Raw genomic sequence first — 49,396 nt, 5'->3', positions numbered from 1 at the left:
ATATACTTATATACTTATATACTTATATACTTATATACTTATATACTTATATACTTATATACTTATATACTTATATACTTATATACTTATATACTTATATACTTATATACTTATATACTTATATACTTATATACTTATATACTTATATACTTATATACTTATATACTTATATACTTATATACTTATATACTTATATACTTATATATTTATATATTTATATATTTATATATTTATATATTTATATATTTATATATTTATATACTTATATACTTATATACTCAATGCATGCTACAGGGATCTGTATTTATGAAGGTAATCGCGGTATTAAATCAAAAAGGTGGCAGCGGCAAGACTACCATCGCAACGCATCTGGCTCGTGGCTTACAGTTGAAAGGCCATAGTGTTCTGCTAGTAGATAGCGATCAGCAGGGCAGTGCGCGTGACTGGAGAGCGGTTGATGAAGACAATCCGGTACCAGTGATCGGGCTTGATAGACCAACACTTGATAAAGATTTAAAAAGCGTCTCTGATAAAGATTATGTGGTGATCGATGGATCGCCGCAAGCTACTAGTCTGGCTATTTCTGCTATTAAAGCCGCAGATTTTATATTGATCCCGGTGCAGCCGAGTCCTTATGATATCTGGGCAACCAGCGATTTGGTTGATTTAGTGCAGCAGCGTGTTGAGATGATGGATGGTGAACTAAAGGCGGCGTTTATCGTATCACGTGCCATTCAAAACACCAATATAGGTAAGGAAGTAGCGACAGCATTACTCGATTACAATCTTCCAGTGCTAGAGACTAGAGTTATGCAGCGTGTTGCTTATCCTAACAGCGCTGCCCTTGGCAAGACAGTATTTGATACCGAATCGCCTAATAGCAATGCGATACAAGAGATAACTGCATTAGTCAGTGAAATTCAAACATTTTTTGGTGAGGAGTAAGTCATGAGTTTATCAGCAGGTCGTCCTAGTAAGAACGTTAAGGATCAATTGGCTTTATCGGATGTGACGGACAGTCCCAAAAAGACGGTACGCGTGAATTTTAATTTAGATGAAGATAAACACATTGCGCTCAAGCGGTACGCGCTTGAAAGCCGAAAAACGGTGACTGAGTTGTTGACTGAAATGATTGAGGAAAAGTTGGTTGAGCGATAGGTATAAAAAATACGTTTTTTTATACCTATAAAAAGGATATGTATAAAAAACTCAAAAAATTATACATATCGTCGAACACTGTGCACCTTTCTAGTATCATCAGATGCTTGTTTTCTTAAGCCAGACGTAGAAGCAAGGTGTAAAGAAAATGCCCATGGAAAAACAAGCACTGTTTCCTATATCAGTACCATATTATAGAACCAAAAACGGTTAGCAGTACTAAGGTATATTGCCCTTAATCAAAGCGCACTCAATAACGATTTAAGTTAAACAAAATATAAGGGGCTTCTAGCCCCATCATTACTCCTATAGGATTTTTATCATGACAAGTACCCAACAACGTGCCGAACTACACCGCCAAATCTGGCAAATTGCAAATGAGGTTCGTGGTTCAGTCGATGGCTGGGACTTTAAGCAGTATGTACTCGGTACGCTTTTTTATCGCTTTATCAGTGAGAACTTTGCCAGTTATATTGAGGCAGGTGATGAGAGCGTTAATTATGGGGCACTTCCCGACAATGTGATTACTGATGATATTAAAGACGATGCCATTAAGACTAAAGGCTATTTTATTTATCCAAGCCAACTTTTTGCCACTATCGCGGCAGGCGCTCACAGAAATGAGAATCTCAATACAGATCTAGCAGCTATATTCAAAGCGATTGAGGGCTCAGCCAATGGCTACCCCTCTGAGCCTGATATCAAAGGTTTGTTTGCGGATTTTGATACTACGAGTAACCGCCTAGGTAATACAGTTGCTGATAAGAACACGCGCTTAGCAGCTGTCCTTAAAGGCGTGGCAGGGCTTAAGTTAGAGCAGTTTTCTGACAATCAAATCGATCTGTTCGGTGATGCTTATGAGTATTTGATCTCAAACTATGCCGCCAATGCAGGGAAATCAGGGGGCGAGTTCTTTACGCCACAGAGTGTATCTAAGCTCATTGCGCAAATTGCCATGCACAAGCAGGAAACGGTTAATAAGATTTATGATCCAGCCGCAGGGTCAGGCTCACTATTGCTGCAAGCCAAAAAGCATTTTGATAACCATATCATCGAAGAAGGGTTTTTTGGACAGGAGATCAACCACACCACGTATAACCTTGCACGTATGAATATGTTTTTGCACAACATCAATTACGACAAGTTCAATATCGTGCTGGGTAATACGCTGTTAAATCCGCATTTTAAAGATGATAAACCCTTTGATGCGATTGTTTCTAACCCACCGTATTCGGTGAAATGGATTGGCAGCGACGATCCAACGCTGATTAACGACGAGCGTTTTGCACCCGCTGGTGTACTTGCACCCAAATCTAAAGCGGATTTCGCTTTTGTACTTCATGCGCTAAACTACTTATCCAGTAAAGGGCGCGCCGCCATCGTCTGCTTCCCTGGTATCTTTTATCGGGGTGGTGCTGAGAAGAAAATCCGTGAATACTTAGTCAATAATAATTATGTAGAAACAGTGATTTCCCTTGCGCCTAATCTGTTCTTTGGTACGACCATTTCCGTTAATATCTTAGTGCTCTCCAAGCACAAAACGGATAGCAAAACGCAGTTTATCGATGCCAGTCAGTTATTTAAGTCAGAGACCAATACCAATATTCTGACTGAGGCAAACATTGAGCAGATTATGCAGCTGTTTGATAGCAAATCGGACAGCGATTACTTAGCCGTGAGTGTCGATAATAGCGCGATTGCCACCAATGACTACAATCTGTCAGTCAGTGCTTATGTGGAAGCAGAAGACACGCGAGAGGTGATTGATATCACTACCCTCAATGCTGAGCTAAAAAATACCGTTGCTAAGATTAACCAGCTACGTGCAGATATCGATACCATCGTTGCGGAGATTGAGGCATGAGTGAGTTAAGTTATATGGATAAGCTGCTTGATGGGGTTGAGGTTGAGTGGATGGCTTTAGAAAAGGCTATAAAGTCTTTAAAAACGGGACTAAATCCGCGTAAAAACTTCCAACTAAATACATCTGATGCTAAAAACTTTTATATAACGGTTCGTGAAATTCAAAATGGAAAAGTAGTGTTTCTTGATAAAACGGATCGCGTCAATGATAGTGCTCTAGAGCTTATAAATAACCGTTCTAACTTAGAAGTTGGAGATATTTTATTTTCTGGAACAGGAACAGTAGGTCGAACTTCTGTTATTGAAGTAAATCCTGAAAACTGGAATATCAAAGAAGGTATTTATGTAATCAAGCCTAACAAAGAAGTAATTAATTCTAGATACCTTTTTTATTTACTGAACACACAGTATATTGTAAAAAAATACAGTAAGAAAATCGTTGGCTCACCTGTCGTTAGTCTGCCTATGAGTGAGCTTAAAAGAATTCAAATTCCCATTCCAACTTTAAATATCCAAACCAAAATCGTACAAATTTTAGACGCATTTACAGAGCTTACCGCAGAGCTTACCGCAGAGCTTGTAGCACGTAAGCAGCAATATGCGTACTATCGTAAACAATTATTAACGTTTAATGATGGTGAAGTTGAATGGAAAACGTTAAAAGAAGTTGCGCTTGAACTTGGTCGCGGAAAATCAAGACATCGCCCTAGAAATGATCCAAAACTATATGGAGGAGACGTCCCACTCATTCAAACAGGAGACGTTAGAAATGCATCTCATGTTATTAATGAGTACACACAAACTTATAGTAAATTTGGATTGGAACAAAGTAAGCTATGGCCTAAGGGGACGCTTTGCATAACCATAGCAGCCAATATCGCAGAAACAACCATACTTGGCTTTGATTCATGTTTCCCAGACAGCATTATAGGTTTTGTTGCAGATCCAGAAAAAACAACTACTAGTTACGTCGAATATCTTTTGACTTCATTCAAATCAGAACTTCAGGCGCAAAGTACTGGTAGTGCTCAGAGTAATATAAATCTTGCAACTTTCGAACGTCTAAAATTCCCATTCCCACCTCTCACTGAACAACAACGTATCGTCACCATTCTCGATAAATTCGATGCTTTAACAACTTCACTCACCGAAGGCTTACCGCGTGAGATCGAATTGCGTCAGCAGCAGTATGAGTATTATCGTGAGCTGCTATTGAGCTTCCCAAAGACTGAGGTAGCAGAACATGACTGAACAGACTAAAACGATTGCTGAATCGAACAATTTTATCGTCCTCAATAAATATACCAAGTGTGATCAGCCTGATGGCGGCTATCAAACCGAAGATGACTTAGAGCGCGAGTTGCTCAAAGACCTACAAAACCAAGGCTATGAGTTTGTCGCTGATTTAAATTCTCCCCAAACCATGTTGGCTAACGTCCGTGTGCAGCTGCAAGCCTTGAATGACGTGCAGTTTACCGATGATGAGTGGCAGCGTTTTGTGATGGGATATCTCGACAATCCTAGCGATAACAGTACCGATAAAGCCCGTAAGATTCATGATGATCATATCCATGACTTTACGTTTGACGATGGAAGGCTGCAAAACATCGCACTACTCGATAAGAAAAATATTCCACGCAACAAAGTACAGGTGATCAAACAGTTTGCCCAAACAGGCACACAAGCAAATCGCTATGACGTCACTGTTTTGGTCAATGGCTTGCCATTGGTGCAAATTGAGCTGAAAAAGCGTGGTATTGCTATCCGCGAAGCCTTTAACCAAGTGCATCGTTATAGCAAAGAGAGCTTTAACTCTGATAATTCCTTGTATAAATACATACAGCTGTTTGTGATCTCAAACGGTACAGACACGCGCTACTTTGCCAATACCACCAAGCGCAATAGAAACAGCTTTGATTTCACCATGAATTGGGCGAGATCAGACAACACCTTAATTAAAGATTTAAAAGACTTTACCGCTACTTTTTTCCAGAAAACGACCCTATTAAACGTGCTGATGCATTATACCGTCTTTGATGTAAGTGACACCTCATTGGTCATGCGTCCCTATCAGATAGCGGCGACTGAACGCATTCTGTGGAAAATAAACAGTGCCTATCAAGCCAAAAACTGGAGCACTCTTGAGAGTGGCGGCTTTATTTGGCATACCACAGGATCAGGGAAGACCTTAACCAGCTTTAAAGCGGCAAGATTAGCGACGGAGCTACCCTTCATTGATAAAGTATTCTTTGTGGTAGATCGTAAGGACCTTGATTATCAAACCATGAAAGAGTATCAACGCTTCTCCCCTGAGAGTGTTAATGGTTCAGACAGTACCGCAGGGCTAAAGCTCAACCTTGAGAAAGATGATAATAAAATCGTCGTCACCACCATTCAAAAATTGAATAACTTAATCAAAGGTGAAGGCGACTTAGCTATCTACGGCAAACAGGTGGTATTTATCTTTGATGAAGCACATCGTAGCCAGTTCGGTGAAGCTCAAAAAAATCTGAAGAAGAAGTTTAAAAAGTTTTATCAGTTTGGCTTTACAGGGACGCCCATATTCCCAGAGAACGCTTTAGGAGCTGAGACGACCGCTGGAGTGTTTGGTCATGAGCTGCATTCCTACGTCATCACTGATGCCATTCGTGATGAAAAGGTATTGAAGTTTAAAGTCGACTATAACGATGTACGCCCACAGTTTAGCGGCATTGAAAGCGAGCAGGACGAGACCAAGCTGACCGCAGCAGAGAATAAACAGCTGTTACTACACCCTGATCGTATTCAAGAGATATCGCAATACGTGTTAAAGCACTATAGGCAAAAAACCCACCGTCTAAAGTCTGGTGGTAAAGGCTTTAACGCCATGTTTGCTGTCAGTAGTGTGGACGCTGCCAAGGCTTACTATGAAACCTTGAACCAGTTGCAACAGGACAGCGACAAGCCGTTAAAGATTGCCACTATATTCTCTTTTGCTGCCAATGAAGAGCAAGATGCATTGGGTGATATTCCAGATGAAGGCTTTGAACCTACTGCCATGAACAGCAGTGCCAAAGAGTTTTTAAGCAGCGCTATTGGTGACTATAACGCGATGTTTAAAACCAATTATGGCGTAGACAGCAAATCATTCCAAAACTACTACCGTGACCTTGCCGAGCGTGTCATCAAGCAGGAAGTGGACTTACTGATCGTCGTTGGTATGTTCTTGACGGGCTTTGATGCGCCTACCTTGAATACCTTATTCGTGGATAAGAACTTGCGCTATCATGGCTTGATGCAAGCATTCTCACGTACCAACCGTATCTATGACGCAACGAAGACGTTTGGCAATATCGTGACCTTTCGAGACTTAGAGAAAGCGACCATCGACGCCATCACCTTGTTTGGTGATAGAAACACTAAAAACGTAGTGCTAGAGAAGAGCTATAAAGAATATTTAGAAGGTTTTACCGATATCGCCACCGGCAAAGCACGTCGTGGTTATTTAGAAGTGGTCAAAGAGCTGCAACAACGCTTCCCTAACCCTGATGAGATTGTGAAAGAGTCTGATAAGAAGGACTTTGCTAAGTTATTCGGGGAGTATTTGCGTGTCGAGAACATCTTACAAAACTATGATGAGTTTGCAAGCCTAAAAGCCCTGCAAGACTTGGATGTGACCGATGCTGAGGCTATTGAGACGTTTAAGGAGGAGCATTACTTAAACGACGATGACTTAGCCGCTATGCAAGCCATTAAAGTACCTGCTGAACGTACCGTACAAGATTATCGCTCAACCTATAACGATATACGCGATTGGCTTCGTCGTGAAAACGCAGCTGACCAGCAAGATGAGTCTTCGATTGATTGGGATGACGTGGTTTTTGAAATAGATTTGCTCAAATCACAAGAGATCAATCTTGATTATATCCTTGAGCTAATTTTTGAGCATAATAAAAACACCAAGGACAAGTCTGCCTTGGTCGAGGAAGTACGCCGTTTGATTCGAGCAAGCCTTGGCAACCGTGCTAAAGAGAGCCTAGTGGTCGATTTCATCAATCAAACTAACTTAGATAGCATCCCTGACAAATCTAGTATCATTGATGCCTTCTTTAGCTATGCTCAGTTAGAACAACAACGTGAAGTTAAAGACATGATTGCCGCTGAAAACCTGAATGAAGATGCTGCTAAGCGTTATATTACCGCTTCTCTAAAGCGTGAGTATGCCAGTGAGAACGGCACAGAGTTGAATGCCATTTTACCTAAACTGAGCCCTCTTAACCCTCAATACCTGACCAAAAAGCAAAGTGTTTTACAGAAAATTGCGGCTTTCGTTGAGAAGTTTAAAGGCGTGGGTGGGAAGGTATAGCCAAGATAATAGTTAGCATTTCATCATTCATTCATGACGTAGGCTATAAATAGTAAGACCATCGCTTAAACGATGGTCTTACTTTGATTATGGCGTATAACTCAAAGACTATTTTAGCGAAGGTAATTGAGTGTGTTTAAATAAAGCCAGTAGGGATTAAAGCCCTATTGTCATTGCATTTTTACTATCTGGCTAACAGCTGATTGTGTAATACCATACTGTGATGCTATCTGACTTTGAGTATATAAACCAGACATATACAAGCCTCTAATCTGCTGTCTTTCTACCTCTGAAACTGCTGCTGTGGAAATCTGCGAGTTTGATTTAAGCTCGTTAGAGTAGCCCCGAACCCTATCTTCTAAATCAAATAATTCTTTACGTTGTTTATTGATTTCAACAATATCTAAATCTCTCGTCGTCGCTAATTTTTCGTTAAGAAGCTCGCGGCTTCGTTGCAAACTTTTGCTTAGATCTTCTACAGCTCTAGTATTTGTAGCAATTTCAGAGCGATTTAGCTGTTGTTGAGCTTGTGCAAACTGTACGTTTTCAACTTTTTCAGTCTTGTTCATCGAATACCACCTATGCTTATATAACTTATAAACTAAAATATAAGTTATATAAGCGGATAAAGCAATAGATTTTTATCTTTTATCTATCGTTTAAAAAAGACTTCACCTAATTAGGGGCTGTATAGAATTCAAATCAGCGGCAGCCAAATAAAGACACAGGCTAGAATAACAGCCGCTTCATAACTGTCTTTAAGCTTATCATAGCGTGTGGCAATACCTCTGAAGTGTTTTAATCTAGCAAAGGCGTTTTCTACCAAGTGGCGACAGCGGTATAAGTACCAATTTAGCGTATTGTTGCTGCTTTTTGAGTTTGACTTAACTGGTATTACTGATTCAGCACAGCTCTCAAAGATACACTCTCTTATGTCGCTACTGTCATAACCTCTATCTGCTACCACTGCCTTAGTCTCTTTTTTAAGGGTACTTTTAATTAGAGCGTTAGCCATTTTAGAATCGTGTACCTGTCCTCCCGTCAGCTCGACACGAACCGGATTACCACAAGCATCAACCATGAGATGTAACTTACTGCTATTACCAGCAACGCTGGTACCGATGGCTTCATCACAACAACTGGCGGCGCCTGTACTGTGCTGATGTGCTTTTACTACGCTACCATCTATAAATAACCATTCGCTATCATAGTCTGCGGTTACTATGGTCATCAGTTGCTACCATTTACCTGTTTTACGCCAATAGCGGTATTGGTGGTATATACTCGACCAGTTACCAAAGCTGTGCGGTAAGTCACGCCATGGACAGCCAACACGGATGCGGTACAGCATCGCTTCAACCGTTCGTCTTAGATTGGGCTTGTTATATATGTTGATTTGTCGCAATATACCAGACAGCTTTTGCCATTGTTCATCATTAAGCATGGTACGAGCCATAAGTGACGCCTTTTCTCTTTGTTGTGGTAAACAAGAGTGTAAGGCGTTGCTTATTTTTTTCAACTATCTCCCAATTCTATACAGCCCCTAGTGTGCTTAAGTTTTCTCACTGGTTTGATTCCCTAGTGAGGAATTGAGCTGTTGGCTGTATGCTTGCTGATTATGTCGATTCTAAAGCTTCTCTCTTTCAGAAGGTTTAGCTACCTTACCTTTAGTTCTTGTTTTTCTACCACAAAAGAGGTTAAAATAACGGAAGTTATTACTATAGATTAGGGAAGAGATATGCAGGCTGAAAACATCGAGGTCGTAAATTATAGAAACGAAGCAGAAAGCGATATTGCAAAATTAGGAATTTCTGTAAAATTCTTAGAAAGAGCAATAGAAGAAGGGTTCAGGGCTTTCAGTAGAGAAGGCGAAGATTCACCTAGAACAGCTGGTGGGTATAATGCTTGGAGCTATATCTTGAAGCAGCTGAGATTTGATCTTAGAACATCGAAGTGGGGCGATAACCACTATTCTAATGGTGTTGATGAGATTAGAAGCTTATCAAGAGATGTATCTATCGTTGTTAATATGGGAGATGAAAATACAGGAATAACACTAAAAACTCCCAGGCCAAAGAATCGGAAAGGCACAGCACTACAAACAAGAATAGAAACAAACAATCTGTTGTTTGAAAGGAATGATATTACCGTTCCTGAACCAATAGACCCATATCAGACTTGGGTATTGCTTTTTTATATTGATGAAGAAGAAAAGGAAATTCGCTACGAGCTGTCCCTACCTAATATATACGAGAAAAATACTATAGTCGGTTGGTCAAAACGTATTATATGCGAGCCTTTTGATATATCTAGCGAACCTAAAGTGAAGCTGAAGTTAGATACGCAACAACCTACTGAAACTGAAGAAATTGATTTTGAGATACTACGAAAAAATGGATAAAGAATTTAATCCTGACCGATTGAAAATTGCACGGTTGAGACGCAAGCTAACCTATAAAGAGCTTGCAGCTAGTGTAGGTTTGACATCTAAAACTATCTCAAAGTATGAGAATGATGGTTTTAACAATCCACCGTCATCTGAATCATTAAGCAAGTTAGCAAAAGTGCTGCGCTATCCTGTTCAATTTTTTCTTGAAGATAATGTTGATGAATTGCCTACAGAAGCAGTATCTTTCCGTGCTTTGAGTAAAATGACAGCTGCCCATAGAGATGCGGCTATTTCTGCTGGGCGGCTAGGATTTATAGTTAATGATTATATTAATAGTAAGTTTAAGCTACCTCGCCAAGAATTCAAAGACTTACGTGGTATAGAGTCAGAAGCTGCTGCTGAGTATATGAGAGATTATTGGGCTCTAGGCAACAAGAAAATTAGTAATGTTGTCCATCTATTAGAATCCAAAGGGGCTAGAGTATTCTCTTTAGCGGAGAACACTCTAGATGTCGATGCGTTTTCTTTTTGGAAAGAAAATATACCGTTTATTTTTTTAAATAATAAAAAATCTGCCGAACGTAGTAGGTTTGACTCTGCTCATGAATTAGGTCACCTCCTTTTACACAAGCATGCGTCACCTTTCGATAGTGAGGCACCTGCAGGCTCTCTCTTTTCCACTAGATACGCAGAACAACAAGCCGATGACTTTGCATCTGCTTTTTTAATGCCGGCTAAAAGCGTAATCGATGCAGCTCCTACTTTTATTACACTAGAATCTGTTGTAGAGCTAAAGAGTAAATGGGGGGTTTCGGCAGTCAGTTTGATAGTACGTTTGAAAAAACTAAATTTAATCACGGATTGGCAGTATCGTCGGCTGATGCAAGAAGCGTCAATAGAAGGTTATAGGAAAAGGGAACCAAAACCTATTGAGAGAGAAAAATCACTTATTTTTGAAAAAATATTACCCCTTTTAGCAGATGATGGCCTTAGCGTTAAGAGTTTCGCTACTGAGCTTAAATTGCCTATAGATGAGGTAACAAATCTGATGTTTATGCCAAGACTAGTGTAATCTCGTTCAGAAAAATAGAACCCATATAATCACTTAGGATTAAATAAATGATAGTTAGAACATGTTTTGAATGTTCAACCTGTGGCCAAAAACATATTTTCCGAGTACAAGTAGGGCAATCTAATTATCAAAAACATGAGGTTAAATGTCATACATGTTATGAAAAAATAGTTATCTCTTTTGACTTGGATCAGGATGCAGGAGAAATTGCAATAAACAGTTTAGAGAACTGTCAGCCAGCTATTCTAAACAACCCCTCTGATGGCTTACTATTACCTACAGAATATTTGAGTGATGATTTTCAAGTATCAGAGTCGGATCGGAAGGCACAAATGTCTTTTCCTGCTCTAAAACTAATGCAAGCAATGAGACAGCAGGTTGAAGATAAGAAGCTAGTAGCTTACCCAAAAAAAGTTTCAACTCATATTTTAGATCAATGGAAAATAGTTAAAAAATCATGGAGTCTAACGCGAAGTAATCAGCATGAACTAGCTAAAAAGGAATTTGAGAAATACAATAAAATTTGTGATATCGGCGAACTTGATTTAGAAAGTGCACTTTATGCATTTACTAGAGAATACATTAGCTTGAATCCTCATATACAAGAGAATTTTGCTGAATCTATAGGTTGGCTAAGGTCTATAGATGACAAAAAAATCAAAGACTTATCTGTATATTTTAATACGGTTAACGATGAGCATATGAGAAGATACTATGAGACGTTTAATAGTTTCTTCGAAAACTATAGTGAGTTTAGTCAAGTTCAATTTTCGCACTTTCTTCCAAATAATTTTGTAGCTACATCTAATTCTTTTGAATCTGTAAGAATGTTCTATGGCAACTGTTTTGAACATCTTGGAAGTAATTTAGATATCATTGCATGCTTGAACAATATACAAAATGGTAGAAATTATGACCAGTTTGAACGGATGAATTTAAAGCAATACAACTCACTTGATAAAGCAAATAAGCTGGGACCTCTAAGAAATACACCAGAAATATTTGATATTTTTAAGTCTTTTGATAATAAATTACGAAATGCCTCTCATCACGGGCATATGATCTGTGAAAATAATATCGTTAAATTTAAGCTAAATCAAAATAAAGATTATGATGAAATCACATACACAAATTATTTAATAAAGTGTAAGTCTATATTTGACTCTATGTGCCTTGTTTTGATGTTAGAGTTATTCTTCAAACGGGTTATATGTGAAAAATCTAAAACTCCTAGAAAAAGTACATTAGGCGATGCAATAAGAAGAAGCATGCATAAGATGTAAAATTATTACTATCTACTAAATTTTTCAGATAGAGCTAATAGATAAGGTATACCCTAGCGAACCAGTCAGGTGCTTTCACTGGTTCGGTTCCCTAGTGAGGACTTGAATATTCGGTTGTACGCTATTGTTATCATCACTCCTAGTTATTTATAGTAGCTCCGTGTACACAGTAGTGTCCTTTTTAACATGAAATGGCGGTATATCCATTTCATGTTAAGTCACTGTAGACCATTAAGTATAAGACGGCCTTTAAACCACCAGGCTCCTGATCAACGTTCGATGACTTAAATTAATCTGTATACCATTGTCGTTCGCCTACTTAGCACTAGCACCGATGACTTTATGACTTGAGCCAGCGTGCCATTTGTCTTATTGGGTTTGTGTTAAGCACGGCAAATTGTACGTGTTCTAGCGAAAATCAAAAAACTCATAATGAATATTTTTGGCAGGAATACCATTTTCTTTCATTAACTCTTGTACTTTTCCTAAAAGCCCTTTTGGACCGCAAAAACTAATCTGAATCTGCTTTGGATTAACTTCACTGGCGACTTGCCGAATGGTTTCAGCCATGGCATTACTGCCACTTGGGTTGGCTACGAAATCTACTCCAGACTGTTCTGTCATCTCCTGCATACGCTCAACACTTGGAAAAACACGCGCAGGATCGAAGCAATATATCAGAGTGGCACGTTCAAAATGACCGATAGTTTTATCCTCTTGCCAAGAAATAAAGGGAGAGATTCCTACTCCGGCACCAATCCAGATTTCACGCTCTGCATTTGATATACGTTTAAAATTACCATGAGGCGCATAAATATCAGCCAACATACCCACTTTGGCTTGTTCATTTAGCTTTTTTGTATAATCACCCAATGCTCGAATCACAAAATGGATGTGTCCAGTATCAGAAGGTGCGTTAGCTATGGTAAAAGGATGCGGCTCGTGCAAACCTGGTTCTTTAAGAGAGATAAAGGCAAATTGACCAGCCTTAAATTGAAACCCTTTACGGACTGGCTCAAACTCCAAGTGTACCGCCGCTTTGCCCTGGGATATAGCGACTAACTTATACTCTCCGGCTTTGGCAATGAATGGGTACAATATCATCTTGTACAATGCTGCAATCACGCCTACAGAACAAAGTAGTGCTAACCAAATACCTGCTGGACTAGTCAGTGTGATGGGAGACTCAAAGCTCAGCCAATGTAGTATAACGATTAAAAAAAGTGGGCCTGAGAACTTATGCAACCAACGCCAGTTGCCATACGGGATTTTGCGATTCAGCGCCAGTAGTATAATCAGACCTAACGCGACAAGGCTGAGTTGACGCATCAAACGCGTCCAATATTTGGACAACTCCAAAATGGGCGCAAGATCCCAAGCGTCTAGCTTGGCTTTGAAGACAAAATGATAGACAGCGAAAATAAGTGCCCATATAGCAATCCACTTATGCGCTTCATAAACCCTGTCCAGACCGCCAAAGAGCCTTTCAATACCGTGCCAACGGCTAGCGAGTATGCATGAGCTTGCCATGCACGCTAAAGCCGAAGCACCCATTATCAAACTGACTGTTGCTGATGTGATCCACGTTTCAGAGGAAATTTGCATGAGTACAGTGATTGAAGTGATCAGTACGACACTACCGATCACTTGCCATGACTTTAAAGCCATAAGAATCTCCCGAAAAATTATTTTATTGCCGTTAAGAAAGCTTGATTTAACAAGTAGGTATTTATTGAGAAGTATGGCTAATAATACAGCCTGATTCTTAAATAATTCTTAAGTGGTGTATATGGCACGACGTAGGCTACCGGTTCGCTGCACAATGATTTACCTGTTTTAACGTCCTAAGCTCACCTTAAGATTTGTTTGTTGTAATAGCGATAAGGCAGATGATGTGATATCTCGTCTGCTTACGATATCTTGCTGATTTTCAGTGTTTAGCAGCGGGTGTTGTCAATAAACAAACAAATGATTAAGGAGTGACAACCATGAGCCAAAAAGACATCATTAATTGGGACGACTCTTCTGCACATGTACCGAACATGCCTAAAGCGAGGCAAGTAAAAGTTTGGGACCTATTAGTAAGAGTGACTCATTGGACAGTCGCAGCTGGTATTATTGCTAATCTGTTTTTTACCGAAGATGGTGGTGAGTGGCATGAGTATGTCGGCTATACCGTTTTGGGACTGGTGGTCATACGTTTACTTTGGGGTCTGGTTGGCACGCGCTATGCACGCTTTACTGGCTTTTTCCCCACACCAAAACGACTCAAACGGCATGTATCAGATTTAAGCGTTCGACGCGTTGATGAGCAGAATCTTGGTCATAACCCCTTGGCCGCACTGATGATGTTATCGTTATGGGCTGTGACTATAGGGTTAGGACTAACCGGTTATCTGATGGAAGCAGGGCTGTTTGGTGATAAAGAGGTGCTTGAAGAGATTCATGAGTTATTAGCAAACAGCTTATATCTACTGGTTCCTCTACATATCATCGCAGCGATTGCCATGAGTTACTGGCAACGCCAAAACCTCATTAAATCAATGATAACGGGCAAAAAAACGGTGACAGACAAGCCGACTACTATGAAATAAGTCAAGCGATGGAGCACTTATGGCACGCATATTATTGATAGAAGACGACAGCACCATCGCTGATGGAATTGTCCTTGGCTTAAAAAGTCATGGCATGATGGTGGATTGGTTTGGTGATGCCAAGCAAGGTGAGATGGCGCTGCAAGATGGCATGTTTGATGCGGTACTGCTGGATTTGACCTTGCCAAAAGGTGATGGCATGACCGTCCTAAAAAACTGGCGGGAAAAACACATAGATACGCCAGTATTGATTATCACCGCTCGCGATGCGATTGCCAATCGTGTGGCAGGACTCAATGCCGGCGCTGATGATTATTTGGTGAAGCCATTTGCATTAGATGAGGTGATTGCCCGTCTACAAGCATTGATGAGACGCAGCCAAGGTCGGTGTCAACCTGAAGTCCGTTATGGCGAAGTGGCCTATCAGCCTCAGAATCAGCAAGTCTCTTATCAAGGCAAAATGGTAGAATTAACCATCAAAGAAGTGGCAATCTTAGAGCAAATGCTGACCCACCCTAAGCAAATCCACAGCCGCGCAAGCTTAGAAGACAAGCTATATGGGTGGCAACAAGATATCGAAAGCAATGCCATTGAAGTACACATTCATCATTTACGTAAAAAACTGGGCAATGATTTTATCTTGACCAAACGCGGTATTGGCTACTATCTCAATCCAGTCCATAACCACCATTAACCACCGTTAGGCATTCAACGGTCTGTTTTTGGTGCCTCCACTTTGTCTGCTACTTGGTGAGCCTATGAAAAGTATTCAGCAACGGCTATTAACATCGCTACTGATTGGTTTACCTTTGCTGTGGGTGCTTACCTCAAGCTTTATTGCGTGGAAGCTTTGGCACGAAATCAATGAGATGAATGACACCCAAATCACTCAAGTTGCCCGTTATTTAATAGGGGTCGCCCCCAAAGAAGAGGACGATAAAGACCATCATAGGCAAAGGGATGATAACAAAAAGCACACGCCCAAAATCTATGCGTTAAAAAGTAAGCAGCTATCAGGTGATCTTGGTGAGGCTGAGGATGACTATATGGGCTTTGCCATTTGGGATAAAAAAGGCCGTCTATTAATGGCTGATGAAAATGGTCAATCATTTGCTTTTTTGCCAGACCAGCATGGGTTTTTAGAAGAGCATGATTCTGCCTATCAGCGCCTCAACCCTTTTAGTAAGCGCTGGCGTTTATTTTACGTCCATGATGATCATGACTATGAAGGTCGGGTCATTGCCGTCGGACAGAACCTCAAATCTCGCCGAGAGATGATTACTGATGCCATGTCCGTGCAAGTGCTGCCGATGTTGATTGGGCTATTTGCATTTATGGGTTTGGTGGTGTGGCTGATCCGGCGGGGGTTTATGCCGTTAACTCAGATTAGTAGTGCGCTTGAACAGCGTCAACCGCAAGATGATAGCCCCATCACAGCGGACGTGCCCAAAGAGATCCAACCGTTAGTGAGCGCCTTAAATGTCTTGTTTGTAAAAGTCGCGGATACCCTAGCACGTGAGCAGCGCTTTACCGCCGATGCCTCACATGAGCTTAGAAGCCCGCTTGCGGCGTTAAAGCTACAAGCTGATTTGTTACAGCAGCAGATATTGCAGTTATCTGGCGTAGAAGACGATAATCAGCTGTTCTATCATGCCCAAAACATTAGCAATGGCATTGAGCGGGCCACTCATTTGGTCGATCAACTGCTGATTTTAGCCAAAATAGAACCGCAACAACAATTACCTCCTGAGCAATTAGAAAGTCCGGATTGGTTGATGCTAACGGATATTGTACTCAGTGATGTCAATCGGCTGGCTCGTGAAAAGCACATGCAATTAAAACGCACTGTGAACTGTGACAATCCTGCTGATATTCTACCCATCCTTATCAATCCAATTTTATTCAAACTGCTCATCCGTAACCTGTTGGACAATGCCATTCGCTATTGTCCCGAGGGCGCTTTGATTGAACTTCAGCTCGACACCAATGCTATTAGAGTGGTCGATAATGGCAGTGGCGTCGAGCCAGAACAACTGACGCGCTTAAGCGAGCGCTTTTATCGCCCAGCAGGTCAAAGCCAATTAGGTAGCGGTCTTGGGCTATCCATTGCCAATCGAATAGCAGAGCTGCACGGTCTGACGTTAGAGTTTGCTAACCGCTCTCAACCAGAAACTGGCTTTATCGTCACGATAAGACATAAAAAAGCGATATCAAGCATCTGATAAAACGATAAAAATTAATCGGCGTGGGCTTAAGGTTGAGTTAATATTTACCCCGTATGCTAGTTGTATTCCCTAATAATATAGACGGAGTACAATCTTATGAGCCTACCTCTATTAAAACCCTTATTATTGACTGTTGGTGCAACCTCATTAGTGTTTTTTGGTGGCGTTATCGCCTTATCTGTCCAGTCGCCCAGCGCTGATGACGCACTATCAGCTGCGAATGCCATGAGTCAAAATACTGACATTACCTCTATATCCTCTGATTTATCGTCCTTTAAAGCCGTGGCAAACCCTCTCACGCAATCCCCATTTGCCAATCCATCACCTCTGGCGGCACTCACAGCCACGCAAGCAACTGCGCTTGCGCAGCAAGACGCGCCCAATTCAGTATTGCAGGCTTCACCCGAGCTCGTCAATTATAACGGCACCGTCGCTTATGAGGTGCTATTAGACAGCGGCGCTACTTATATTGATGCCAGTGTCGGCACTGTACTGAATCCGGTTGCGACCAATGACTATCGTGCTGAGAGATTTGACGATGACGATTATGAAGATAAGCACCACGATGATGATAAACGTAAAGAGGATAAACATCGCAAAGCACACGATAAAAAATACTATAAAGAGAATGATCGCCTAATCGCCATGAGCTATCAGCAACATGATGAGGAGGAATACGATGACTAATACCAAATCACATTCGACACCAGCCGTCAAAAAAACGGCTAAAAAAGCAGATCCTTTTGCCGCTCTTAAAAGCAGCATTATGATGGTCTCGATTGCAGGTACTATGGCAGGATGGCTGGTACTACTCAATCAAGAACAAAAAACTGCCCCTGTGAGCACTGCCATTATAAGCACTGCTGTTGCTGAGTCTGATGAAAGGGCGGTCACGCCAACGCCCATCGCTGATATCAATCAATTGCGACAGGTCAATGCAGTCGCACCTGTTGAGGTAATAAGGGTTGTCGCTCGTACGCGATCTTCTCAATAAATAAGAAAAACCACAGATTATTTAGTTTGAATGTTTAGTCAAGGGAGGGCTTTGAATGCACACAAATATGTCCAATCAAACAACACCGCAACTGGCAACGATTAAACTGTTTGCCATGGGTTGTCACATTCAAATTAGCTTAAATACCACAAGACTGAGCGCGCAACCTTCACAAATGAGAATAGACCAACAAGTCGCTTTTTTGACAAACGATATTCAGCAGCGCTTAGCTGACTGGGAACATATCTTCAGTCGTTTTGATGACAGCAGTGAGCTTATGAGACTGAATAACCGTGGCGACCAATGGTCTGAGGTGAGTTCAGAATTATTTGAGGTGTTGCAGCGTGCCATTCACTTTGTCTCAAAGACTCAAGGCTTAGTAACACCAACGTTATTGCACCCTCTATGGGACGCAGGCTATAAGCATTCATTTGAGACCTTGCCCAAAATGTCTGTGCCATCATTACCTGTTACTAGCGTAAGCACCCCTACAAACGTGCAAGACACGACAAGTGCTAACCATGCCAATCAGCAGATAGAAGGTATTCAGCTTCGCCAGTTAGCTGACAGACAACATCAAGTATATCTGCCAGCTGGCATGGCACTGGATTTGAATGGATATGTCAAAGGGTGGTGCGCCATGCAGTTGGCGGAAAATATTAGCCGAGTTCATGACTGGCATATTCCCTGCTTAGTCGATATGGGTGGGGATATCGCGATTGGTGTTCCAAAAAACCCAACAGATAAACCGGTGTCTTGGGGAGTGGCTGTTGCCAAGCCGTATTTTGCCAATAGTGAGCACGTTCACAATGATGAAGATGTGGCGATCCTCAAGCTCAGCTCTGGGGCTGTCGCCACATCTGGGCAAGATTATCGTCGCTGGTTGCACGACGGCCGCTGGCAACATCATTTGATCCATCCGCATGACTTGCGTCCAGTAACAAGTGACGTCCTAACTGCAACGGTACTGGCGAAAGATGCGATGACGGCGGAGGTATACGCCAAATACTGCGTGCTTCTTGGTGTTAAAGCAGCCGTGGCGTGGCTCAACAAACACCATATTGCGGCGTTGTTAATAGATAGGGATAACAAAGTGATGGTGACTTCTGCCATGCGTCCAAACCTGCTTGCTAGTTAATTTATCACGCGACATGCGCTAGATATCAATACATTAAGTAAAGCCATTCATAGGAGCATAGTCATGCATACAGACCATCCTACCAGCAGTCATACTGCTTCCAATACTAATGTTCTCACTCAGGCTCTATGGGTTGGCTTAACGTTAAGCATTGCTATCGGAGTTGGTGGTTATGCGTCGTTAACTTGGGGAGAGACGGTATCTCAGCTACTGACCAGCACAGATAAACACTTTTGGTATTTATCACGGGCAAGCGGTGTTATCGCTTATACGTTATTTTGGTTGGCAGTCATTTTTGGCTTGTTGTTAAGCACTCGTTTAGGCAAGCGCTTTAATGCAGCGCGGGTATTTGTCTTACATCAGTATCTAAGCCTGATTGCCGTAGGCTTTGCCGCGTTTCATGCTGGTATCTTATTAGCAGATAATTTCTTAAATCTGAACTTATGGCAGGTGCTAATGCCTTTTGGTTTTCAGACTGAGCGTGTGGGCGTGGCCTTGGGGCAGTTGGGGTTTTGGTTCTTATTTATCTGTGCGTTTAGTTTTTATATTAAGCAGTATATTGGTCAATCAGCATGGCGCTGGCTACACTTTTTGACCTTTATGGCGTATATGTTCATCAGTATTCATGTGTTTATGGTGGGCTCAGACAGTCGCGCGCTGCCTTTGTTATTATTTTATGCCGGCAGTCAAACAATAGTCTTTTTACTAATAACCTATCGAATAATCGCTTTAAAGCAAGCAAGGTAACTATGTGGAAATTGGTGTGTCATTATAGGCTACACTGACATATTCTAATTTATGTCTAAATCGTTTGAGGGTATCTATGCTATGCATCATTCTATTCACGACGAAGCTCATCTAAGCAATCGCAATCATTGGCTTAGGGCAGCAGTACTTGGTGCCAATGATGGACTGATTTCAACCGCGAGTCTATTAGTCGGTGTCGCTGCAGCAAGTGCAAATAGTCAAACACTGCTATTGACAGGGATGGCCGCGTTAACCGCAGGTGCTCTATCGATGGCAGCTGGTGAGTATATTTCAGTATCGTCTCAAGCTGATACCGAAAAAGCGGATCTGGATAAAGAGTTGCATGAACTGACTCATAATGCTGAGCGCGAGCTATTTGAGCTCACCAAAATTTATGAGAAACGTGGACTGGATCATGTCTTAGCGCATCAAGTTGCCATAGCTTTGACTGAGCATGATGCACTAGAGGCGCATGCCCGAGATGAGATTGGTTTGACAGATCTGAGTCAAGCTAAGCCGATTCATGCGTCAGTTGCTTCTGGATTGTCATTCATTGCGGGCGCCATATTACCGATTATTGGTATTTTACTTTTGCCAGCACAAACACTGGTTTGGTCACTCGCGACTTTAACGATAGTAGGCTTAGCGCTACTTGGCATAATATCAGCGCGCTTGGGCGGTGCCCCTGTTATTCCTGCTACGTCTAGAGTTGTGATATGGGGTGTGCTCGCTATGGTCGCAACATCATTGATTGGTCGGTTGTTTGGGGTGGCAGCATTATAGGGGCCTCATAAAACTGGTCAGTAAATAAGGGTATACCTTAGCGGAACCAGCTATCTCACCCTTCAAACATATTAACAGACTACTTAAAGCAGACTGTTAGCATGGAACCATCTATAACAGACTTTTGAATTATAAGACTGGCTGCTGTGCTTTTTTCCTATCATTAGCCTATACCCAAAACATAAAACTTCTAAACGATAACCTATCTATCATTTGACTTTTATTTGATATTAAATGATAGTAATATCTTGCTATTATCAATGAACATCAATTATTAAGTCTAACTGATACAAAGAGGTATTATGACCGTTCGTATTTATGTGAGAGCCAGCACTAAGGATCAAGACGCTACTAGAGCATTAATAGATTTGGTTGCCTTCAGTAGCCGCTATGGTGATAGCTATGTTGATTACGTTGAGCACTTCAGTGGTACAAAGCTCGATAGACCAATCTTAGCTAAGTTGCTAAAGGACGCCGAGCAAGGCGATATTTTATTGGTTGAAAGCGTGGATAGATTAAGCAGACTATCTCAAGATGATTTTTCGATTCTAAAGCAGCGTATTAAAGATAAGGGCTTACGATTGGTGGTGGCTGATCTACCAACCACACATACGATGAGTGACGGTATGACAGGTGAGATCCTAAAAGTGATTAACGATATGCTGATCGATTTATTAGCGACCATGGCAAAGCTTGATAATGACAAGCGTAGAGAGCGCATTAAACAAGGATTGGCCAACAGTGGCTATAAACCCACTGGTAAGAAAGCCAATACCGCAAAACACAATCGTATTAAAGCATTGGCTAGTCAAAACAATATGACAAAAGAAGAGATCGCTAAGGCGGTTGGTGTTGGCGTAGCTACCGTTTATCGTGTCTTAAAGCAGGTCAATAGCTGAGGTATTTTAAATATCGACTCAACGTGACCTTTGGTCTTGATTTAAAGGCATCGCAACGTCATAAGAAAATCGTTTTAATGCAATAAGGCTTTATAATAATCATTATATTGCATTCATAATTGTTTTTGCGCAAAATGGCTTATCTATAATCGCTTGAGCCACTCATGATGAATACCCCTATCTCAGATCCTATTGGCGCAGCATGGCTTGTCCGTTATGCCAGCATAGAGCTGGTTTCGCCTTTATATGTCAGCAGTAGTATCGGTGGGCGCAGACAAACCTATAAAGACGGTGACGTCATTCATAACGCTTATCAGGAAACCGCACGTCCACTGGACACTATCATTGCGCACTTACAGTTTCACATGCGTCATGAAGTACTGAATTTAGAGTTACTGGTTCGTCTATTTGAGCAGATAGGGGCAAATGACGTGCAAGCATGGGTAAACGCTGAGCCGACAGGCAGCTATGCCCGTAGAATGGCTTTCTTGTATGAGTGGCTCATGGATAAGCATTTAGAGGTACCGAGTAATATAGGCGGTAACTATGTGGATGCTTTGGATACCAAGAAGTTGGTTACTTCAAGTCCTTCGCAGGTCATCAAGAACGCTCGCTGGCGTATCAATGACAATCTAGCAGGAACCCGTCATTTCTGTCCGATGCTGGTAAAAACAGAGGCCTTTACGCAAGCAGCTGCACTCGATATTGCCACAATGGTTGACAAACTTAACGATGAATTTGGGCAAGACTTACTGATGCGCGCCTCCGTATGGATGACCCTACGAGAGAGTAAAGCCAGCTTTACTATAGAAGGTGAGGGAAAAGAGTTAAAACGCATTGAACGTTTTGCCGATGTGATGGCACGGCGTACCGGCACCGGTGACATTCCGCTTGATCCTGAATCACTAGCAGAGTTGCAACAAGAGATACTCGGTAGCAAAACGGTTATCCAGCAGTATGGTGTCCGTCAATCACCAGTTTTTGTGTCGCATACTCAGGTCAATGGCTTTAAAGAAATTGTGCATTATATTGCTCCACCAGCTGATGACATTGCTGATAAGTTAGAAGGATTACAGGTATTTATGGAAAAGACTGAGGGACAATCAGCACTGATGCGTAGTGCGGTTGCCTCCTTTGCCTTTGTATATATTCATCCGCTGGCGGATGGCAATGGCCGTGTACATCGCTTTTTAATTAATGACGTCCTCAGGCGAGACCAGGTCATTCATGAGCCGATTATCCTACCTATATCACAAGCCATTGCCGAGCATCCCTCAGACCGGCATGCCTATGATAAGATTTTAGACCGTGTCTCTGTGCCGCTCATGAAGCAAATCCGTGATCATTACAGCTTTGATAAACAGGCAGTTACCTACCCTGATGGTATTCGCTCAAACTTAAATTTTGGAAATACTCACCTGATTCAACCGGCATGGCGCTTCATGGATCTAACGCCTCACGTTCAGTACTTATCAGGACTGATTGCTCATGTTATTGAAAAAGAGATGCATAACGAGTCACAGTACCTAAGAAAGCATGACCATGCACGACTGGCGATAAAAGAGATTGTTGAGATGCCCAACAGCTATGCCGATAGAATCATTCGCAGCATGCTACAAAATAAGGGTGCTAAAAGTAATAAGCTACTGAAGGATTATCCGTTTTTGGCAAATGATGAGGTTTGGGACGATATTTTCTCTATCGTTGTAGAGACCTTTAAAGATGAAGCAGATGGTTTGAATAGTTAGACGAACCCTGCTATACGCAGGAAAGTCTGCCTTGATAATCAAGCTCAAGCTAGTCTCAATATTATCGTTCCAATGATGATTCGTTTGTAAAACGATTCGGCGAAAATACCGTAGCCTGAAAAGTAATCAATATTTTTCTTGACCCTATTCAAGCTAATAAACTACTAAAAATAGAATATGTTAAAGGAACTTTGATAACAGATTACTTTTGTTTGACAAGAATTATTACAGCTCCTAAAATTTGAGTATTTGAGTATTTGAGTATTTGAGTATTTGAGTATTTGAGTATTTGTTTAGCTATAACAGCTATCAGCTGACGCGAACACTTAGCTGTAGCTTGTATTTCAGAATAGCTATGCCCAGATTTTAGGAGGCTAGCAATAATCTTACGCTTTTCGGTATCTTTCCTACGCCCTAAATATTTACCTTCTGTCTTAGCATGAGCAATACCTTGCACCTGACGGTTATGTCGATCTTTATAGTCCTTTCTAGCAATAGCAGCGAGCATATCAAGCATCATCGAATTAATGGACTGTAATACGCTGCTCATAAATTCAGTGCTGCTCTCAGATTGAGGCGTCATATATGAGGTCGGTAGCTCTTTTGATACTACCCCAGATTCTTTTCTAATAGCATTCTTTTGAGAGTATCCCAATCAGCTTGGTTTAAACGTGCTAAGCGGTCAATCTGCTCTACCAAAATTATATCGCCTTCATAGGCATCATCGATCACTTACATTAACTGTGGACGTATTAAAGTTGCGCCTGATTCGTTTTCGACATAGAAGGCGGCAATTTTGTGATCATGATCAGTAGCAAACTGTATAAGCTCGTTTTTGGTACGCTTGGCATCTTATTCTTTGGTAGACGCTCGTAGACACGCTCTGATAAACATAAACACGTACAATAGTCTGTTATAAGTAGTTCCATTACAGCAGTCTATTTTAAGTCGTCTATTAATCGGTTTTTGATGCCTTTTAGATGGTTCCCTTGGGGTATACCCTACGATAACAGGAAAGCCATCGCGAATGACAAAACCTGTTTAGCTTTTAAACAAGACGGGTTTGTCGATAGTATGTAAGATAAGTTCGAAAAGTAACTGGAGTGTGAGGCTATTCATACTTGGTCTGAATTAAAGTTTTATTGTGATTAATTTCTGCTCAATGTTATTCATTTGTCGCCATGATGAGTGATGGCGGCTTGTGATTTAGTTAGGAAAAATAATCTTGAGTAATAAGATACGTTTGTGGCATTTGTAGCAGAGCTTGTTCTAGGCTTCTTTACTTACATTTTCCTGCAAGTTCTTTTTTAGTAAATGATCGAATATAAATGGGCCAAAAGGTAAGAGTGAGCCGAGTACGCCCGCAGGTATTGCCCAAAGAGGCATTTTCATTTTGATAGCTGAGCCTATAAGTATTATGATATAGGTAATAAACAACATACCGTGTGCCATACCGATGTATTTCACACCTTCTGGAATGTCCATCATATATTTTAGTGGCATGGCGATGAAGAGCAATAATAAGAAAGAGGTGCCTTCTAGATAGCCTATAAGGGTAAGACTTTTTAACGCTGTCTCTTGTTTTTTTCTAAGGCTGTGAATTTTTTCAATAGTTGGCTGAGCCTGTGACACTGTATTTTCCTTTTGTTATGATCAATAAAGAATTTATGGATTATTCAATGTCTCTATAATAATGGCTCTACGCAGAGCTTTTAAGTATTGAGTTTTAAGACCTAAAATGAGTGAGTACCTATACCAGTCATACATTATCTTCCAGTTCACATTTTATAAACATACTCAAGTATAAAAAGTATGTTTCCGTATAGAGTGAATACGACGCTAGTTCATTTTGTTTGTGATAATCGGCATCAATGTGCTTATTTATTACGCTTACTTTCTAAAAATATCATGTCAATTATAATCAATGCGACACCGACACAGACACCTATATCTGCAACATTGAAAAGAGGATAATTCCAGACATCAGCATAATGCACATGGATAAAGTCAACCACTTTACCAATTCTTAAACGATCGATTAAGTTGCCAATCGCACCACCAAGCATTAAGGCCAACCCCATAGATAATAGCTTGGCTGCACGTGGCGCTTTGATTAAATAAACCGTTAAAAAGATAGCCATTACAAAAGCTAAGCCTGAGAAAAACCATTTCTGCCAACCGCCAGCGTTGGCTAAAAAGCTAAATGCTGCCCCATAGTTATAAGCGAGTGTCCAGTTGAGAAATGGTTCAATGACCGGTACGGGGTCATTGAACGCTAATGTGGTTTGGGCCAACCACTTAGTCCATTGATCAAGTATTAATACCATTATCGCCAACAAATACCAGATAAAAGCGCGACTGCCATTGGCAACCATTTTTGGCATTTTGTCCAACTTATCTTTAGGTGTTATTGAGTTGCCTGAAGTCACGTACATAGCTTTAGGCGTATGATTTATGGTTTTAGAGTCAATCGATTGATGAGTACTACTCACAGCTATAGGTACCTTCTTGTCAGCAATATTAGTACTAGCCGATTCAACGCTATTCAATTTAGTACTATCTAATCTGTCGGTAGATTCAGTCATAGTTGTTTCCTTTATCTATGTTTATACAATGAACAATGTTAAACGTATATGTTTTTGGTATACGATTATTAATCGCGCCACTTTCATAAACGGCTCCACTTACCGCTCTGGTTTTATGAAACTTACGGTAATAATTTTTTATTAGGGAATCTGTTGATTGATTTCAACATTAACCTGAGTCTGTTCAACGCTAATCATTATAGGATTACCCGATAAGTCGCCTGATTCTGCTATGGCATTACCGCTATGACTAATACGAGCAACGACTGCTAACTGAGTTTTGTCACTACGAGCTGAATTTAACGTGCGATCTGGCATCATCGCATCAAGATTACTTAAGCGGATACTAGCCTCACCTTGCTTGATAATACTAATGGGTAAACGTTTGGCGGCAAACGGTGGACCTCCTTTAACGTCACGTATCGCAACAAACAACACATCATCAGCTTTCACTAACGGTAATAAATTAGCGTTAATTTTCACTGTCACGTCAATACCTTCTAGCGCTTGCTTTTCTTGCGTGCTAACGTAGTTGCTTAACTCATCTAAGCTTGCTAAAGCTTTAGTATGATCACCTGGTTTGGCCACAATGCTGCCTTGTAAGCGTTTAATCCAACCTTGCGCTTGGGCAAAGTTACTACTACGAGTCTCACCCATTGCCATGAGCATTTGAGCCCGTTCATGCTGCGGATTCTTAGCTAATATAGCTTGTAATAGACGGCGAATATTGGCGTCTAACTGACCTTCATTAACAAAAAAACTAGTCTGAGCATAAGTAGTAGCAATCTCCTCGTTATCAGGTGCTAAACGATAGGCACGCGATAAGGCTTCTAACGCAGAGTCAGTCGCCTCCATCGATAAGAAAAGTTCAGATAGGCGCATCCAGCGATTAGGATCATCAGCGTTACGATGGACGTTGGTCTGCATAGCGCTAATCAACTGACGACCGTTTTCAGTCGCCCACTTTGGTGGCTTATCAATCTTAGCCGTCAATAGGTCATCAGCCACTTGTCCTACTTTGTCCTCGCTTGTCCACAAATCAAACACGGGCGTACGATTGCCTATTAGTAAGTACGCCATTGCAGCCAATATTGGGATCCAAGCTGCGACAATTAAACGGCTTTTGACATCAGGGGTGACCATAGGTGTTATCTGACGCTGCGCATCTAATAGCTGACGCTCCAGTTCCAGCTTTTGATTTTGATAATGGCTATTATTAATAGTACCGCTGTCTTTATCTGTTTGTAGCTCAGCTAAACGTTCGCGAAATACTGCAACATTAATATCTAGCAGTTGATTGTCTATTGGTTTGGACTGCAAACGCGGTGCTCGTAGCCATGGCATAATAGCAATTAGCGCAAATATAAGAGCAATCAGCAAGCTTAGAGCTACAAATAAGCCAAAAGTAGAAAATAGAGTCATTTTTTGTCCTCTATGCTAGTAATATCGTGGTCGACATTCTCAGCTTGCGATAATAGACGATCAAGCTCAGCCTTTTCCGCAGAGGTCAAGGCAGCAGTACTGTTCACTGTAACGCCGTTTTGGCCACGGGCGACAACTTGGCGGCGTTTACTTTGCCAAAACCAACCAACAATTAAGACGAGCAATAATAGTGGTGGAAAAAACCATAGGATCCATGTCGATGGTCGCATAGGCGGCTTGTAGCTAATAAAGTCACCGTAGCGCTCTTGCATATAGGCGCGTATTTCAGCATCACTACGTCTATCTTTAATTAAATCATAGACTTTTTGCTTTAGATCCTGTGCAATCGGTGCATCAGAGGCTGCAAGGTTTTGATTTTGGCATTTTGGGCAGCGAAACTCTTCTATTAATCCACGATACTGAGCTTCTTGCTGTGGTGAATCAAAATCGTATACGTCAATAGCTGCGTTTGCCGTCATGTTAAGCAGACACGCTAGTATTAAGCTTGCTAGTTTTAAAATTATATTGAGTTTTATTTGAGGAGCTCTTATTCGAGTAACGTTCATTTGCACATCTCCTCAACCTGAATGAGATCAGGACTATCGTTGTTCTTATTAGCCTCATTAAGTACGGTCAGGCACGGCTTAACACGCTGTTGCCAATTGGCTTCATTAATCTCACCAACAATATGCTGACGAATGATGCCATCTCCATCCACAACAAAGGTTTCGGGCGCACCAGTTATGCCTAAGTCTAGAGCAAACTGACCCAATGAATCCTGAATAGACATAGAAAATGGATCACCGCCTTGGTTTAAGTAACTGAGCGCATTACCAATCTCATCCTTATAATTCACACCAACGATATCAATGCCGCGCTCTTCTAGTTGCATTAAAAACGGATGCTCAATAATGCAAGTTGGGCACCACGAGCCCCAAACATTAAGTAAAAACGGCTTATCTGGCAAATTATTATTGGTGATAGTACGGGTAGTATCTGCTAATAACGGCAGCTCAAAGGCAGGAACCGGACGCTCAAGAGCGGTATTGGTCACAATGTCTGTTGGTTTACCTAAGCGCATGTACAATATAACTACCAAACCAAAAAAGAGGATAAGCGGAATTAAGAACCATAGCTTCATCTGCTTTTTTTTCATTGCCTTTGGGTTACGCTGCTTACTGTTTTGGCTATCTTTTTGCTCAGGAGTGTTATTCGACATAGTCATTTATTTCTCCTTTAGTGTCGACATCGTCGATGCTGAGATTGCCTGCTCAATAGCTACCTCATTGACTCCATCAGTAGCCAAACTACCAGTAACTAGCAACGGAGCTTTAACTTTTTTGATGCGGTATCGTTTATCAAGCATACTAATTAATCCACCTAGAGCCATGATAATTGCCCCTAACCAAATCCAGCGAATTAATGGTTTTACATAAATCCTTAATGCCCATTGGTTACTACCATCGGCAATAGGTTCGCCCAGTGCGACATAAACATCGCGCATAAGACTGGGGTCAATAGCGGCTTCAGTCGTTGGCATCGTGCTGATAATATAAGTACGCTTTTCTGGAGTCAGTTTCGCCACTTCACGACCGTCTTTGGATACCACGACTTGCGCTTGCGTTGCATCAAAGTTACTACCCTTTATTTCAAAAAATTCAGTTACTTCAAAATCGTAACCTTGAACATTGACTGTATCGCCAATACCCATTGCTACGTCACGCTCAATACTCAGGCTACTAGTAAAGGCTATGCCAATGACAGCAACCAATACGCCAATATGAGCAGTCTGTTGACCCCAATAGCTCAGACGCAACTGCCGCAAACCGTTAAAAAGATTAGGCGCATTCTTAGTTTTATCTTTAAAATCAACTGCCATCCATAGCAGTGCCCAAAAGCTAACGGCTAAAGTCACACCAATATTAAGCATAGACGATGGATTAACAAAGTAAGTAATAATGGCAGCTAATACTAAGCTACTAACGGCGATGACCATGCCTATACCCAGTAGTGGACGGGTGTCTTTTTTCCAGCGAATATTTGAGCCCATACCCATAGCTATTAATAACAGCCACGTTAAAGGTACAAATAATGCATTAAAATAAGGAGGGCCAACGGACACTTGTCCTAAACCAAAGGCATCAGCGATAATAGGGTAAAGGGTGCCGAGCAGCACCACTAAGGTTGCAATCAAAATGATGGCGTTGTTGATCACTAAAAAGGACTCACGTGAAATCAGCTGATATTGACTTTCAACGGTTAAACGCCAACCTCGAACGGCAAACATTAATAGACCACTACCGATGATAATGCCAAGAATAGCTAAGATAACCAAACCACGCGTCGGATCAGCGGCAAACGAATGCACTGAGGTAAGGACTCCAGAGCGTACCAGGAACGTGCCAAGCAAGCTTAAGGCAAAGGCGAAAATAGCCAGCATAATGGTCCATGCTTTAAACACCCCGCGCTTTTCAGTGACTGCTAATGAATGCAGCAATGCTAAGCCGACAAGCCAAGGCATAAACGAGGCATTCTCTACCGGATCCCAAAACCACCAACCGCCCCAGCCAAGCTCGTAGTAGGCCCACCACGAGCCCAGTGCAATACCAATGGTCAAAAACCCCCAAGCCGCGAGCGCCCATGGACGTGACCAGCGTGTCCAAGCAGCATCTAAACGCCCTTCCCACAATGCCGCCATACAAAATGCAAAAGGTACTACCATACCCACATAGCCCATATATAACATGGGCGGATGAATAATCAGACCGAAATCTTGTAGGACAGGATTTAAATCAGCGCCATCGACCGCTAGATTGGGTAAGGTACGCTCAAACGGTGACGAGGTAAATATCAGCATCGTTAGCATCATTAACTGTACACCGGCCAAAATAACTAATACCCGCGCACGCATTGATAACGGCAAGCCGCGACTAAAGTATGATACCAGTGCACACCATGTGGCCATGATGGTCATCCATAGCAGCAAAGAGCCCTCGTGTCCGCCCCATGTCGCCGATAACTTATAGTACCAAGGCAACAGCGTATTGGAATGCTGCGCGACGTAACTGAGGCTAAAATCATTATAATAAAAACCTGCTATCAAAGCGCCAAATGACGTTATCATGGCGGCAAACTGTGCCCAAGCTAAGCTAGGGGCTAGTCGTTGCCAAGCAACTTGGTTATGAATAACACCAATAGTTGGCAGAATTACCTGCAATAACGCCAATACAAAAGCGGTAAGCAAGGCAAAATAGCCCAATTCTGTAATCAACATACGGTCTAACCTTATTTACTCTAATGCGGTTGCAGTTTACTGTGGCGGTGGAATTTTTATTATTAGAACCCACCCCCGAAATCTGCTGCTATCTCTAGTTTTTAATTGATTTCGAAGGGTTTTATTTAACTACTTTAGGCGGATTTACCAGTGGAGGCGCTCCCTTAAAGCGCAGTAAACGTAACGCATTAAGAGTAACGAGCACTGTTGCTCCAGCATCAGCTAGAACCGCAATCCATAGTCCAGTAATGCCGAATACGGTCGTGATCAGAAAGACGCCTTTGAGACCCAAAGCGAAAATGACGTTCTGATGAATGTTGCGCATGGTGGCACGTGAAAGTGCGATGAGATGAGCCATATCCGTAACACGACTTTTTAATAATGCGATATCGGCCGTCTCAATGGCCACATCGGTACCACCACCCATCGCGATGCCAACATCGGCAGTTGCTAGCGCTGGCGCATCGTTAATACCATCACCAACCATCGCTATTTTGCGGTTGTTCTTCATCTCGTTAAGCAGGCGCAGTTTGTCCTCAGGCAACAGCTCAGCTTCCCATTCCACGTCTAAATTACTGGCAAGTGCTTGAGCGGTTAAGCGGTTGTCGCCTGTTAGCATGACGGAGCGCACACCCATCGCTTTGAGCTGAGCCACACCTTCATGAGCGTCGTCTCGTAATTCGTCTCTTAGCGCGATTAATCCAAGCACTTCACGGTTTTGCTCATCGAAAAGAACAGAGACGGTCTTACCCTCATTTTGCAGCGCCTCAATTTGCGCCTGTTGTGTGGATGAAATCAATGCCTCATCGGCTGCGTAAACAGGCGAACCGATAGCTAGCGCGCGCTCCGCGACAGTTGCGTGTACCGCTTTACCCGCAGTAGCAGAAGCTTTGGAAGCCACAGGTATAACAACTTTAGCGGCTTCAGCATGGCTGACAATGGCTTCAGCAAGTGGGTGACTAGAACCAGTCTCCACACTGGCAAAAAGTGCCAATATCTCATCTTGACCTTGAGAATTCTGACCTTGAATACTTGAGTCCTCTTGTGTAAAGGCAACAACATCGGTCACGCGTGGTTTGCCTTCAGTTAAAGTGCCTGTCTTGTCAAAAGCGACCGTCTTCACTTGGCCGATAGTTTCTAAAGCACTACCGCCTTTGATCAGCAAGCCACGGCGCGCACCAACAGCAAGACCAGAGGCGATGGCAGCGGGTGTTGATAGTACAAGAGCACAGGGACAGGCAATCAGCAACAGTGCTAGACCGCGATACAACCAAGTCGACCAATCTCCACCCATGGCTAACGGTGGAATGATAATAATTAGTGCGGCAATAGCCATCACTGCCGGTGTGTAATAGCGACTGAATTTCTCAATAAAACGGGCAGTGGGTGCTTTGGAGGCTTGGGCTTGCTCTACCAGCTCAATAATGCGCGAAATGGTGTTATCGGCGGCTGTCTTCTCTACGCGCACTTGGAGCACACCATCGATGTTAATTGACCCTGCAAATACATTGTCACCCATCGTCTTGGCAACAGGAACAGACTCTCCCGTCACGGGCGAATCATCAAGGCTGGACGCACCTTGAACAATGGAACCATCAGCAGATACCCTATCTCCAGGACGCACCAGCACAAGGTCATTCACTTGTAATGAAGTCGCTGGAACGTTACGCTGCCCACCTTGAGCATCAAGTAAAATTGCACTTTTCGGAACCAGCGATGATAAGGCTCTGATGCCAGCGCGAGCGCGATCAGCAGCGATACTCTCAAACAGTTCACCGATTGAGAACAAAAAGACAACTGCTGCGGCCTCTTCAGCTTCACCAATGATAAGTGCGCCAAGCACGGCGACGGACATCAGCGTTTCAATTGAAAAGAATGAACCTGTTTTAGCCAGTGCTAAGGCTTTGCGCGCAAATGGAAAAACGCCTACAATCACAGCGATGGCAAACACCCATATCCCATAAGCGGGCAACAGTAGTGACAGTGCATAAGCGCTGCCCATCAAAATACCGAGGCCAACAACCTGTTTGCCTTTTTGAGTTTGCCACCATTGCTTATCCTGCGGAGCCATCTGATTGTCGCTGTCAATATCAATAGCCGATACAGTTTGTTGACCAGTATTGGCAGAGATGCCGAACCCTAGGCTTTTGATTGTTTTTTCGATATCACTAGCCTGAGTCGGCGCACCAGGGGCTAAATTTAGCTCTAGCGTTTCTGTAGCGAAATTCAGCTGAACATCAGAAACCCCAGGCATACGTTTCAAAGCTGTTTCAATCTTGCCGATGCAACTGGCACAGTCCATACCTTCAATATGATATTTCATAATAATTTACCCTTTGAATAATGATATTATGAACCCTATAGTGGCTTTAGAGTCAAGGTTATTTATCTACAGTTTCGTAATTTTAATTTCTCTAGCGCTAGTCTTTACAGCCACTTTAATTATTTAAATCATAGAGGTTGTTATGACAATCAAAATTGGTGAGCTCGCTAAACGCACAGGTGCCACAGTAGAAACCATTCGCTATTATGAAAAAGAGCGTTTATTACCCGAGCCTTTTCGTAGCGAAGGGAATTATCGTTTATATAATGAAGAGCACATTGAGCGTCTACAATTTATCCTACATTGCCGTACGCTCGATATGGCTTTAGATGATGTGCGAATCTTACTTGAATACTGGGAGTCGCCTGACAAGGACTGCGGCGATGTGAATAACTTGCTAGATGAGCACATTCATGCTGTGGAAATACGAATGGAAGAACTGATGCACTTAAAGCATCACTTGACCGTTTTGCGCCAGAAATGTGCAAGTAGTGCACCAGCGTCATCATGTGGCATTTTAAACGCGCTTGTCGATAACTCCTGTCATGAGTAATGATATCAGTAGTGTTCATTTCTGACGGATCAAATCATGAAAGGTTAAATACGCCCTGATGTTAAGCACAAAAAAACCCAGCAATGATATTAAGATCACTACTGGGTTGGAGGAAATAACAACTATGTTGTGCTGACTTAGAAAGTCTTATTTATCATTCATAGCAAGGTAGATATTACGATCTGATGCGGATGCGTCATCCACGTATTTTGAATCGCGCCATGTCGTATAAGCATAGACACCACTGTATGGGCTGATGCTGTTCTGACGGAAATCAGAAATCCAATTTTCGCCATCAAATATTTGGATATGGCCATGCGGGCGCTTTGATGAGCGATCATAGACAATAACATCACCTACTTGGGTTGGCATATCATTACTGATTTTGCTAAAACCTGCTTTATCAAGCGTGCCACGAGTGGCGTACTGATAGGCTGAAGGATTGGGTGTAAATTCATAACCAGCTGATTGTAGTGCTTTACGTACGTAACGGGCACAATATCCAGAGCTGCCAGATAAAGCCACTTTTGAGGCGCGAGCAGCAGCGATAGCGGGGGCTGAATTGCTGTCAGGAACCTTATTGACTTGCTGCTGTTGTTTTTCAGCGTATAAGCGGCTGTTTAATGATGAAAGCTGATTCTCTTTTTGCTTGGCCTGCGCACTTAGGTTGCTAATTGCTTGACTAATTTCATCATTATTAGAAACATAAGCACCACTTTTGGTGCTATAGATGTTTTTTGATGAACCGTAGTTTGATGCCACAGAAGTATTGGTGATGGTATTATTTGTTTGAGAGATTGTGATAGCAGCACCACTCGTTTGTGCTATGCCCATACCCAGTACTGACAAAATCAATAAAGCCTGTTTCATAAATCTAATACCTACGGTTAATTCAAAATCGTCTGTTATCAACAACAGCGCAGTCAATTAAATCTCAATAACTCAAGTATATATATGTCATAGTGACTGATACTTCTGCTGCATATTATTCATATAAAAAATGATTATTGGCGATCACAGCTCATTGAAGTCTTACGAAGCTGTTACAAATCAAGCTGCTGACCAAAACACAAAGCCGACTTTAGCATAGGCTGTTTAGCCTGTCATCCCCCTTAAAAACCCCAAAAATACTTTTTTGATGTCGAAAAAATTGCTAATATCCCACATTTTACAATGTAAGTTTGTGTAACATGTACAGAATATAGCTGACTAGATTGACCACAATTTCTACTGTTTTATAAGCAAAAAAACGTCTGAGGGTTAAATCTATAATTTAGATTTAACCCTCAGACGTTTTTCTATTGGATGAAGTAATTACCCTATATAGGGTCTAACTAATTATTAAGATAATATAATAATTTATAATATTAATATAGATGTTAATTCCCTACTGGCTTATGTAATATTACGTAATTGTTTCGATACATCCTGTATATTCTTGTATTAACCCTTAGTTATTTATCTATTTTAAGGGTTAATAACCGATAAATCCGCTTACATTGTCATCAAAAGTTACAAATTCAAAGTTATTTTTAATTTTAAAGTCGCAATAGCTAATGAATTTTTTGATGAAGAATCATTTTATAAGCAATAGAACAGTCTTATACTTGCTTCATTCGCTTTTAACGCTAACACTATAATCAAAGTATTCTTAACTGCTAACACACTATAATTGCTGCTCTACCGATTCAATATCAGCATAAACTTGGGTCGTCCCGTCTTTATTGAGTTGCATAACCTGATAGGGCATGAATTTATTTTGATACTCCATACCCGGGCTACCAACAGGCATGCCAGGTACGGCAAGACCCATAGCTTGTACTGGCGGATTTTCTAAAAACTGCGCCATATATTTAGCGGGTACATGACCTTCAAAGACGTAACCATCAGTAGTGACTACAGTATGGCAAGAACGCATTTCATTTGGAACGCTGTAGCGCTCTTTAAATACGGCTAAGTCCGCAACATCTTGCGCGGTTGCACTTAGACCATTATCTTCTGCATGACTTATCCATTCTTTACAGCAGCCGCAATTGGCATCTTTATAGACAGTGGCTGAGACGTTTTTTAGTAGGTCTGGTTTACTTACTGATGTCATCATAGGAGTATTTATAACGTTTGGTTCAGCTGTCTTCGGAACAGTCACTACATCTTCAGTTGATGCCGATGTTGTGCTTGCATCAGATACGCCACTACTCGGTTGGCTACAAGCAAATAGTGATGAGGCGGCAAGTAATACTAACGTACTACGCAACCCCTTAGACAGATAACGATTGAATATAAGACTGGATTTTATTTTTAAGGGGGTCATAGTGCTCTCTCATGTACTGTAGATATTGTGAGCTATAGAAGGTCAAGTAACACTTCATATCGTTTGGTAATGTAGCATAATAACCCATCAAACGGAGTACGTAAATTTATCCATTGAGCAGTGCGGACTGGTATCATAAGCAGTTTTCATTTTGAAATGCTGCCTGTAGTATTAACAGGTCTATCCGAGTTTTGGATTTTGACTAAAAATTCAAAACTCATAATTTTGGATAATTTGCGATGCGCCTGTCTACTATTAATCTACAAAAGCGTTTGAGTACTCACTCAAATCAATTACCGCTATGGTTTACGCTAGTAGCAGCATGGCTTGCAGGGGCTATTTTTTTATTTGCGCTAGCGCCTCATGGGTTCTGGCCGCTAGCAATAGTGTCACCAGCGATTTTATATGCGCTGTTGGTACCAAATATGAGTGGTCGTCGCGCTTTTATTATCGGTGAAGCTTACGGTATGGGGCTATGGTGCGTCGGCGGCTTTTGGCTCTATACTGCCATCCATGATTATAGCGATACTCCAACGTGGCTCGCATTGATTATGATTGGATTGATGGGTCTCGGTATGGGACTGTTTCATGGATTTTTAGCACTAGTCTTTAACCGTATGGTAGGCAAACAACCCTTTTCATTTGCTGCTCTTTGGGTGCTACAAGAATGGTTAAAAACTTGGTTATTCACAGGCTTTCCGTGGCTGTTTGTTGGTTATGCATTTACTGAAGAGTATTGGTTATCGTCCTTAGCACCCGTTGCTGGTGTTTTTGCCGTCTCTTTTGTTGCCATACTATTGGCTGCAAGTTTAGTAGAGCTACTGCTTCGACGCAGTAGTTATGCCGTCGTTTCTGTACTGTTATTAGCCATTAGCACATCATTATGGCTGGTCAATCCGCAATGGACAAAACCTAAGGGCACACCTGATCTGTCAGTGTCATTGATTCAAGGTAATATTTCACAAGATATAAAGTGGCTGACGCAATATCAAGTAGAAACGCTAAAGATTTATGCGAAGTTAACGCGCACTGAGTGGGGACGTGATGTGGTGGTGTGGCCTGAATCATCTATTCCGATGTTTCAGGATGAGGCTGCGGGCTTTATTAGTGAAATGATAGAAATGGCCAATGCGACCAATACGACATGGATAACTGGTATCCCTTATAAGGATAAAGCGGCATTCAATGCCAGTACGGATAAGTATCCCCCATTTTACAATAGCGTGATTGCTCGAGGTGTAGAAGCGGAAGGCCTATACAAGAAGCAGCGTCTAGTGCCTTTTGGAGAGTATATTCCATTTGAAGGCGTGCTCGATATTTTCCCAAGTTTGGCCGGTAGTCAGGATATTAAGAGCTATAGTCGTGGTAGTGATCAGCAGTCACCGCTAAAGGTGCGTGAACACAATATAGGGACGGCTATCTGTTATGAGGTAGCTTATCCAGATACCACGCGTAAAAATGCCATCGATACTGACTTTTTGTTGACCGTCTCTAACGATGCCTGGTTTGGCACTTCAGCAGGACCATTGCAACATTTGCAAATGGTACAAATGCGCGCGCTTGAGAACGGGCGCTGGTTTATTCGAGCGACCAATACTGGTGTTACCGCTATCATTAACCATAAAGGTCGTATTGTAAAACGCGCACCGCAGTTTGAGCGTACTGTACTACGTGGTGAGATACAGGCACGGGTTGGTAACACGCCCTTTATGCTTATGGGAAATTATCCTATCTTGATAATAATAACCCTGTTATTACTAATAAGCTATTTTGGCAAAGGTCTAACCACACTTAGAAGACGAGGGTAATAGTAAACTTAATCATAATAATTTAATCAGCGTAAGTTTTTTATTTTTTCTAGGTAACGTCCTAACGCACGTAAATATAAAAGTTTTAAACTATTGATCACATAAGAACTGATTGAAAAAATTATGTTGACATAAGGCACGCGCCTCATACTTAAAAAGAGATAGCTATATACGGTCTATCATCTTTTAGTTGATACTTTCATTTAATGCACGCGATTTTTGATTGTCATCTGCCTTAGTACCAAATTCAATAGTTGCATGTTGTATATTCTGATGCGCCAAATCTTCCTTGATGTTTTCTTTCATAGTAATAGTCTCTTCAAACGTTATATCGGTCTTCGGTACAATATGAACTGTAAGAGCATTCTCAGTGGTACTCAAAGCCCAGATATGTAAATGATGAAAGTTTTGAATAAAATTATAGCTCTCTAAGATAGCAGTGATTTTACTGAGATCAACATTTTGAGGTACTCCGTCGATAGCAAGCTTGATACTCTCTTTTAGTAGACCCCAAGTCGATAACAGTATAACGACTGAAATAATCAAGCTAACTAGAGGATCAACGATATTCCAACTTGTATAGTAAATAATAATGCCCGAGATAACGACACCTACAGAGACCAATGCATCTACCATTAGATGCAAGAAAGCACCTTTGACATTAATATCGTCTTTTTGACCTTTGTAGAATGCAAAAGCAGAAACAGTATTTATAAATACACCTATTAGAGCTGTAATAATAATAACTTTTCCTGCAACTTCCGGTATCGTATCAAATCGACCCAAGGCCTCATACGCAATACCTATAACGATTGTAACTAACAATATGGCGTTAATAAGAGACGCCATTATAGAAGCTTTTTTGTAGCCATAGGTATAAAGCGTAGTAGATGCTTTCTGTGCTAATTTCATTCCAATTAACGAGATTATTAAACTGGCAACATCACTTAAGTTGTGGCTAGCGTCTGCGATTAAAGCTAATGAATTAGTTGAGTAGCCCACTATAAACTCGATGAGCGTAAATGCAGAATTTAGACCAATCCCAATATAAAAAGCTTTATTCATATTTTTAGGGTCTGGAGCTTGATGACTGTGGTTATCTGAATTACTCATAATTTACCCTTGTTTAGGTTGCTGCATTTTATTAAAGGTAGAAAATAAGTTTATTGCATATTTTCTATATTGCACAGTCAATATTGCTCTAATACCGTAGACCCACTTATTTTTATCAATAAACTGAGCCACAACTTGATTGTGTGTCCTATCTCTCCTTGGGCGAAAAAAGCGGATTTTACTGTAATCTAACTGGCTTACGTAAGCTTCTTGTTCTCATGTTCAAGCTCTTTAGTATGTGTAGCTTAGTCTTGAATGTTGGTTAGTATAGTTTCATTAGTGTGCTTTTTATGACATGACCACATAAAGGTGTAATCGTTTAATGCTTCAATCAGCATACGAACGGCGCGTTCTTTAATCTCAGGAGTGTAGGTTTGTCTTTTCATTATCGTATTCTCTCAGAAAGATGATTTACCGCTTCTTAACAGCGCGTGTAAAACCTTGCATCTGACGACTAAGCCGGTCTTCATAGTAAACTATCCCAGTATTGTCAGAAACTTAACGTCTTGTGAGGATGTACTAAGTGCTAACTTCAAAATAATTGAAATGCTTACGCTAAATGACGACAAGAAAAGCCTAAGCAATCTAACGAAGAATCAGATATTAAAAACCTAATCTGTATGACAAATAAAAAAATGCCTCTGGGAGTTGACTCCCAGAGGCATTTAGTTTTAAATGTAGATAACGGTTACAGTGTGTTGACGCACCCTGTAACGAACAAATAAGCACACAGACTGCGTTATTTGAACAGCATTAAATGCCCGTATAGGTGCATTTTATCCAAAATCTGCTTTCATATCAACTCTATTTGCTATACATTTTAAAAACTGCTTGTTCGCTCGTTACATTTTCGTGCTGCTCTCTCTGTACCCGTTACCCGTCAAATGGGTGGCAGGCCTCGGTGACGACTGCGTTTGACATAAGGGTGAGCTCCCTACAGGGGTGACTAGACAAAGGATCAGAGCAACGCAATGAGTGGTTACTTGTGCATATCGTAGCGGTATATTGGGCGAACGCCCTTGCTAGCGTATGACAGCACAGTAGCGGTTATGAGCGTGTCTAGGCGGTGCTATCAGCCGTAATCATAACAGCCGTAGCTTGATACAGTGATACGGTCTTGATGACGCGATGGGCGATGAAGTCGGCATGACTAATCACATCAAATTCAAGGAATGCACTAAAGTGTTTGTGAGTATTTTTATTATACTCATAATTGCTTTAGGGTGAGTGTTCCTTGAAATCTGCTCAAGGCTCCAAAATCAGCATAAATTCACTTAGGCTAATTTAAGTAGTATATAGCCCACTAGGCTATATACTATGAGAGTTCAGAGAAAAATTTAGAATATTTATTATACAACCATCATTTATTCAGTGAGTCGATATTGTCATGGTGGATTCATAAGCTTAGTGTGAATAGAACGGGATTGACTTATTTATTGTTAATTGTCTCTCGCATCTTTTCAATCTCTGCAGTCAATGAGCTACTCTTTTCCTGTTCTGATTGATAGTTAATTGAAAGCTCATCATACTGCTCACTCAATGCAGTGTGCTCAGTACTAAGCAAAGTTCTCTCATGATTTAACGTGTCGTGTTGCTTAATCAGTAGCTGATGATCTGCTTCAATCTTAGCTTGCTTTTGAGTAAGCTGCTCATTAATCCCTGATAACTTATCACGTTCAGCGATTATGGCCTTTAACTCTCCTTTCACTTCTGCTGTAAGATTCGTTATCTCGTTGCGCTCAATAACGACTGTCTTTAGCTCATCCTTAGTTGCTGTCAGTTCTGTTTGCAGACGCGCGATCTCTGCTTTATCGCTATTAGCAGTGGCTTCAAGCGTGGCCACCTTCGATATGTTGGCACTCAGCTCTTTTGATTGCTGATCAAAACTGCTACGCAGGTCACCAAGTTGGGCCTGAGCTGCCACTGTTTTAGCTCGTTCAAGTTCTAGCTGGTGCTGAGTATCGCTGAGTGTCTGTGTCAGCACATCCCGTTCAGCAGTCACTTGAGCCGCGGTGATAGCCGTTGCCTCTGCAGTTGCTGTGACCTCATCGAGCTGTTCTAACAAATCAGCCTGCTCACTCTCTAGGGTCTTAACCGCTTCTTGAGCCTCATCTGTCTCAGCTTGCGACTTGGCCTTAATACTCTCTAGAGCCTCCCGTTCTTTAACCAGACGATCATTGGCAATATCAATGGCCGTCTGCCACATATCCGCACCAAGCGTTTGTAAGCGTTCAGTGATACCACTTGGTAGCTCAACCTGTCTTAGCTGCTCTTCTTGTTGGTTATCCTGACGCCAAGACTTCATAGCTTCACTGATGGTCGTGAATGATCCACCACCCAGCGCCTTACGCACTTCGGCTAAAGTAGGTTTGATACCTTGTTCGTGCAGTTGATCAGCAATAGCATGAATTTGCTGTGTAGTAATGGCCATAATTATTGTCCTTAATTTTGTATGAGTAAATATGTAGCGTTTGTAGTATTTTTTATATAGTATAATACAATATACAACATACTACAATATAAGGCTTAAAAAAACCTCAAGTAATCTTGAGGTCACAATCATTAGATTAGGGCTAACGATCAGTTAAGTACTCTTCTAGCGCATTACTATCATTTATTAATGATTAGCGCCTGTTTGCTTGGTTTTATCCTTAAATTTGGCAATGATACTGGCCTCAGTAAAGAACGCTTATGGTTTAATACTGCCACGGCTAACACCTGACCAGTCGGTGACTTCTGGAATGTCTGATAGATCAATGTCGTCATCATTAAGCGTTGCTAAATGCTCTAAATCTACTTGTTGCTTGGCCGTTAGTGGTGGTAGCTCGTCTATTTGATAACTAACTTTGTTCACACTGGCTCCCTTTCATTTTTTTGACACGTCTAGCTGAGATAATGCGTATAACCTCACCATTATCTATTTCTGTTTGCGTATGGGCTACCAATAGGACGGCGGTACCGTCTACTGTACCCAGCGCTTGCCACTGCTTTTCATCATTTTCATACCTGTCTTGCTGACGCAGGCATAAAAGGTCTAGAAAAACTCGGGCGGCTGCCTCAAATAATAAACGGTGCTTACGCTGATTGGTGTTTTTTTTGTTCATCCCATTCAAATCTAATACTTATCTGTTCTCTCTGTCAGTATGCTCTTTATAGATTAGCAATTCATCTTGACTGACAGCTGTTACTTTCTGGTATTCAAAAGATAGCGGTACTTGATTGGTTTGCGCCACTTGGGTCAAGAACAATTTAATCGCTTGAGACGGCGTTAGACCATAGCTTTCAAACACGGCAAAAGCATTTTCTTTTAGCTCTTGATCGAGCCTGATATTATAATTAGTTGTCGTCATGGCATTACAAATGGCTTATCTGTGTACATATAATATAAACCATTTGTATAGACAGTACCAGATTAATCACTCTTTTTTCTTTGCTATGATTTTTGCTTAGGGAACGTATAACCTACCGCCAGCAAATGCTTTTTATGGGTCTTTAAAAAAGCTTCATCTCTTAATTGAGTGTGTAACCAGCTGATCACTTCTTGGGTACTTTTTCCTGAAGGCGCATAGCTACCAAATGGGGCATAGTTAGCCAATAGAGGCGCAAAACGGTCGATCTGTTTGACTGTTAAGGATGGTATATCTCTATTCTCATTATTCTGATTTAAGTCCTCCAGACTTTTTTTCTTGGTGGGCTTAGCTTTTACATTAAATTTTAGTCCTGTGACGGTACGACCACGTTTGACGTTTTCATAGGTGATTTTAATATCTGACTTTTCTGTTATTTCTTCAACGCTTGGGTTGATGACTCGACTTTTTAGGTTGTTAATACGTTCGTAAGATTTAGAAAGAGCTAGCTCCTCTCTAATTTCTTCAAGTGACATTGTCCACGAGCTCATTGCCTCATGTTTTTTGGCCAGATGGTATATATCTATTGAATATTCACCCTTCAGTTTAAGTACATCTTCTTTTTTATATTTAGTGAATGGATTATTTTCATCAAAAACCTTCAACATCAGTAGCACTTCATCTGTAAAACATAGAGACACATAGCCATCTTCATATATTGATCTGATGACCCACTGTACATTGACACGGCTACCGCGTTCATTTCTATAGCTAAAAAATCGCCTCATCATCGTTTCACTAGCATCTTTTAATTGAGTATAAGCAGAATCCACTTGAATGTTGCAAGCCTCTGCAAATGCTTTCGCGGTTATCTCTATAGTGTCTTTTTCAGTGGCATCTATCAAACGCACTACTGAACTAGCAAGCAACAGCAACCGTTTTTCATCAAGTGTCATTTCATAAAACGCTTGTAGAATACGATTTTGCATAACAACCCAATTTGCAGGGTATTTCTTCTCATATAAACCAACTTGGTTAGTCATATCTACGCCTTAATACTCAAATCTATCTAATTGTAGCATAATACCTGCTGATTGTAGCTTTTAACCTAGCTGATTGTAGCTTTTAACCTAGCTGATTGTAGCATTAACCTAGCTGATTGTAGCTTTATAGATCTTGAAGCCCTTAACTGGTAAGGTCTGAGAGCTTCCTAAAAGTCTTTAAAAATCTTTAAAAGTAAAAAATATGTTTTTATATTAAATAATAGGAAAAAAGCTCAAGAACTGACGGATTTGAGATGATAATATGAGCGACCAATCACTTATAGAACTGTTCAGTAGCTCAAAACGCTATGGTCAATTTACTCGGTATCAATCTTTATTCTCATAGTTCGGATTAAGCTTTGATCTTTGAAAATCTTCAAAAGCACGGTCAAAGATATTTTGAATGTCTTCATCTGTCATTCTGGCCAACGCTGTTTTCATACTCTCAGTATCAGTCTCATTTTTTGTAGATAACTTGTCTTCATTTTCAATAGTCATTATCGACACCTCTGTAAACACATCTTAAAGCATTGCTAAAACGCATAAAAAATACTCTTATATGCGTTCTACGCTCTGTTCGATACGATGGTAGCTAAAGCTATTTTAAAACGCTTAAAACAGCTAAAAATCGTCTTCTAGCATTTCGCTAATTAGAAGACGATTCAGTTGTACTGATGAATAGGCTATTGCTAACAGTAACAGTTATTGAGCTGCTGAATCGTCATCAAACAATGAACCGTACTCACTATCTTGATTGTCTTCATGTGAAGTAAAACTGCTTGATACCATCTTAGCCTCACCTTGCATCTTATGAGCAATTGACTTTAAAAACTCACGGTGCTTTTTCAAACGGACATATTTTTCATTATCGTGTGCATCTAAAAAAATAGCTTGCAGTTCATGATTGTCATCATCGTCTAATGCGTTGGCCAACCACTCCCCCAATATTTTATGTGCTTCAAGCCTGTCCTGATCAATCTCTTTTTTAAGAGCCTGTAATTGCTTAATCTTATTTGCAAATAAATCATCTGATATTACTGACATTACCTCATCCTTTTTTTAGCCAACTATGATAGAGTTGATCCTAGCAGTACATATACAGGTATGCAAGGTAGTAAAATACACAAGACCACTTCGTTTCGTGGGCGCAGTAGTATTTTAACCCTCTGTTAAGAGCGAACTTAGGAGTTTATGTAAAAAAGGCCCACAAGGGGCGCTATTTTTTTTACATAAACTCCGTCGTCCGGCAGGGGGCGAACCCCCTACAACCCCCAAAAAATCATCACTCAATATTGGGTTTTTTTGCTATGAATAATAAAGGTTTTCATCTGTCAGTTAGCGCCGTTAGTAAGGCGAAAAATCATAGCGTGGTGGCAAAGTCGGCTTATAATTCTGGCTCAAAACTGATTGATGAGCAGTCAGGAGTCGTCCACGATTACACCAGTAAAGCTAAAGACAAAATCTTAAATTTAGTGGACAGTGATGGTACTAAATACACGCAAGTTATTGAGAAAAATGTGATGCATACGGCGTTGATAACGCCAACTCTTGCTGGGGATCTAGCAGTGACACGTGAGGGTTTTTGGAATGATATCGAACGCATTGAGACTCGTAAAAACGCTCAATTGGGTACTGAGATTGATGTGATGTTTCCTGATGGGATCACCGCTGATCAGCGTATAGTTTTGGCCGAGCGCTACGCTCAAACCTTATCTGATCGCTATAACGTGCTTGTCGATGTAGCCATTCATCGGCCCCACAGTCACGAGAAACATGTGGGGGAGGTTGAAGTGGTTGAGCTGACCAGTCGTAACTTTCATGCCCATATTTTACTCTCAAGCCGTGAGATAGTAGCGGATGTTGAGGGTTATGCTTTATCAGCACGCAAGAATTGGTTGCAGTGGTCAACGGAGGAGCGGTTATCTAAGGGGTTAAACGGACGCGGCGATGAGCTTAAATATCAACGCACCCTTTGGGCGGATATGGCCAATGAGCTACTGCCTAAGAATAAAACCATTAGTGAGAAATCCTACCGTGAGCTGGGCATCAATCGTTTGCCAAAAATGAAACTGGGTAAATCACTATATAAGGATATTCTCACAGGCAATCGTTCAGTGATTCACGAGTACAACGAGACGATTGATGAGATCAATGCTTACATTGAAAAAAATGGTTTAGTAATTGAGTACGACGACAAGGGACGTATTGACCTAGAAAGCAATGAACAAGAGGTTAACGGCGTCACAATACATTATAAAAAGCGTAAACCCTTTGCGCGAATTGAGCTCAGTAACATCCGCTTTGTAGATCCTGCCGCTAAACTTGAACCCGCTATTCCTAAAAATAACAGTCAGACGCATAGTGATGCGGCCAATGATCACGCACTTGATGAGCTTTTAGCAATCTCAGCCAACTTTGTGAGTCAAAAAAAGATGGTACGCAGCGCCTTATTCTCAACCATTGATAGGCTGCATGAAGAGTTAGCACACCAGTCTAAACAGACCATCACTATTGACAAAAATATTAAAAGCACACCGAGGTTCACCGAAGAGGTGGGACAGGATTACAGCACGTCCCGCCAAAAAATGATTGAGCTTACCAAGCAAATAAACACAAAAGAGAAAAGCGAGGCTCTAAATGAGGCTTTAGCGTTGGTTGAGCAGTTTAGACAAGATGATACCCTACAAACAGGCCGCGCTGTTAGCCGTCTTGAAGAGCAGCTGTCACAGATTGATAAAACGGTGCTGAACAATAAAGCGGTGCTAAAAAAGCTGATCCCGCTTAATAATGAAGTCGTTGCTGACTACAAAGGGTTAAAGGCCACCCTAAAACCATTTGCCGCAAAGCTGAATAAACTGGCGACTGGCTTTAAAGCACTTGATGAGATTGATATTGAAAAATCCGACTTATCCTTACAGTGGGATCAAGCGTTTGCGGATCTACAAGAGATAGATATCACCAATAACATGGACACTTATCATAAGTTTGCTGCATTTGCAGATCTGGATGTTGAGCGCTTTAAATACCTTGAAAAAGAGCGTGAGGCGCTCAGTACGTTAAAAGCAGTAGAGGTAGACGCGGATGCTTACACTCGTTTAACGGCATTGACCGCTGATGTTAAAGCGTTTAAGACCACAAATAATGAAGACATCAAACAGTTAAAGCAGCAAATTAATACCAGTCAAAAAACCTATCAGCGCCTGTCGCCGTTTTATGAGCAGCGTATCGCCTTACTGGATCAAAGTGAAGCTGTGATTGTGCAAGATGATGACCTATACGATGAGATTACCCGTACCAAGACCACTCAATTGAACGCAGATCGGCTTGATGACTGGCGCAACCGTACGATGGTGCTTCACCACCAGCTCAATAAAGCACATGAGCAAGCAAAGCTTAAGGAAGAGGCTGAGCGCGCACGAGAGGAGGCTTTAACCAGGCGGCGAGTAGCTTTACAACAGAGACGGCAGCAGGCATCTCTTAAGCGTCAGCGAATCAATGAGACCAAAGCATATCGAGATCGATTTGACAATTTAGTGGTACGGGTGCGTGACCGCGTTGATGCCCTTGATTTTAAGGCCGTTGATGCACCGATCGAAGTGATCAACGCGGCTGAGGCGGTTGCCGCACAAGCATTTATATTCACCACTCTAAAACGCGCTGACAGCTTTACGACACTACAAAAGAGTTTACGAGACACCGATGCCAAAAAAATTGCAACGCAGGTGCAGAAGGCAGCAACATCGCTGTGGCAACAGCTTGAGCGCTTGCCTGACAATCAAGATAAGGTCGAGGTATTAACCCAGATCAATGAGCGCTTTGAGCACGTTCCTGCTATCACCATAGATGCGGCAACGCTCACGCAAACCGTGACAGATCATTTGCAAAAAACGAAGAGCGCTATCCAAGCGCATGAACAAGCACAAACACGCCGCTACCCATCACCACGTCCATTTTAGGCGGCATTATGATAATGAGCATCCCATGAATAAAGACAATAGCAATGAGCAGGACATTCACGACGAGCTTATTAATCTCGTGACCAGACTCAAACCTGTGATCGAAGCTCTGCGAGCACTGATTGGACAAGCTGACGATGTAGTGGCAACGCGCCTTGATCACTCTCTTAGCCGTATCGATACCAAGATAGATGAGATGACTTCAGTTACTCAAAAGCTGGATGGTAGCGCAAGCAGTGCCTCGAAGGCATTGAGTCAGTATCAAGAACTTATATTAAAGCAGCTTCAAGCGGCAGTGACCACCTTTACTGACACTGAAATGCCGCGTCGTTATGATGACAAAATAGCGGGTATCATCACCGATATGAAACAGCAGATTGATACGGCTGTACAGGCGGTCGTCACTGCTAAAAACGCCAGCATAGAGGCGCAAGTGATTACCATGCAAGCGGTGGCTGATAAGCTTGGCGCTAGTGCGGACAGTCTTGCACTCTTTACCAATCAGTACCAAGCTGGTCATAAGCAGATTATTACCGATATTGAGGCGCTTGAGACCGCTACAAAAAAGCGGATTGGAGAAGTAAAAGAGGAGGCTGAAAAAGACTTGGATAAGATTTACAAGTCTATTGAGTCCATGAGTATTAAAAGGATAGCAGCAGTGGCCGCCGCCTGTATGGCAGCTGTGATAATAAGCCTTGTGGCCCTGATCTTTTGGTATGTGCCAAGCTTTGATGAGATTGCAGAAATGAGACAGCAGCAAGCAGAGCTACAGCGCGGCATCGATGAGCTTGAAACGGGTTGGAAACAGGCCTTTAATAATGCTCAAAGTGCGCAGTTTATTTTGGCTTGTGATGTTAATAAAGAGCAGCCTGATGTGATCAGCTGGTGCGTCAGAGCAGACAGTAAAAGCGTTTTGAGAGATGAAAAAGGCTTTGTTTATTATAAAATAGCTGGGTTGACGCGCGCGAAACCGACTGAGTAAAGGTTTATGGTAATAGTGAACCATACTGCCCAAAGAGGCTTTTATAGACTTATAGTGGCGTAGATAATTGTAAGGGCATTCTTAGGCTAGATACTGGCAGCTGATAAATCTAGTAAAGAATAAGTCTTTTAGAAAATATAAGACTAAAAAAACTTTTGTTTGACTGCCGTTATCTTTGTCTATATTAAAAAGCCATTAATATAGCTTCTGTTAAATTTTTATGCCCATATCAGAAAAAAGCCAGATAATGAAAATTTATCTGGCTTTAAGGATTATTGTTTCTTGTCGAACAAGATATCTGCGAATACCAGCTAAAACAGTTATGCTACTTGGTCCGTGTTAGCTGTGACCAAATCAATAAAAGCAGTTTTAAGGATGCTTAAAGTGTAGTCGTCAACGATAAGACCGTCATCTAGCTGTCGTTGTACCCAGACATAAACCGCTTCATCATTATAAAGAATAGCGTCCACACCAAGTAATGATGCTAACTGTACGCCTTGCTGTACTTGTAAGCTGAATAACAGCTGAGAGGCTAAAGCTTTAGTCTGTTCACTAAACCATATGCAGCTATTGAGCCGCGTTAAATCATTGTTCATGGGCATTCTCCTGTAGATTACTATACGTTAATAAAGAGTAAAATGACTTACTACAGGTCAAATTATACATACATTTTAATCTATTACAAGAGAAAATAACCTTCTAGAGGTCTTTTTATACGTCTAAAGGTGATAATGTCTTATGAGTAAGGGTGTTCACTCAGGTGATTCGCTGCTGTCCTCATTTATGATTTCATATAAATCACCAACATTGATTCTAAGATACGTGCATAAAGACTCGATGACATCTAGGTCAACTCGGGTGGCTTCTTCATGATACATGCGAGTAATGGTGCCACGATTGATGCCAGTATCCCTTGCGACATCGGCAATTTTAAGGCGTCTTTCGCCCATGATGGTCGATAAGTGACACTTCACCATAGTGGTTTCCTCATTAACGATTAGTGGTTTTTGATTGGTGAGCGGATTATAACGAATATGAGCGGCTAACGTATTCCTTTTAGTAGCTCAAATTGATATTCAATGGCGGCAATTTACCTAGTAGTAGGCAGTTTGTTATGCTGTCTTTAATACAGAACGTCTATCATGATGGATATACGCTAGTTAGAAAAGGCGATGCTATTTTGACTACGAAGTATTGCTATTAATAGTGATGTGACGTACATTTTTAGTTATACTTATATACTTATATACTTATATACTTATATACTTATATACTTATATACTTATATACTTATATACTTATATACTTATATACTTATATACTTATATACTTATATACTTATATACTTATATACTTATATACTTATATACTTATATACTTATATACTTATATACTTATATACTTATATACTTATATACTTATATACTTATATACTTATATA

44 protein-coding genes and 1 pseudogene are annotated in these 49,396 nt (G+C 41.3%); 22 read left to right on the top strand and 23 right to left on the bottom strand.

The features are described 5' to 3' along the window. The first annotated feature begins 306 nt into the window (after positions 1-306). From parA to ACTXGL_RS13815, 5 genes are all read left to right on the top strand, one after another. Positions 307-945 (top strand): ParA family partition ATPase, encoded by a 639-nt coding sequence (gene parA / locus ACTXGL_RS13835; protein ID WP_296242675.1) that lies wholly within the window; start codon positions 307-309, stop codon positions 943-945. 3 nt (positions 946-948) lie between these two features. Next, entirely contained in the window at positions 949-1,158 is a 210-nt protein-coding gene (locus tag ACTXGL_RS13830) for a plasmid partition protein ParG (RefSeq protein ID WP_025652656.1), read from the top strand. Between the two features lie 322 nt (positions 1,159-1,480). Further along, positions 1,481-3,022 (top strand): type I restriction-modification system subunit M, encoded by a 1,542-nt coding sequence (locus ACTXGL_RS13825; RefSeq protein ID WP_443527272.1) that lies wholly within the window; start codon positions 1,481-1,483, stop codon positions 3,020-3,022. Beyond that, positions 3,019-4,272 (top strand): restriction endonuclease subunit S, encoded by a 1,254-nt coding sequence (locus tag ACTXGL_RS13820; protein WP_443527271.1) that lies wholly within the window; start codon positions 3,019-3,021, stop codon positions 4,270-4,272. The genes ACTXGL_RS13825 and ACTXGL_RS13820 overlap by 4 nt, the downstream gene beginning before the upstream one ends. Further along, positions 4,265-7,366, top strand: coding sequence for an HsdR family type I site-specific deoxyribonuclease (locus ACTXGL_RS13815; RefSeq protein WP_443527270.1), 3,102 nt, complete (start codon positions 4,265-4,267; stop codon positions 7,364-7,366). Before ACTXGL_RS13820 ends, ACTXGL_RS13815 begins: the two co-directional genes overlap by 8 nt. A 170-nt stretch (positions 7,367-7,536) precedes the next feature. Here ACTXGL_RS13815 and ACTXGL_RS13810 read toward each other — a convergent pair whose 3' ends face one another. Both ACTXGL_RS13810 and ACTXGL_RS13805 read right to left on the bottom strand, forming a co-directional pair. Continuing rightward, positions 7,537-7,935 (bottom strand): hypothetical protein, encoded by a 399-nt coding sequence (locus tag ACTXGL_RS13810; protein ID WP_443527269.1) that lies wholly within the window; start codon positions 7,933-7,935, stop codon positions 7,537-7,539. Between the two features lie 128 nt (positions 7,936-8,063). After that, a pseudogene (locus ACTXGL_RS13805) lies at positions 8,064-8,822 on the bottom strand (IS5 family transposase). A gap of 282 nt (positions 8,823-9,104) precedes the next feature. Between ACTXGL_RS13805 and ACTXGL_RS13800 the strand changes: the two are divergent. The 3 genes from ACTXGL_RS13800 to ACTXGL_RS13790 are packed head-to-tail and all read left to right on the top strand — an operon-like array spanning position 9,105 to position 12,110. Next, entirely contained in the window at positions 9,105-9,767 is a 663-nt protein-coding gene (locus ACTXGL_RS13800) for a hypothetical protein (protein ID WP_443527268.1), read from the top strand. Further along, positions 9,760-10,827, top strand: coding sequence for a helix-turn-helix domain-containing protein (locus tag ACTXGL_RS13795; RefSeq protein ID WP_443527267.1), 1,068 nt, complete (start codon positions 9,760-9,762; stop codon positions 10,825-10,827). The genes ACTXGL_RS13800 and ACTXGL_RS13795 overlap by 8 nt, the downstream gene beginning before the upstream one ends. Positions 10,828-10,874: 47 nt before the next feature. Further along, positions 10,875-12,110 (top strand): hypothetical protein, encoded by a 1,236-nt coding sequence (locus ACTXGL_RS13790; protein ID WP_443527266.1) that lies wholly within the window; start codon positions 10,875-10,877, stop codon positions 12,108-12,110. A 408-nt stretch (positions 12,111-12,518) separates the two neighbouring features. On the opposite strand, the gene ACTXGL_RS13785 is transcribed toward ACTXGL_RS13790, so the two are convergent. Further along, positions 12,519-13,778 (bottom strand): ferredoxin reductase family protein, encoded by a 1,260-nt coding sequence (locus tag ACTXGL_RS13785; protein ID WP_020444588.1) that lies wholly within the window; start codon positions 13,776-13,778, stop codon positions 12,519-12,521. A 320-nt stretch (positions 13,779-14,098) separates the two neighbouring features. Between ACTXGL_RS13785 and ACTXGL_RS13780 the strand changes: the two genes are divergently transcribed. From ACTXGL_RS13780 to ACTXGL_RS13735, 10 genes are all read left to right on the top strand, one after another. Next, positions 14,099-14,704 carry a cytochrome b/b6 domain-containing protein gene (locus tag ACTXGL_RS13780; RefSeq protein ID WP_020444589.1) on the top strand — a complete coding sequence of 202 codons (606 nt, stop codon included), beginning with the start codon at positions 14,099-14,101 and terminating at the stop codon, positions 14,702-14,704. A gap of 19 nt (positions 14,705-14,723) precedes the next feature. Then, positions 14,724-15,398, top strand: coding sequence for a response regulator (locus ACTXGL_RS13775; RefSeq protein ID WP_020444568.1), 675 nt, complete (start codon positions 14,724-14,726; stop codon positions 15,396-15,398). A gap of 64 nt (positions 15,399-15,462) precedes the next feature. Next, complete coding sequence (locus tag ACTXGL_RS13770) at positions 15,463-16,926, top strand: ATP-binding protein (protein WP_011959972.1); 1,464 nt, start codon at positions 15,463-15,465, stop codon at positions 16,924-16,926. A gap of 99 nt (positions 16,927-17,025) precedes the next feature. Beyond that, positions 17,026-17,616, top strand: coding sequence for a PepSY domain-containing protein (locus ACTXGL_RS13765; RefSeq protein WP_011959973.1), 591 nt, complete (start codon positions 17,026-17,028; stop codon positions 17,614-17,616). After that, positions 17,609-17,923: a hypothetical protein gene (locus ACTXGL_RS13760; protein ID WP_020444569.1), complete on the top strand. Its 315-nt coding sequence runs from the start codon at positions 17,609-17,611 to the stop codon at positions 17,921-17,923. Before ACTXGL_RS13765 ends, ACTXGL_RS13760 begins: the two co-directional genes overlap by 8 nt. A gap of 55 nt (positions 17,924-17,978) precedes the next feature. Continuing rightward, complete coding sequence (locus tag ACTXGL_RS13755; protein ID WP_011959975.1) at positions 17,979-19,061, top strand: FAD:protein FMN transferase; 1,083 nt, start codon at positions 17,979-17,981, stop codon at positions 19,059-19,061. Positions 19,062-19,124: 63 nt separating this feature from the next. Beyond that, on the top strand, positions 19,125-19,808 hold the full coding sequence (locus tag ACTXGL_RS13750; protein WP_011959976.1) for a hypothetical protein: 684 nt from the start codon (positions 19,125-19,127) through the stop codon (positions 19,806-19,808). Between the two features lie 81 nt (positions 19,809-19,889). After that, the gene (locus ACTXGL_RS13745; protein WP_011959977.1) at positions 19,890-20,591 is read left to right on the top strand and encodes a VIT1/CCC1 transporter family protein; all 702 of its coding nucleotides are present in this window, start codon (positions 19,890-19,892) and stop codon (positions 20,589-20,591) included. Between the two features lie 302 nt (positions 20,592-20,893). Next, complete coding sequence (locus tag ACTXGL_RS13740) at positions 20,894-21,490, top strand: recombinase family protein (protein ID WP_114701980.1); 597 nt, start codon at positions 20,894-20,896, stop codon at positions 21,488-21,490. A gap of 164 nt (positions 21,491-21,654) precedes the next feature. Next, entirely contained in the window at positions 21,655-23,238 is a 1,584-nt protein-coding gene (locus ACTXGL_RS13735) for a Fic family protein (RefSeq protein WP_114701979.1), read from the top strand. A 202-nt stretch (positions 23,239-23,440) separates the two neighbouring features. Here ACTXGL_RS13735 and ACTXGL_RS13730 read toward each other — a convergent pair whose 3' ends face one another. The 8 genes from ACTXGL_RS13730 to ACTXGL_RS13695 form a co-directional block, all read right to left on the bottom strand. Further along, entirely contained in the window at positions 23,441-23,821 is a 381-nt protein-coding gene (locus ACTXGL_RS13730; RefSeq protein ID WP_265088201.1) for a recombinase family protein, read from the bottom strand. A gap of 686 nt (positions 23,822-24,507) precedes the next feature. Then, positions 24,508-24,840: a DUF3817 domain-containing protein gene (locus ACTXGL_RS13725; protein WP_131603940.1), complete on the bottom strand. Its 333-nt coding sequence runs from the start codon at positions 24,838-24,840 to the stop codon at positions 24,508-24,510. A 275-nt stretch (positions 24,841-25,115) separates the two neighbouring features. Further along, complete coding sequence (gene lspA / locus ACTXGL_RS13720; protein WP_075107731.1) at positions 25,116-25,823, bottom strand: signal peptidase II; 708 nt, start codon at positions 25,821-25,823, stop codon at positions 25,116-25,118. A gap of 141 nt (positions 25,824-25,964) precedes the next feature. After that, positions 25,965-27,245: a c-type cytochrome biogenesis protein CcmI gene (gene ccmI / locus ACTXGL_RS13715; protein WP_114701928.1), complete on the bottom strand. Its 1,281-nt coding sequence runs from the start codon at positions 27,243-27,245 to the stop codon at positions 25,965-25,967. After that, complete coding sequence (locus tag ACTXGL_RS13710) at positions 27,242-27,724, bottom strand: cytochrome c-type biogenesis protein (protein WP_371532842.1); 483 nt, start codon at positions 27,722-27,724, stop codon at positions 27,242-27,244. Before ACTXGL_RS13710 ends, ccmI begins: the two co-directional genes overlap by 4 nt. Positions 27,725-27,807: 83 nt before the next feature. Beyond that, positions 27,808-28,470, bottom strand: coding sequence for a DsbE family thiol:disulfide interchange protein (locus ACTXGL_RS13705; protein ID WP_114701929.1), 663 nt, complete (start codon positions 28,468-28,470; stop codon positions 27,808-27,810). Next, a complete protein-coding gene (locus tag ACTXGL_RS13700) occupies positions 28,471-30,519 on the bottom strand; it encodes a heme lyase CcmF/NrfE family subunit (protein ID WP_114701930.1) in 2,049 nt (682 codons plus the stop codon). A 121-nt stretch (positions 30,520-30,640) separates the two neighbouring features. After that, positions 30,641-32,842: a heavy metal translocating P-type ATPase gene (locus tag ACTXGL_RS13695; protein ID WP_102083145.1), complete on the bottom strand. Its 2,202-nt coding sequence runs from the start codon at positions 32,840-32,842 to the stop codon at positions 30,641-30,643. A 142-nt stretch (positions 32,843-32,984) separates the two neighbouring features. Here ACTXGL_RS13695 and cadR point away from each other — a divergent pair, with 142 nt between their 5' ends. Beyond that, positions 32,985-33,395, top strand: a complete 411-nt coding sequence (gene cadR / locus ACTXGL_RS13690) for a Cd(II)/Pb(II)-responsive transcriptional regulator (RefSeq protein WP_007394845.1) — start codon at positions 32,985-32,987, stop codon at positions 33,393-33,395. A 147-nt stretch (positions 33,396-33,542) separates the two neighbouring features. Here the strand turns inward: cadR and ACTXGL_RS13685 are convergent, their stop codons facing one another. Then, complete coding sequence (locus ACTXGL_RS13685) at positions 33,543-34,265, bottom strand: CHAP domain-containing protein (RefSeq protein ID WP_057758750.1); 723 nt, start codon at positions 34,263-34,265, stop codon at positions 33,543-33,545. Between the two features lie 796 nt (positions 34,266-35,061). Then, on the bottom strand, positions 35,062-35,706 hold the full coding sequence (locus ACTXGL_RS13680) for a DUF411 domain-containing protein (protein ID WP_082787298.1): 645 nt from the start codon (positions 35,704-35,706) through the stop codon (positions 35,062-35,064). A gap of 239 nt (positions 35,707-35,945) precedes the next feature. Between ACTXGL_RS13680 and lnt the strand changes: the two genes are divergently transcribed. Next, the gene (gene lnt, locus ACTXGL_RS13675) at positions 35,946-37,514 is read left to right on the top strand and encodes an apolipoprotein N-acyltransferase (protein WP_068039556.1); all 1,569 of its coding nucleotides are present in this window, start codon (positions 35,946-35,948) and stop codon (positions 37,512-37,514) included. A gap of 186 nt (positions 37,515-37,700) precedes the next feature. Here the strand turns inward: lnt and ACTXGL_RS13670 are convergent, their stop codons facing one another. From ACTXGL_RS13670 to ACTXGL_RS13635, 8 genes are all read right to left on the bottom strand, one after another. Then, positions 37,701-38,627 (bottom strand): cation diffusion facilitator family transporter, encoded by a 927-nt coding sequence (locus ACTXGL_RS13670; RefSeq protein WP_114701933.1) that lies wholly within the window; start codon positions 38,625-38,627, stop codon positions 37,701-37,703. Between the two features lie 1,429 nt (positions 38,628-40,056). Further along, positions 40,057-41,058, bottom strand: a complete 1,002-nt coding sequence (locus ACTXGL_RS13665; protein WP_114701934.1) for a DNA-binding protein — start codon at positions 41,056-41,058, stop codon at positions 40,057-40,059. 258 nt (positions 41,059-41,316) lie between these two features. After that, positions 41,317-41,481, bottom strand: a complete 165-nt coding sequence (locus tag ACTXGL_RS13660; RefSeq protein ID WP_156410068.1) for a hypothetical protein — start codon at positions 41,479-41,481, stop codon at positions 41,317-41,319. Continuing rightward, on the bottom strand, positions 41,468-41,731 hold the full coding sequence (locus ACTXGL_RS13655; protein ID WP_226949371.1) for a BrnT family toxin: 264 nt from the start codon (positions 41,729-41,731) through the stop codon (positions 41,468-41,470). Before ACTXGL_RS13655 ends, ACTXGL_RS13660 begins: the two co-directional genes overlap by 14 nt. A gap of 18 nt (positions 41,732-41,749) precedes the next feature. Next, the gene (locus ACTXGL_RS13650; protein ID WP_114701935.1) at positions 41,750-41,977 is read right to left on the bottom strand and encodes a type II toxin-antitoxin system RelB/DinJ family antitoxin; all 228 of its coding nucleotides are present in this window, start codon (positions 41,975-41,977) and stop codon (positions 41,750-41,752) included. 83 nt (positions 41,978-42,060) lie between these two features. Continuing rightward, on the bottom strand, positions 42,061-43,017 hold the full coding sequence (locus ACTXGL_RS13645; protein WP_058368520.1) for a replication initiation protein: 957 nt from the start codon (positions 43,015-43,017) through the stop codon (positions 42,061-42,063). A 327-nt stretch (positions 43,018-43,344) separates the two neighbouring features. Next, positions 43,345-43,515 (bottom strand): hypothetical protein, encoded by a 171-nt coding sequence (locus ACTXGL_RS13640; RefSeq protein WP_162799535.1) that lies wholly within the window; start codon positions 43,513-43,515, stop codon positions 43,345-43,347. A 204-nt stretch (positions 43,516-43,719) separates the two neighbouring features. Then, positions 43,720-44,061, bottom strand: a complete 342-nt coding sequence (locus tag ACTXGL_RS13635) for a hypothetical protein (RefSeq protein WP_114701936.1) — start codon at positions 44,059-44,061, stop codon at positions 43,720-43,722. Between the two features lie 263 nt (positions 44,062-44,324). Between ACTXGL_RS13635 and ACTXGL_RS13630 the strand changes: the two genes are divergently transcribed. Continuing rightward, positions 44,325-46,973: a MobA/MobL family protein gene (locus ACTXGL_RS13630; RefSeq protein WP_443527265.1), complete on the top strand. Its 2,649-nt coding sequence runs from the start codon at positions 44,325-44,327 to the stop codon at positions 46,971-46,973. A 25-nt stretch (positions 46,974-46,998) separates the two neighbouring features. After that, positions 46,999-47,955, top strand: coding sequence for a hypothetical protein (locus ACTXGL_RS13625; RefSeq protein ID WP_443527264.1), 957 nt, complete (start codon positions 46,999-47,001; stop codon positions 47,953-47,955). Positions 47,956-48,275: 320 nt separating this feature from the next. Here the strand turns inward: ACTXGL_RS13625 and ACTXGL_RS13620 are convergent, their stop codons facing one another. Both ACTXGL_RS13620 and ACTXGL_RS13615 read right to left on the bottom strand, forming a co-directional pair. Next, positions 48,276-48,551 carry a hypothetical protein gene (locus tag ACTXGL_RS13620; RefSeq protein ID WP_443527263.1) on the bottom strand — a complete coding sequence of 92 codons (276 nt, stop codon included), beginning with the start codon at positions 48,549-48,551 and terminating at the stop codon, positions 48,276-48,278. Positions 48,552-48,707: 156 nt separating this feature from the next. Further along, positions 48,708-48,932 carry a helix-turn-helix domain-containing protein gene (locus ACTXGL_RS13615; RefSeq protein WP_025652654.1) on the bottom strand — a complete coding sequence of 75 codons (225 nt, stop codon included), beginning with the start codon at positions 48,930-48,932 and terminating at the stop codon, positions 48,708-48,710. Between the last annotated feature and the right edge of the window lie 464 nt (positions 48,933-49,396).

Source organism: Psychrobacter sp. T6-6, assembly GCF_052258185.1.
Classification (GTDB): Bacteria; Pseudomonadota; Gammaproteobacteria; order Pseudomonadales; family Moraxellaceae; genus Psychrobacter.
Note: the sequence above shows the minus strand (reverse complement) of the source record. Positions and strands in the feature narration are given on the sequence as shown.

What these genes read in the sequence shown, in the direction of transcription:
- ACTXGL_RS13830 (WP_025652656.1), top strand. Translation starts at nt 949, where the DNA reads ATGAGTTTATCAGCAGGTCGTCCTAGTAAGAACGTTAAGGATCAATTG.
- ACTXGL_RS13645 (WP_058368520.1), bottom strand. Translation starts at nt 43,017, where the DNA reads ATGACTAACCAAGTTGGTTTATATGAGAAGAAATACCCTGCAAATTGG.
- ACTXGL_RS13790 (WP_443527266.1), top strand. Translation starts at nt 10,875, where the DNA reads ATGATAGTTAGAACATGTTTTGAATGTTCAACCTGTGGCCAAAAACAT.
- ACTXGL_RS13745 (WP_011959977.1), top strand. Translation starts at nt 19,890, where the DNA reads ATGCATCATTCTATTCACGACGAAGCTCATCTAAGCAATCGCAATCAT.
- ACTXGL_RS13650 (WP_114701935.1), bottom strand. Translation starts at nt 41,977, where the DNA reads ATGACGACAACTAATTATAATATCAGGCTCGATCAAGAGCTAAAAGAA.
- ACTXGL_RS13615 (WP_025652654.1), bottom strand. Translation starts at nt 48,932, where the DNA reads ATGGTGAAGTGTCACTTATCGACCATCATGGGCGAAAGACGCCTTAAA.
- ACTXGL_RS13620 (WP_443527263.1), bottom strand. Translation starts at nt 48,551, where the DNA reads ATGAACAATGATTTAACGCGGCTCAATAGCTGCATATGGTTTAGTGAA.
- ACTXGL_RS13635 (WP_114701936.1), bottom strand. Translation starts at nt 44,061, where the DNA reads ATGTCAGTAATATCAGATGATTTATTTGCAAATAAGATTAAGCAATTA.
- ACTXGL_RS13630 (WP_443527265.1), top strand. Translation starts at nt 44,325, where the DNA reads ATGAATAATAAAGGTTTTCATCTGTCAGTTAGCGCCGTTAGTAAGGCG.
- lspA (WP_075107731.1), bottom strand. Translation starts at nt 25,823, where the DNA reads ATGACTGAATCTACCGACAGATTAGATAGTACTAAATTGAATAGCGTT.
- ACTXGL_RS13680 (WP_082787298.1), bottom strand. Translation starts at nt 35,706, where the DNA reads ATGACCCCCTTAAAAATAAAATCCAGTCTTATATTCAATCGTTATCTG.
- ACTXGL_RS13775 (WP_020444568.1), top strand. Translation starts at nt 14,724, where the DNA reads ATGGCACGCATATTATTGATAGAAGACGACAGCACCATCGCTGATGGA.
- ACTXGL_RS13735 (WP_114701979.1), top strand. Translation starts at nt 21,655, where the DNA reads ATGATGAATACCCCTATCTCAGATCCTATTGGCGCAGCATGGCTTGTC.
- parA (WP_296242675.1), top strand. Translation starts at nt 307, where the DNA reads ATGAAGGTAATCGCGGTATTAAATCAAAAAGGTGGCAGCGGCAAGACT.
- ACTXGL_RS13820 (WP_443527271.1), top strand. Translation starts at nt 3,019, where the DNA reads ATGAGTGAGTTAAGTTATATGGATAAGCTGCTTGATGGGGTTGAGGTT.
- lnt (WP_068039556.1), top strand. Translation starts at nt 35,946, where the DNA reads ATGCGCCTGTCTACTATTAATCTACAAAAGCGTTTGAGTACTCACTCA.
- ACTXGL_RS13685 (WP_057758750.1), bottom strand. Translation starts at nt 34,265, where the DNA reads ATGAAACAGGCTTTATTGATTTTGTCAGTACTGGGTATGGGCATAGCA.
- ACTXGL_RS13640 (WP_162799535.1), bottom strand. Translation starts at nt 43,515, where the DNA reads ATGACTATTGAAAATGAAGACAAGTTATCTACAAAAAATGAGACTGAT.
- ACTXGL_RS13700 (WP_114701930.1), bottom strand. Translation starts at nt 30,519, where the DNA reads ATGTTGATTACAGAATTGGGCTATTTTGCCTTGCTTACCGCTTTTGTA.
- ACTXGL_RS13705 (WP_114701929.1), bottom strand. Translation starts at nt 28,470, where the DNA reads ATGACTATGTCGAATAACACTCCTGAGCAAAAAGATAGCCAAAACAGT.
- ACTXGL_RS13760 (WP_020444569.1), top strand. Translation starts at nt 17,609, where the DNA reads ATGACTAATACCAAATCACATTCGACACCAGCCGTCAAAAAAACGGCT.
- ACTXGL_RS13710 (WP_371532842.1), bottom strand. Translation starts at nt 27,724, where the DNA reads ATGACGGCAAACGCAGCTATTGACGTATACGATTTTGATTCACCACAG.
- ACTXGL_RS13755 (WP_011959975.1), top strand. Translation starts at nt 17,979, where the DNA reads ATGCACACAAATATGTCCAATCAAACAACACCGCAACTGGCAACGATT.
- ccmI (WP_114701928.1), bottom strand. Translation starts at nt 27,245, where the DNA reads ATGACTCTATTTTCTACTTTTGGCTTATTTGTAGCTCTAAGCTTGCTG.
- ACTXGL_RS13740 (WP_114701980.1), top strand. Translation starts at nt 20,894, where the DNA reads ATGACCGTTCGTATTTATGTGAGAGCCAGCACTAAGGATCAAGACGCT.
- ACTXGL_RS13750 (WP_011959976.1), top strand. Translation starts at nt 19,125, where the DNA reads ATGCATACAGACCATCCTACCAGCAGTCATACTGCTTCCAATACTAAT.
- ACTXGL_RS13695 (WP_102083145.1), bottom strand. Translation starts at nt 32,842, where the DNA reads ATGAAATATCATATTGAAGGTATGGACTGTGCCAGTTGCATCGGCAAG.
- ACTXGL_RS13670 (WP_114701933.1), bottom strand. Translation starts at nt 38,627, where the DNA reads ATGAGTAATTCAGATAACCACAGTCATCAAGCTCCAGACCCTAAAAAT.
- ACTXGL_RS13800 (WP_443527268.1), top strand. Translation starts at nt 9,105, where the DNA reads ATGCAGGCTGAAAACATCGAGGTCGTAAATTATAGAAACGAAGCAGAA.
- ACTXGL_RS13765 (WP_011959973.1), top strand. Translation starts at nt 17,026, where the DNA reads ATGAGCCTACCTCTATTAAAACCCTTATTATTGACTGTTGGTGCAACC.
- ACTXGL_RS13785 (WP_020444588.1), bottom strand. Translation starts at nt 13,778, where the DNA reads ATGGCTTTAAAGTCATGGCAAGTGATCGGTAGTGTCGTACTGATCACT.
- cadR (WP_007394845.1), top strand. Translation starts at nt 32,985, where the DNA reads ATGACAATCAAAATTGGTGAGCTCGCTAAACGCACAGGTGCCACAGTA.
- ACTXGL_RS13780 (WP_020444589.1), top strand. Translation starts at nt 14,099, where the DNA reads ATGAGCCAAAAAGACATCATTAATTGGGACGACTCTTCTGCACATGTA.
- ACTXGL_RS13770 (WP_011959972.1), top strand. Translation starts at nt 15,463, where the DNA reads ATGAAAAGTATTCAGCAACGGCTATTAACATCGCTACTGATTGGTTTA.
- ACTXGL_RS13825 (WP_443527272.1), top strand. Translation starts at nt 1,481, where the DNA reads ATGACAAGTACCCAACAACGTGCCGAACTACACCGCCAAATCTGGCAA.
- ACTXGL_RS13730 (WP_265088201.1), bottom strand. Translation starts at nt 23,821, where the DNA reads ATGACGCCTCAATCTGAGAGCAGCACTGAATTTATGAGCAGCGTATTA.
- ACTXGL_RS13810 (WP_443527269.1), bottom strand. Translation starts at nt 7,935, where the DNA reads ATGAACAAGACTGAAAAAGTTGAAAACGTACAGTTTGCACAAGCTCAA.
- ACTXGL_RS13625 (WP_443527264.1), top strand. Translation starts at nt 46,999, where the DNA reads ATGAATAAAGACAATAGCAATGAGCAGGACATTCACGACGAGCTTATT.
- ACTXGL_RS13665 (WP_114701934.1), bottom strand. Translation starts at nt 41,058, where the DNA reads ATGGCCATTACTACACAGCAAATTCATGCTATTGCTGATCAACTGCAC.
- ACTXGL_RS13795 (WP_443527267.1), top strand. Translation starts at nt 9,760, where the DNA reads ATGGATAAAGAATTTAATCCTGACCGATTGAAAATTGCACGGTTGAGA.
- ACTXGL_RS13655 (WP_226949371.1), bottom strand. Translation starts at nt 41,731, where the DNA reads ATGAACAAAAAAAACACCAATCAGCGTAAGCACCGTTTATTATTTGAG.
- ACTXGL_RS13815 (WP_443527270.1), top strand. Translation starts at nt 4,265, where the DNA reads ATGACTGAACAGACTAAAACGATTGCTGAATCGAACAATTTTATCGTC.